Consider the following 56,646-nt stretch of genomic DNA (forward strand, 5'->3'; position numbering starts at 1 on the left):
GATCTACCGGCCGGCCGCAAGCCGGCCTTTTCCCACCTTTCGTGAGGACATCCCGTGGAAATCACTGCTTCCCTGGTCAAGGAACTGCGCGAGCGCACCGGCGCCGGCATGATGGAGTGCAAGAAGGCACTCACCGAGAACGCCGGCAACATCGACAACGCCGCCGAGTGGCTGCGCAAGTCGGGCCTGGCCAAGGCCGACAAGAAGGCCGACCGCGTCGCCGCCGAAGGCCGCATCGCGATGGCGCAGGACGGCGGCAAGGCGGTCCTGGTCGAAATCAACTCCGAGACCGACTTCGTCGCCAAGGACAACAACTTCCTGGCCTTCACCGACGCCGTCGTCCAGGCCGCCCTGGCCTCCGGCGCCGCCGACGTCGAAGCGCTGAAGAGCGCCAAGCTGCCCAGCGGCGAGACCGTCGAGGAAGCCCGTGCCGCGGTCATCGCCAAGGTCGGCGAGAACGTGCAGGTGCGCCGCCTGGTGCGCATCGACAGCGCCAACAACGTCGCCGCCTACGTGCACGGCGGCCGCATCGGCGTGCTGGTCGAGGTCAAGGGCGGCGACGCCGACCTGGCCCGCGGCATCGCCATGCACATCGCGGCGATGAACCCGCCGCACGTCAAGGCCTCCGACGTCCCGGCCGAGTTCGTGGCCAAGGAAAAGGAAATCGAGCTGGCCAAGATGTCGGAGAAGGACAAGGCCAAGCCGGCCGACATCCTGGAGAAGATCATCAGCGGCAAGATCGCCAAGATCGTCAACGAGGTCACCCTGTACGGCCAGCCCTACGTGCTGAACACCGACCAGACCGTGGAGCAGGCGGTGAAGGCCGCCGGCGCCGACGTGGTCGGCTTCCAGCGCCTGGCCGTGGGCGAAGGCATCGAGAAGGTGGTGGAAGACTACGCCGCCGAAGTGATGAAGCAGGCCGGCTTGGCCTGATCCCGCGCCCGGGAAGAAAAGAGCCGCGCATTGTCGCGGCTTTTTTTTTACGGGTGTACGCTGCGCAGGCCGGGACAGGCCGCTCCCCCACCTCTCATTCCATGCCGTATCGGAAGTGCATGCATCCTGAACTCGAAGCGATCCTGAGTCACTCCCGCGACCTGCCCTCGCCCCCCGGCGTTGCCTTGCGCATCATCGAACTGGCGCAGGACGCGGACGTGGACCTGGCCGCGACCGCCGATGCGATCGCCATGGACATGGCACTGAGCGCGCGCATGCTGCGCATCGCCAATTCCCCGCTGTACGCCAGCCGGCGTCGCGTCGACAACCTGGGTCAGGCGCTGACCATGCTCGGCCTCAACGCCGCGCTGAGCCTGGCATTGGGCTTCTCGATGGTGCAGAGCCTGCGCGGCGGCAGCGGCGAGCCACAGGAACGGCTGTGGCGGCGCAGCGTGCTGGCGGCACTGGCCAGCCGCCTGCTCGGCCAGGCCGCGGGGCTGCGCAAGCACGAGGAACTGATGCTGGCCGGGCTGCTGCAGGACATGGGCGCACTGGCCCTGCTGCACGTCTGCCACGACCAGTACGCCGCCCTGCTGCACGAGGCGGCTGGCGATCCGCAACGGCTGAGCGCGCTGGAGCGCGAGCACCTGGGCGCCGACCGCGCCGAGGTCGGCGCCTGGCTGGCGCAGAAATGGAAGCTGCCCGCGTACCTGCAGCGCAGTATCGGCGGCGGCGGCACTGCCGGCGCCGCGACCGAACCCTTCGACATCTGCGTGCGCCTGTCCGGCGCCGTCGCCGACATCTGGCTCAGCGACGATCCCGAAGCCGCGCGCACCCACGCCATGCAGTGCGCCTATCGCGACCTGCAACTGGACAGCCGCCGTTTCGACGAGGTGGTGGGCCACATCGCCGAGGCGCTGCCGGCGGTCAGCCCGATCTTCGATGTGCGCATCGCGCAGCCGGAGCGGGTCGACGCGATCATCAGCCATGCCCGCGAACTGATGGTGCTACGCAACCTGCGCGAAGTGCAGGAAGCCAACCGCGTGCGCCAGCGCGCCGACGAGTACGAGCAGCACGCACGGCGCCTGGCCGAACAGGCCAGCCGCGACGCCCTCACCGGCGTGTTCAACCGGCACCAGCTGGACACTTTGCTCAAGCAGCAGTTCGAACTGGCCAATCGCCACGACTGGCCGCTGTCGGTGGCCTTCATCGACCTGGACGATTTCAAGAAGATCAACGACGCGCACGGGCACCTGGTCGGCGACCAGGTCCTGCGCGCATTCGCGCAGACCCTGCAGCCGATGCTGCGCGCCAGCGACACCGTGGCGCGCTTCGGCGGCGAGGAATTCCTGGTGCTGTTGCCCAACACCGGCGAAGAGGCCGCGCTGGGCGTGATGCGGCGCATCCTCGCCGAGATCGCGCAGCGGCCGATGGCCGACACCAAGCAGGGGCCGCTGCACATCAGCTTCTCCGCGGGCGTGGCCACCCAGGGCGGCCGCGAGCGTTTCAACAGCGCGCAGGAACTGCTGCAGGCGGCCGACGACATGCTGTACAGCGCCAAGCACGGCGGTCGCAATCGCGTCACCGCGCGCTCGTGCGGCGAGGCGCAACGCTGAAGCATCGCCGGCGGCACAGACGCGCTGGCGCGCATCGGCTAAAATCGTGTGGTTTGCCCGTCATCCCCCAACGAGGTCGCCATGTCCCAGCTCGCCTATCGCCGTATCCTGTTGAAACTGTCCGGCGAAGCGCTGATGGGAGACGGGGACTACGGCATCGACCCGAAGATCATCAATCGCCTCGCCCATGAGGTGATCGAGGCGCAGCAGGCCGGCGCGGAAGTGGCGCTGGTGATCGGCGGCGGCAACATCTTCCGCGGCGCCGGTCTGGCCGCCAACGGCATGGACCGGGTCACCGGCGACCACATGGGCATGCTCGCCACCGTCATCAACGCGCTGGCCATGCAGGACGCGCTGGAAAAGCTCGGCGCCAAGGTGCGGGTGATGAGCGCGATCAAGATCAACGACGTGTGCGAGGACTTCATCCGCCGCCGTGCGATCCGCCACCTGGAAAAGGGCCGCATCGCGATCTTCGCCGCGGGCACCGGCAACCCCTTCTTCACCACCGACTCCGGCGCCGCGCTGCGCGCGATCGAGATCGGTGCCGACCTGCTGCTGAAGGCGACCAAGGTCGACGGCGTGTACGACAAGGATCCGAAGAAGCACGCCGACGCCGTGCGCTTCGACAGCCTGACCTACGACGAAGTCATCGCCCGCAACCTGGAAGTGATGGACACCGCCGCCTTCGCCCTGGCCCGCGACAGCGACCTGCCGCTGCGCATCTTCAACATGGGCCAGCCCGGCGAACTGCTGAAGATCCTGCGCGGCGCCGAGATCGGCACGTTGGTCAAAGGTCGGGGCTGAAAAGCCGGGAATCGGGAATCGGGAATCGGGAATCGCAACAGCGTTGCGCACTGCAACATTGGCGCCAGCCCCGATTCTCGCGCCACTGGCGTTCAGTCAGGCGCGCAGGGATCCGCCCTCGCCATTCCCCATTCCCGATTCCCCACTCCCAGCAGGCTATAATCGTCCGATTCAGATTCAGCACGGACACCGGCGATGCTCAACGAAATCAAGCAAGACGCACAGACCCGCATGGCCAAGAGCATCGACGCGCTGCGTCATGCGCTCATCAAGGTGCGCACCGGCCGCGCGTCGACCGCCTTGGTCGAGCACCTGAAGGTCAACTACTACGGCTCGGACATGCCGCTGAGCCAGGTCGCCAGCGTGGCCGTCGCCGACGCCCGCTCGCTGACCATCACTCCGTGGGAAAAGCAGATGGTCGGCGCGGTCGAGAAGGCGATCCTGGCCTCGGACCTGGGCCTGACCCCGAACACCGCCGGCACCACCATCCGCCTCAACCTGCCCGCGCTCACCGAGGAGCGCCGCCGCGAGCTGTCCAAGGTCGTGCACGGCGAAGGCGAGGACACCAAGGTCGCGATCCGCAACATCCGCCGCGACGCCAACCAGCAGGTCAAGGATCTGCTGAAGGACAAGAAGGTCACCGAGGACGAGGCCCGCGCCAGCGAGGACGACATCCAGAAGCTGACCGACAAGGCGATCAAGGACGTGGACGACGTGGTCAAGGGCAAGGAACAGGAACTGATGGCGGTCTGAGCCTGCGCCTGCCGGCCATGCCTTCCGACCCCGTCCCCATGTCCCTGCCCCGCCACCTGGCCATCATCATGGATGGCAACGGCCGCTGGGCGCAGCGCCGCCGCCGGCCGCGCGTGATCGGCCACCGTGCCGGCGCGCGCGCGGTCAACCGCACCATCGACTTCTGCCTGGAGCGCGGCATCGGCGCGCTGACCCTGTTCGCCTTTTCGAGCGAGAACTGGGGGCGTCCGCAGGAGGAAGTGGACGCGCTGATGAAGCTGTTCCTGCACGCGCTCGACCGCGAGGTCGAGGAGTTGCAGCGGCGCGGCGTGCGCGTGCGCTTCATCGGCGACCGCTCGCGCTTCGCGCCGTCGCTGTGCGAGCGCATGGCCCAGGCCGAGGCGCGCACCCGCGACAACCAGGCCCTGCACCTGTCGATCGCCGCCAGCTACGGCGGCCGCCAGGACATCGCCCTGGCCGCGCGCGCGCTGGCCGAGGACGTCGCCGCCGGACGCCTGCGCCCGGAGCAGATCGACGAGGACGCGCTGTCGGCGCGCATGGCGCTGGCCGACCTGCCGCCGCCGGACCTGTTCATCCGCACCGGCGGCGACCTGCGCATCAGCAACTTCCTGCTGTGGCAGCTGGCCTATACCGAACTGTGGTTCACCGAGACCCTCTGGCCCGAGTTCGGCCCCGAGGTGCTGCAACAAGCCCTGGACGACTACGCCCGCCGCGAGCGGCGTTTCGGCCTCACCAGCGCGCAGGTCGCCGAAGCGGCGACGGAGAACGTTTCCGCATGACCCGTACCCGCGTCATCGCCGCGCTGATCATGGCCCCGCTGGCCATCTGCGCCATCCTGCTGCTGCCGACCCAGTGGCTGGTCGCGCTGGCCGCCCTGATCTTCCTGATCGGCCTGTGGGAATGGCTGAAGCTGGCCGAGGTCGACGACACCCTGCCGCGCACCATCCTGCTGATGCTCAACCTGCTGCTGATGGTGCTGCTGGTGTGGGCCTCGGCCGGCTCCCTGGTGCTGTTCCAGCTGACCACCCTGATCGGCGCCGGCTGGTGGTGCGTGGCCTTGCTGTGGCTGGGCTTCTACCGCTTCGGCTCCGACCACGCCACCTACGCGCGGGTGTTCAAGCTCGCCGCCGGCACCCTGGCGATCGTGCCGGCCTGGGCCGCCCTGGGCCTGATCCACGCCAGCGAGCCGAACGGCCACCGCTGGCTGCTGACCGCGCTGGCGACGGTGTGGGCCGCCGATTCCGGCGCCTATTTCGCCGGCCGCCAGTTCGGCAAGCACAAGCTCGCGCCGCGGATCAGCCCCAACAAGACCGTGGAAGGCCTGGTCGGCGGCCTGCTGGCCGGCCTGATCGTGGCCGCCGGTTTCGGCTGGCTGGCCGGGGTGACCCTGCCGCACCTGCCCGGGCTGCTGATCGTGGCCGCGGTCAGCGTGCTGGCCTCGGTGGTCGGCGACCTGTTCGAGAGCCTGCTCAAGCGCCACGTCGGCGCCAAGGACTCGGGCAACGTGATTCCCGGTCACGGCGGCGTGCTGGACCGGATCGACGGCGTGCTGGCGGCGCTGCCGATCTTCGCGCTGGGCAAGGACATCTTCGGGTTCTGAGCCAGTGAACACGCAACGCAGCAAGACCCCAGCGGTCCGCACCATCGCCGTGCTCGGCGCCACCGGCTCGATCGGCGCCTCGGCGCTGGACGTGATCGCGCGCCATCCGCAGCGCCTGCGCGCCGGCGTACTGGCCGCCGGGCGCAACGTCGACGCGCTGCTGGCGCTGTGCGCCACGCACCGTCCCGCGCATGCGGTGATCGCCGATCCGGCGCTGTACCCGGCGCTGCGCGACGGCCTGCGCGCGGCCGGGCTGTCGACCCAGGCGCATGCCGGCGACGCCGCGCTGGACCAGCTGGTGGCCAGCGACGCCTGCGACAGCGTGGTCGCCGCCATCGTCGGCGCGGCCGGCCTGGCCTCGACCCTGGCCGCGGCCCGCGCCGGCAAGCGCCTGCTGCTGGCCAACAAGGAAGCGCTGGTGCTGGCTGGCGAACTGGTCACCGCCGCGGCGGCCGCGGCCGGCGCCGAGATCATCCCGATCGACAGCGAGCACAACGCCATCTTCCAGTGCCTGCGCTCGCGCCAGACCGGCGCCGAGGTGCGGCGGGTGCTGCTGACCGCCTCCGGCGGCCCGTTCCGCGGCTGGGACCGCGCGCGCCTGCAGGCGGTAACCCCGGCGCAGGCCGTGGCGCACCCGAAGTGGTCGATGGGGCCGAAGATCTCCGTCGATTCGGCGACGTTGATGAACAAGGGCCTGGAGGTGATCGAGGCCCACCACCTGTTCGCGCTGGCGCCCGAGCGCATCGAAGTGCTGGTGCACCCGCAGAGCCTGGTGCATTCGCTGGTCGAGTTCATCGACGGTTCGACCCTGGCGCAGATGGGCCTGCCGGACATGCGCACCACCCTGGCGGTGGGCCTGGGCTGGCCGGACCGCATCGCCTCTGGGGTCGCCGGGCTGGACCTGCTGACGCAGGGCCGGCTGGATTTCGAGGCGCCGGACCTGGACGCCTTCCCCTGCCTGGGCCTGGCCTGGCGCGCGATGCAGGCCGGCGGCAGCGCCCCGGCGATCCTGAACGCGGCCAACGAAGTGGCTGTTTCAGCCTTTCTTCAGGGCCGGATCGGTTTCCTATCGATTCCTGCGCTGGTCGAGAACGCCCTGACCGAGCTGCCTGCGGTCGCGGCCGATTCCCTGGACGCGTTGCTGGCGGCGGATGCGCACTCGCGCAAGATCACCGAACTCGCCATTGCCCGCCATTTCGCCCATGCTTGATCCCCACGCCGCCATGAGCCACGCGCATGGGTAATGTCGTCGGCTCCATCTGGTGGATGCTGGTCAGCCTGGGCATCCTGGTGACCTTCCACGAGTTCGGCCATTTCTGGGTCGCCCGCCGCTGCGGGGTCAAGGTGCTGCGCTTCTCGGTGGGCTTCGGCAAGCCGCTGTGGTCGCGCTACGACCGCCACGGCACCGAGTTCGCGATCGCCGCGATTCCGCTCGGCGGCTACGTGAAGATGCTCGACGAACGCGAGGGCGAGGTGGCCCCGGCCGAGCGTGCGCAGGCCTTCAACAACAAGAGCGTGTGGCAGCGCATCGCCATCGTCGCCGCCGGCCCGATCGCCAACCTGATCCTGTGCGTGGCGTTCCTCTGGGCGATGTTCGTGATCGGCAAGCAGGACTACGCGCCCATCGTCGGCCGCGCCGAGGGCCTGGCGCAGCAGGCCGGGTTCCAGCCCGGCGAGCGCATCGTCCGCGTCGGCGACCGCGACGTCGCCACCTGGAGCGAGGCCGCCATGCAGCTGACCGTCGCCGCCATGGACCGCGAGGACGTGCCGGTGCAGACCGAGGACGCGCAGGACGGCGCCAGCCATACCCGGACCCTGCGCCTGTCGCAGCTGCCGGTCGGCTTCGACGAGCAGCAGGTGCCGGCCCTGGCCGGCCTGACCTGGCGCTTCACCCTGCAGCCGGCGGTCATCGCCAACGTCACCGCCGGCTCGGCCGCCGACGGCGTGCTGCGCCCCGGCGACCGCGTGCTGGCGGTGGACGGCACCCCGATCACCAGCGCCGACCAGGTCGCGCCGCAGGTGCAGGCCCTGGGCCGCGGCGGCGGCAACGGCCTGATCGAGGTCGAGCGCAACGGCGAGCGCCTGGCCCTGGACGTCCATCTCAAGCAGGCCGCCGGCCCCGGCGCGCCGCGCTGGACGCTGGGCGTGGCCATCGGCGAGCAGCGCCGCCCGACCTACGACGCCACCCTGCGCTACGGCCCGCTGGCGGCGATCCCGGTCGCCTTCCGCGAGACCGGCCGGCTGGCCGGCGACACGCTCGGCATCCTGCGCCGCATGCTGACCGGCGAGGCCTCGCTGAAGAACGTGTCCGGCCCGATCACCATCGCCAAGGTCGCCAACGTCTCGGCCAAGCAGGGCCCGGACTGGTTCCTGAATTTCCTGGCGCTGCTGTCGCTGAGCCTGGCGATCATGAACCTGCTGCCGATCCCGATCTTGGACGGCGGGCACTTGCTGTATTACCTTATCGAGTTGGTCAAGGGCAGCCCGCTGAGCGAGCGCGCCATGGCGGCGGGGCAATTCGTGGGCCTGACGTTGCTGGCAGGACTGATGGGGTTGGCGTTCTACAACGACCTCTTCGGCCAGGCCCTGCGATGACCCGCGCCGATCCACTCGACCCGCTGTCGTCTTGCGCCGGCGCCCATGCAACAACGATATCGACCTCTACCGGACGTGACATGACGAGATTTCCCACTCGCCGCCTGCTTGCCCTCGCCCTCGCCGCCAGCCTCAGCCTGCCGGCCCTGGCCCAGGTAGCGGAGCCCTTCACCGCCAGCGACATCCGCGTCGACGGGCTGCAACGCATTTCGTCCGGCACCGTGTTCACCTACCTGCCGGTGGAACGCGGCGACACCGTGGACGAGGCCAAGGTCGCCGAGGCGATCCGTGCCCTGTACCGCACCGGCTTCTTCGAGGACGTGCGCGTCGACCGCCAGGGCAACATCCTGGTGGTCACGGTCAAGGAGCGTCCGGCGATCAACAAGCTGACCGTCACCGGCAACAAGGACATCAAGAGCGAGGAACTGCTCAAGGGCCTGTCCGACATCGGCCTCAGCGAAGGCGGCACCTTCGACCGGCTGAGCCTGGACCGGGTGACCCAGGAGCTGACCCGCCAGTACAACAACCGCGGCAAGTACAACGTCGAGATCACCCCGACGGTGAGCCCGCTGGACCGCAACCGCGTCGACGTGGCCATCGCGATCAAGGAAGGCAAGGCGGCCAAGATCCGCCACGTCAACCTGATTGGTACAGAGAAATTCCTCAACAAGGACATCCTGGAGAACTGGGAGTCGCGCGAGCACAACTGGCTGTCCTGGTACCGCCGCGACGACCAGTACTCCAAGGAAAAGCTGTCCGGCGACCTGGAGAAGCTCAACTCCTGGTACCTGGACCGCGGCTACGTCGACTTCAGCGTCGACTCCACCCAGGTGGCGATCAGCCCCGACAAGCGCGACATGTACCTGACCGCCGGCATCACCGAAGGCGAGCAGTACAAGATCTCCGACATCAAGGTCACCGGCGACACCATCCTGCCGCAGGAAGAGATCGAGAAGCTGGTGATCCCCAAGGCCGGCGACACCTTCTCGCGCGCGCTGCTGGAATACAGCTCCGACGCCATCACCAATACCCTGAGCAACATCGGCTACGCCTTCGCCAAGGTCACCCCGATCCCGACCACCGACCGCGAGAAGCGCACGGTGGCGGTGAACCTGCAGGTGACCCCGGGCCCGCGCGTGTCGGTGCGGCGCATCGTGTTCCGCGGCAACACCCGCACCTCCGACGAAGTGCTGCGCCGCGAAATGCGCCAGTTCGAGGACACCTGGTACTCGCAGGCGGCGATCGACCGCTCCAAGATCCGCCTGCAGCGCCTGGGCTACTTCGAGTCAGTGGACGTGGAAACCCCGCCGGTGCCGGGCAGCAACGACAAGGTCGACGTGGTCTACAACGTCAAGGAGACCACCTCGGGCAGCTTCACCTTCGGCCTGGGCTACTCGCAGACCTACGGCGTCACCACCTCGGTGCAGCTGTCGCAGAACAACTTCCTCGGCGGCGGCAACCGCGTCGCGGTGGACGCCTCGCGCAGCAGCTACCAGGAGCGCTACGCGTTCTCCTACACCAATCCGTTCTTCACCGACGACGGCGTCTCGCTGGGCTACAACCTGTCGTGGCGCAAGCTGGACTACTCCGACTTCGGCACCGCGCAGTACAACAGCACCAACGGCGCGGCGCAGGTGATCTTCGGCGTACCGATCACCGAGACCGACAGCGTTTCGCTGATGTTCGGCGTGGACAGCAACCAGATCACCACCTATCCGGGCTTCACCCCGCAGGCGATCATCAACTACATCGACGCGATCGGGACCAAGACCTTCCATGCCTGGCGCAGCGAGCTCGGCTGGGCGCGCGACACCCGCAACGACTACTTCATGCCCACCCGCGGCATGTACCAGCGTGTGGGCCTGGAAGCCACCCTGCCCGGTTCGACCGTGGAGTACTGGAAGCTCAACTACCAGATCTCCAAGTACTGGCCGATCTCGCCGGCGCTGGTGCTCAACACCCGCGCGGAGTTCGGCTACGGCGACAGCTACGGCAGCGACGTGTCGCGCGACATCTGCGGCACCTACACCAGCGATGCGCAAGGCACGACGACCTACAACCCGCAGGCCTGCAACGGCTCCAACCTGATCCGCAGCGTCACCGCCTCGGGCCTGCCGTTCTACGAGAACTTCTACGCCGGCGGCACCAACTCGGTCCGCGGCTTCGAGGACAACACCCTCGGCCCGCGCTCGGAGGCCACCGCCTCGTACCGCCGCGGCCAGCCGCTAGGCGGCTCGTTCAAGACCGTGGGCTCGGCGGAAATGTACTTCCCGAAGCTGTTCGACAGCCCGTCGGCGCGCATTTCGGCGTTCGTGGACGTCGGCAACGTGTTCAATGGCGTGGACAACTTCAAGTCCAACCAGTTGCGCGCCTCCACCGGTATCGCCCTGCTGTGGCGGGCCCCGGTCGGCCCGATCTCGATCAGCTATGCGATTCCGTTGAAGAAGGAAGACAACGACGAGATCGAGCGCCTGCAGTTCACCTTTGGTGGGCAGTTCTAAAAGAACTGCCCACCCGCTGCCAGGGCTGCGCCCTGGCAGCGAGGTTTTCGCTGCGCGAAAACCTGCTGGGGCTTGGCTTGCCTAATCCCCGCGCCTGTCGGCGCGCCCCGAGCGCGTCACCGCATTCGCGCTGACGCCCCACGATTCGCGTTGCGAATCGCGGGCCCCGGCTCATCACTCTCCGAATCCCCGCGCCTTCGGCGCGCCCCCTTTACCAAAGGGGGGGAGCGCGCCACCGCATTCGCGCTGACGCCCCACGATTCGCACTGCGAATCGCGGGCCCCGGCTCATCGCCTTCCGAATCCCCCCGCCTTCGGCGCGCCCCCTTTACCAAAGGGGGCTTTGCTCGAGTCGGTCGATCGTGGCTTGCAGGTGATCGAGCCTATTCGGCTTGGTGTACGCGAGCGGGTCCCACGCCCTACGCGGGCGTACGTATGACCGTGCTGGTGGCACACGGTAGAATCTCCCGGTGAATACTTCGACCTATACCGCTGACGAGATCGCCGAGCGTTTCGGCCTGCAGGTGCATGGCGACGGCAGCGTCGCGGTGCGCGGCGTGGCCACGCTGGCGCAGGCCGGCCCGGGACAGCTCAGCTTCCTGGCCAATCCCCGCTATCGTGCGCAACTGGCCGACAGCACCGCGGCGATCGTGGTGCTGCGTGCCGACGACGCCGAGGCCGCGCCCGGCACCGCACTGATCGCGCGCGATCCGTACGTCGCCTTCGCCAAGATCGCCGCGCTGTTCGACGTGGCCCCGCTGCGACCGCCCGGCATCCATCCCAGCGCCAGTATCGATCCCAGTGCGCAGGTCGCGGCCAGCGCGCACATCGGCGCGTTCGTCAGCATCGGCGCGCGCAGCGTGGTCGGCGAGGGCTGCGTGATCGGCCCCGGCTGCGTGATCGGCGAGGACTGCCAGATTGGCGCAGGCAGCGAACTGATCGCCCGCGTCACCCTGGTCACCCGGGTGCGTCTGGGCCAGCGCGTGCGCGTGCATCCCGGTGCGGTGCTCGGCGCCGACGGCTTCGGCCTGGCGATGGACGCCGGCCGCTGGATCAAGGTGCCGCAGCTCGGCGGCGTCCGCATCGGCGACGATTGCGAGATCGGCGCCAATACCTGCGTGGACCGCGGCGCGCTGGAAGACACCACCCTCGAAGAAGACGTGCGCCTGGACAACTTGGTGCAGGTCGCGCACAACGTGCACATCGGCGCGCACAGCGCCATCGCCGGCTGCACCGGCATCGCCGGCAGCGCCAAGATCGGCCGCTACGTGATGCTCGGCGGCGCGGTCGGCGTGGTCGGCCACCTGGAGATCTGCGACAAGGTCGTGGTCACCGGCAAGTCGGTCGTGCGCAACTCCATCCACGAGCCGGGCGAGTACTCGTCCGGCACCCCATTGACCGACAACCGCACGTGGCGCAAGAACGCCGCGCGCTTCAAACAGCTCGATGCCCTGGCCCGTCGCATCCTGTCTGTCAGCAAGGAGAAGGAATGAGCCACGATCAGCCCCTGCCGGACGCCACCCTGCCGGACATCAACCAGATCCGCGCACTGCTCCCGCACCGCTACCCGTTCCTGCTGGTGGACAAGGTGGTCTCGCTGGATTTCGAGAACCGCCGGATCGTCGCGCACAAGAACGTCAGCATCAACGAGCCGTATTTCCAGGGCCATTTCCCCGGCCAGCCGATCATGCCCGGCGTGCTGATCATCGAGGCGCTGGCGCAGGCCGGCGGCATCCTGACCCAGCTGGCGATGGGCCGCGACGCGCAGTCCAAGCTGTTCTACATGGTCAAGGTCGACAACGCCCGCTTCAACAGCCAGGTGGTGCCCGGCGACGTGCTGGAGCTGCACGTGGAAATCAAGCGGGTGATCCGCAACATGGCGGTGTACTACGGCGAGGCCAAGGTCAACGGCAAGGTCGTGGCCTGCGCCGAAGTGCTGTGCGCCGGCACCCGCGAATGACCCTGGCAGGAGACCTGCGATGAGCGCCAACGCTCCCCTGATTCACCCCTCCGCGATCATCGACCCGGGCGCGAAACTCGCCGCCGACGTGCGCGTCGGCGCCTTCACCGTGATCGGCGCCGAGGTGGAGATCGGCGAAGGCTGCGAGATCGGCTCGCATTGCAGCATCGTCGGCCCGACCCGGCTCGGCCGCGACAACCGTTTGGTCGGCCACGTCGCGCTCGGCGGCGACCCGCAGGACAAGAAGTTCGCCGGCGAACGCACCGAACTGGTGATCGGCGACCGCAACGTGATCCGCGAGTTCGTCACCGTCAGCCGCGGCACCGGCAGCGGCGGCGGCATCACCCGCGTGGGTAGCGACAACTGGTTCCTCGCCTACACCCACGTCGCCCACGACTGCATCGTCGGCAACCACTGCGTGTTCTCCAACAACACCACCCTGGCCGGGCACGTGGAAGTGGGCGACCACGTGATCATCAGCGGCTTCGCCGGCGCGCACCAGTTCTGCCGCATCGGCGATCACGCCTTCCTCGGCATGGGCGCGCTGATCAACGGCGACGTGCCGCCGTTCACCATGGTCGGCGGCAATTCCCTGGGCCGCCCGCGCGGCATCAACAGCGAAGGGCTGAAGCGCCGCGGCTTCGATCCCGAGCGCGTGGCCGCGATCAAGCGTGCGTACCGCGCGCTGTACGTGGCCGGCCTGCCGCTGGCCGAGGCCAAGCACCAGTTGGCGGTGCTGGCCGAAGGCAGCGAGGACGTGCGCGCGATGCTGGAGTTCATCGAATCCAGCGAGCGGCCGTTGTTGCGATGACGGCCGGGAATGGGGAATCGGGAATGGGAAATGGGAAGAGCGTTCGCCCGCCCGGCCCCGGCTCCGCTGTTGCTTTAACCATTCCCCATTCCCCATTCCCCACTCACCGCGCAGCGAAGCTGCGCATCGCCCTGGTCGCCGGCGAAGCCTCCGGCGACCTGCTGGGCGCGGGGCTGATCGAGGCGTTGCGCGCGCGCTATCCCGACGCGGAGTTCGCCGGGGTCGGGGGCGAGGCGATGCGCCAGGCCGGGTGCCAGACCTGGTTCGACGCCAGCGAGCTGGCGGTGATGGGTCTGCTGGAAGTACTGCGGCACCTGCCGCGCCTGCTGAAGCTGCGCCGCGCGCTGCGCGAGCGGCTGCTGGCCTGGCGCCCGGACGTGTTCGTCGGCATCGATGCCCCCGACTTCAACCTGGGCGTGGAGCGCTGGCTGAAGCAGCGCGGGCTGCGCACCGTGCATTACGTCAGTCCATCGGTATGGGCCTGGCGCGAGCAGCGCGCGGCCAAGATCGGCGCCAGCGCCGACCGGGTGCTGTGCCTGTTCCCGATGGAGCCGCCGATCTACGCCAAGCACGGCGTGGACGCGCGCTTTGTCGGCCACCCCATGGCCGATGCGATCGCGCTGCACGAAGACCGCGGCGCGGCGCGTGCGTCCCTGGGCGTGGCCGCCGACGTGCCGGTGCTGGCGGTGTTGCCGGGCAGCCGCCTGGGCGAGATCGGCAAGCTCGGCGACACCTTCTTCGCCGCCGCCGCGCAGGTGCTGCAGCAGCTTCCGGACGCGCGCGTGCTGGTGCCGGCCGCCAATGCCGCGTGCAAGGCGCTGATCGAAGAACAACTCGCGCGCTCGGCCTTGCCGGCGGCCGCCACCCGGGTGCTGGACGGCCACGCGCGCACCGCGCTGCTCGCCGCCGATGCGGTGCTGCTGGCCTCCGGCACCGCGACCCTGGAAGCCATGCTGGTGAAGCGGCCGATGGTGGTCGGCTACAAGGTCGCCCCGCTCACCTACCGCATCGTCAAGGCGCTGGGCCTGCTGAAGGTCGACCGCTACGCCCTGCCCAACATCCTCGCCGGCCACGACCTGGCGCCGGAACTGATGCAGGACGCCTGCACCCCCGACGCCCTGGCCGCCGCGCTGCTGCACTGGCTGCGCAACCCGCAGGCGGTGGCGGCGCTGCAGCCCGAGTACGAACGCCTGCACCTGCTGCTGCGCCAGGACGCCTCGGCGCGCGCGGCCGATGCGGTGCTCGAATTGCTGGAAGGCCGTGAATCGGAAGTCGGGAGTCGGGAATCGTCAGGAGCAACGGCATGAAGCGCTCCCTTTCCCCGCCGTCGCCGCAGCAGTCGCTTTTGTCCCATTCCCCATTCCCCACTCCCGATTCCCGGCTCTACGCCGGCGTCGACGAAGCCGGCCGCGGTCCCCTGGCCGGGCCGGTGGCGGTGGCGGCGGTGGTGTTCGATCCGGCGCGCACCCGCATCAACGGGCTGGACGATTCCAAGCAGCTGACCGCGGCGCGCCGCGAGACGCTGTATGCGCGCATCGTCGAGCGCGCGCTGGCCTGGCAGGTGGTGCTGATCGAGGCCGAGGAGATCGACCGGCTGAACATCTACCAGGCGACCATGCTGGGCATGCGCCGCGCGGTCGAGGGCGTGGCCCACGTGGCCGGCTTCGCCCGCATCGACGGCAACCGCGTGCCCAAGGGTCTGCCCTGCGCCGCCGAGGCGCTGGTCGGCGGCGATGCCCGCGACCGCGCGATCATGGCCGCCTCGATCATGGCCAAGGTCACCCGCGACCGGATCATGCAGCGCCTGCACGACGAACACCCGCACTACGGCTTCGACCTGCACAAGGGCTACGCCACCCCGGCGCACCTGGCCGCACTGGCCGCGCACGGCCCCTGCATCCACCACCGGCGCAGCTTCGCGCCCGTCAGGATGGCCCTAGCGGGCCGGGAGCCGGCCGTGGAGATTGGGGATTCGCTGGAGTCGCTGCAGCTCGCGTAGGACGTTCGACTGGGTCGGGCCGGCATCGCGCGCACTCAACGCGCAATGAGACCGCAAACGAATCCCCAATCCCCACTCCCGAATCCCCGCCCCTCGCTGTCAAGCCTTGCCCGGCTCGCCCCCCGCCGCTACCCTGCCCGGGCATCGCTCTGGTTCCGCATGTCCACTTCCCGCTTCGCCCATCTGCACATCCACACCGAGTTCTCGCTGGCGGATTCGACCATCCGTGTGCCCGAGAAACCGGATCAGGCTGACCCGAAGAAAGCCAAGCAGGCCAACCTGCTCAGCCGCGCGGTGGAGCTGGACCTGCCCGCGCTGGCGGTCACCGACCTCAACAACCTGTTCGCGCTGGTCAAGTTCTACAAGGCCGCCGAGGGCGTGGGCATCAAGCCGATCGCCGGCGCCGACCTGCTGATCGCCGACGGCACCCAGGCGCCGTGGCGGCTGACCGTGCTGTGCCGCAATCGCGACGGCTACCTGAGCCTGTCGCGACTGCTGACCCGCGCGTGGCTGGAAGGCCACCGCAACGAAGGCGGCGTGGCGCTGCGCCCGGAATGGCTGCAGACCGGCAGCGACAACCTGTTCGCGCTGGCCGGCCGCGAGAGCCTGGCCGGGCGCCTGGCCAGCGAAGGCCGCCACGATCTGGCCGAGCAGCAACTGGCCGACTGGCAGCGCATCTTCGGCGACGGCCTGCACCTGGAACTGACCCGCACCGGCCGCGATGGCGAGGAGGCGTTCAACCAGTTCGCCCTGCACGCCGCCGGCACCCGCGGCCTGCCGGTGATCGCCAGCAACGACGTGCGCTTCCTGTACGCCAGCGACTTCGCCGCGCACGAGGCGCGCGTGTGCATCTCCTCCGGCCGCGTGCTCGACGATCCCAAGCGACCGCGCGACTACAGCGACCAGCAGTACCTGAAGTCGGCCGAGGAAATGGCCGCGCTGTTCGCCGACATCCCCGACGCGATCGACAACACCCTGGCGCTGGCGCAACGCTGCAACATCGAGATGCAGCTGGGCACCTACTTCCTGCCCGCCTATCCGGTGCCCGACGACGAGACGCTGGACAGCTGGATCCGCAGCCAGTCGCGCGACGGCCTGGCCGCGCGCCTGGAAAAGAACCCGCTGGCGCCCGGCAAGACCCGCCAGGACTACGTGGACCGGCTCGAGTTCGAGCTGGACACGATCATCAAGATGGGCTTCCCCGGCTACTTCCTGATCGTGGCCGACTTCATCCAGTGGGGCAAGAACCAGGGCATCCCGATCGGCCCGGGCCGCGGCTCCGGCGCCGGTTCGCTGGTGGCGTGGGCGCTGCAGATCACCGACCTGGATCCGTTGCCGTACAACCTGCTGTTCGAACGCTTCCTCAACCCGGAACGCGTGTCGATGCCCGACTTCGACATCGACTTCTGCATGGATCGCCGCGACGAGGTGATCGACTACGTGGCGCGCAAGTACGGCCGCGACCGGGTCAGCCAGATCATCACCTACGGCACCATGGCGGCCAAGGCGGTGGTGCGCGACTGCGGCCGCGTGCTCGGCTTCCCGTACGGCCTGGTCGACGGCGTCGCCAAGCTGATCCCCAACATCCTCGGCATCACCCTGAAGGATGCGATGGGCGAAGGCAAGGACAGCGAGATGGCCTCGCCGGAGCTGATCCAGCGCTACCAGGCCGAGGACGACGTCCGCGACCTGATGGACCTGGCGCGGCAGCTCGAGGACCTCACCCGCAATGCCGGCAAGCACGCCGGCGGCGTGGTGATCGCGCCGACGCCGCTGTCCGACTTCTGCCCGCTGTTCGCCGAACACGACGTCGACACCTTCGGCAAGAACCCGGTCACCCAGTTCGACAAGGACGACGTCGAGCAGGTCGGCCTGGTCAAGTTCGACTTCCTCGGCCTGCGCACCCTGACCATCATCGACTGGGCGGTGAAGGCGATCAACGTGCGCCACGCGCGCGCCGGCATCCCGCCGGTGGAGATCGCCACGATCCCGCTCGACGACGCGCCGACCTACAAGGGCATCTTCGCCTCGGGCAACACCGGCGCGGTGTTCCAGTTCGAATCCTCGGGCATGCGCCGGCTGCTGAAGGACGCCCGCCCCGACCGTTTCGAGGATCTGATCGCGCTGGTCTCGCTGTACCGCCCCGGCCCGATGGACCTGATCCCCTCGTTCAACGCGCGCAAGCACGGGCAGGAGGAGATCGTCTATCCCGATCCGCGCACCGAAGCGATCCTGAAGGACACCTACGGCATCATGGTGTACCAGGAGCAGGTGATGCAGATGGCGCAGATCGTCGGCGGCTACTCGCTGGGCGGCGCCGACCTGCTGCGCCGCGCGATGGGCAAGAAGGTGCCGGCGGAAATGGCCAAGCACCGCGAGATCTTCCGCGAGGGTGCGGCCAAGGGCGGCGTCGGCGAGGCCAAGGCCGACGAAATCTTCGACCTGATGGAGAAGTTCGCCGGCTACGGCTTCAACAAGTCGCACGCCGCCGCCTACGCGCTGGTCAGCTACCAGACCGCGTGGCTGAAACGCCATTACCCGGCCGAGTTCATGGCGGCCACCCTGTCCTCGGACATGGACAACACCGACAAGGTGGTCGGCTTCCTCGACGAGGTGCGCAACCTCGGCCTGACCGTGCTGCCGCCGCGCATCAACGCCTCGGCCTACATGTTCGAGGCGGCCACGCCGGACACCATCCAGTACGGCCTGGGCGCGATCAAGGGCGTGGGCCGCGGCGCCTGCGAGGCGATCGTGGCCGAGCGCGAGCGTGGCGGCGAGTACGCCTCGCTGCTGGACTTCTGCACCCGCGTGGAATCGGCCAAGCTCAACAAGCGCACCCTCGAGGCGATGATCAACGCCGGCGCGATGGACGGGCTGGGCGCCAACCGCGCCACGCTGATGCTGCAGCTGCCGGAGGTGATGAAGGCCACCGAGCAGATGGCGCGCGAGCGCGCCTCCGGGCAGAACTCGCTGTTCGGCGGCGCCGACACCAGCACCCCGGCGCTGCGCCTGGACCTGCCGGAGAGCAAGGAATGGCCGCTGGGCCAGTTGCTGGCCGGCGAGCGCGAGACGCTGGGCTTCTACCTCAGCGGCCATCCGTTCGATCCGTACCGCGACGAAGTGCGCGAACTGGTCGGCTGCGACCTGAGCGCGCTGGAGAAGATCTGCGCGCAATCCGGCGGCGGCCGCGGCGGTGGCGACGGCGAGAAGCGCGCCTGGCGCCCGGAGGTCAGCGCGATCCTCGCCGGCCAGGTGGTCGGCGTGCGCCGCAAGGGCGACAGCCAGGTGTTCGTGCAACTGGAGGACGGCCGCGGCCGCATCGAGTGCAGCGCGTTCTCCGACGCCATCGCCGAGTTCGGCCACCTGCTGACCCGCGACCGCATCCTCATCGTCAAGGGCGGTGTGCGCGAGGACGAATTCAACGGCGGCTACGCGATGCGCATCCGCCAGTGCTGGGACTACGAACAGATCTGCACGCACCACGCGCAGCGCCTGTCGCTGCGTCTGGACCTGCGCCAGCGCAGCGCCTGGCCGCGCATCGACGGCCTGCTCGCCCGCCACCGCCCGGGCAAGACCCCCCTGCGCCTGGACCTGCTGCTGCAGTCGGCGCAGGGCGGCATCGCCGGCATGCTCGACCTCAACGGCAGCCATTCGGTGCGCGTGGACCCGCAACTGCTAGACGCCCTGCGTGGCGACCCAGCGGTGCGCGCGGTGAAGGTCAAATACAACCCGCCATGGGCGAACTGAGCCTGGCGCGCAGCGCGGCGCGCCCGTTGCGCATGACCGAAGGAAGGAGGCCGCGATGAAGACCGTGCTGTTCCCGTTCGCTGCCGCGCTCGCGCTGGCGGCGTGCTCCTCGTCCAAGGTCGACTTCCAGATCGACAACCCCACCGCCGCGCCGCTGTCGATCACGCTCGACGGCAAGACCCTGCAGGTGCCGGCGCAGCAGGCGCAGCCGGTGACGTTGGCGGCCGGCGAGCACCACCTGCGCAGCGAACGCCTGGGCGATGTGCGCTTCATCGTCTACGCCGATACCAGGGGCGGGCTGATCAATCCGACCCTGAGCGAGTACGTGACCGCGAACGCGATCTACCTCACCGGCCCGGACAAGGCGAAGAACTTCGGTTCGATCAACGCGCGGATCGAACTGAACGGCGTCACCTTCGAAGGCCCGTTCAAACAGACCCACAACCTGTTCATCGACAAGGACTGGACCTTCGGCGTGCGCGAGCCGTTCCCGGATGAGCAGGTCGTCGCGCATGTCGATCCCAGCGGCGGCAAGATCTCCAGCAAGATCTTCACTGCGCCGGACTTCATCGCCTACGTCGAGACCGGCATGGGCCAGCCCGGCGCGTTCGAGCGCGCGCGGCCGGGCCGTTACGTGACGCCGCGCTTCGCGCTGGAGAAGACCCCGGCGACGTTGCCGCCGCTGGACCCGGCCTACGAGGCCCATGCCGGCCCGCTGCGCGCGCTCTACGCGCGCCACCTGCGCGCGACCAGCGCCGACGCGCAGCGTGCCCTGCGCAAGGAAGCCTTCCAGGCGCAGATGGCGTTCACCACCGCCACCGCGACGCTGGGCGCCTCGCTGCCGCCCTCGGCCAACGAGGCCTGCAACACCTTCGTGCACGCCTTCGGCGAGCTGACCGGGCGCAGTGCGCTGGTCGTTCCCTGAGCCGCCGCCGCCCCCGGCCAGCCGCGCCCCGCCGGCCTTTCCACACCGGAGCGTACGGGCAGTTGCCGTACATTCGGCTAAGCTTCCCCACCTTTGATCCATCCGACGGCTTCCAATGAACCCGAACTACCTCGACTTCGAGCAACCCATCGCCGATCTGGAAGCCAAGATCCAGGAACTGCGCAACGCCAGCACCGGCCCGGCGGTCAACGTCGATGCCGAGGTCAGCGCGCTGGAAGACAAGCTGCGGGTGCGCACCGCGCAGATCTTCCGCGACCTGTCCTCGTGGCAGATCTCGCAGCTGGCGCGGCATCCGCAGCGCCCGTACACGCTGGACTACATCAACGTGTTCTGCGACGAGTTCCAGGAACTGGCCGGCGACCGCGCATTCGCCGACGACAAAGCCATCGTCGGCGGCCTCGGCCGCATCGACGGCCGCGCGGTGGTGATCATCGGCCACCAGAAGGGCCGCGACACCAAGAGCAAGATCGCGCGCAATTTCGGCATGCCGCGCCCGGAGGGCTACCGCAAGGCGCTGCGCCTGATGAAGCTGGCCGAGCGCTTCAAGCTGCCGCTGCTGACCTTCATCGACACCCCCGGCGCCTACCCCGGCATCGGCGCCGAGGAGCGCGGCCAGAGCGAAGCGATCGCGCGCAACCTGCTGGAGATGGCCGAGCTGAAGGTGCCGGTGATCTGCACCGTGATCGGCGAAGGCGGCTCCGGCGGCGCGCTGGCGATCGGCGTGGGCGACCGCACCCTGATGCTGGAATACGGCACCTATTCGGTGATCTCGCCGGAAGGCTGCGCCTCGATCCTGTGGAAGGACGCCTCCAAGGCCAAGGACGCCGCCGAACAACTCGGCCTGACCGCCAAGCGCCTGTCCGCGCTGGGCCTGGTCGACAAGGTGATCCGCGAACCGATCGGCGGCGCCCACCGCAATCCGACGCAGATGGCCAAGCGCCTGAAGGCGGTCCTGCTCAACGAACTGGACGCCCTGGAACAGCTGCCGATCGAGCAGTTGCTGGAGAAGCGCTACGCGCGTCTGCGCAGCTACGGGGCGTACGAAGCGGCCTGATCGCGACACAAGGAAGCGTTGTCCATGAATCCCATCGTCCTGCTGTCGCTGGCCTTGCAGTTGGCCTGCTGCGTGCACGTGGTGCGCAGCGGCCGCCCGCTGTATTGGATCTTCATTCTGCTGATCTTTTCGTATCTGGGGATCCTGATCTACGTGATCGCCGAACTGCTGCCGGAGTGGCGCAACGATCCGCGCGCGCGCCGCCATCTGCGCAAGGTCGGCGCCACGCTCGATCCGAACCGCGACAAGCGCACCGCCGGCAATCGCCTGGAACTGGCCGACACCGTGGACAACCGCCGGCAACTGGCCGAGGTGCACCTGGATAACGGCGAGTACGCGCAGGCGGCCGAGGTGTTCGAGAGCGGCTTGCGCGGCATCCACCGCGACGACCCCGGACTACTGCTCGGACTGGCCAAGGCGCAGTTCGGCCTGGACCAGCCGGCCGCGGTGAAAGCCACGCTGGACCGGCTGATCGCCGCCAACCCGCAGTTCCGCTCGCAAGACGGCCACCTGCTCTACGCGCGCGCCACCGAGGCGCTGGGCCAGACCGACGCGGCGCTGGAGGAATACGCCGCGCTCGCCGACGACTACCCCGGCGAAGAAGCGCGCGTGCGCTACGCGCAACTGCTGCAGCGCGCGGGCCAGCCGCAGCGCGCCGGCGAAGTGTTCAACGAAGTGCTGAAGCGCTCCAGCCTGGCCCCGCGCTACTACCAGCGCGACCAACGCCAGTGGATCGACCTGGCCCGCAGCGAACTGAAGCAACTCGACAGCCGCAACGCCTAGCTGCTGGCGCAAACCCGGAAAGGGTCGGAAACGGGGACTTTCGAATCCCCAATCCCAAATCCCCAATCCCCGCTCAAAACGGCTTGGCCAGCACCAGCCAGATCACCACCAGCAGCGCGAGCACCGGCAGCTCGTTGAACAGGCGCAGCGCGCGCGAGGACGGCAGCGCGCCGGCCTGGCCGACGCGCTTGAGCCAGCGACCGGTGAAGATGTAGTAGGCCAGCATCAGTGCCACCAGGCCGAGCTTGGCGTGCAGCCAGCCGCTGTGGCCGGGCGCGACCATGGTCGGGAAGTCCGGCAGCACCTTGTAGCCCAGCCACAGGGTCAGCCCCAGCAGCAGCGCCAGGCCGAACATGCTGTGGCCGAAGCGGTACAGGCGCCGCCCCATCAGCGCCAGGCGCTCCTGCACCTGCGGCTGGCCCGCGCTCTCGGCAATGTTGACCAGGATCCGCGGCAGGTAGAACACCGCCGCCATCCATGCGATCACGAACAGCAGATGCAGGGACTTGATCCACAGATAGAGTTGCATGCGCTGGCTCCGTGTCGCTGGCGTAGGATGTGCGGCCATTTTCGCCGATTCGTCCGGCGCCCGCACGGACCACACGCCCGCATGGACAAACAGTACGACGCCGACTACTTCCAGCGCTGGTATCGCCGCGACGGCATCGTCGATGCCGCGCGCCTGGCGCGCAAGGTCGCGCTCGCCGTGGCCCAGGCCGAGTACTACCTGGAACGGCCGATCCGCAGCGTGCTCGACATCGGCTGCGGGGAAGGCTCCTGGCGCGCGCCGCTGCTGAAGCTGCGGCCGAAACTGCACTACCTCGGCTTCGACAGCAGCGACTACGCGGTCGCCCGCTACGGCCGCCACCGCAACCTGCACCCGGCGCGCTTCGGCGATTTCGCCTGGCTGCGGCCGTGCGCACCGGTGGACCTGCTGGTGTGTTCGGACGTGCTGCACTACGTGCCCAGCCGCGAGTTGCGCCAGGGCCTGCCCGGCCTGGTGGAGCTGTGCGGCGGCGTGGCGTTCCTGGAGACCTTCGCCGCCGAGGACGATTTCGACGGCGACCACGCCGGCTTCCAGCCCCGCGCGGCGCGCTGGTACCGGCGCCAGTTCGGTGCGCTCGGGCTGCGCCCGGTGGGCAGTCATTGCTGGCTGGCGCCAGCGCTGACGGGGGATGCGGCGGCCCTGGAGACGATTGGTCTGGTGCCCCATTAAGGTGCAAACCGCGCGGATGCGTTATGCTGCACGGCAGCATACGCTCAGGATGGAAACACCGGCATGCTCTACCAGTGGCACGAACTGACCCGTAACCTGCTCGCCCCCTGGGTGCACCAGGCCGAAGCCAACGCCAAGATCTTCTCCGACCCCAACAGCCTGTGGTCGACGCTGCCGGGCGCCGAGCGCCTGGCCGCGAGCAACGAGTTGATGCACCGCCTCGGCAAGGACTACGAGAAGCCGGCCTGGGCGCTGGACCATGTCGAGGTCGACGGCCACGCCCTGCCGATCGTCGAGCAGGAAGTGCTGCGCAAGCCGTTCTGCCGCCTGCTGCGCTTCAAGCGCTTCAGCGACGACGCCAAGGTCGTGGACGGACTCAAGAAGCAGCCGGCCGTGCTGGTGGTGGCGCCGCTGTCCGGCCACCACGCCACGCTGCTGCGCGACACCGTGCGCACCCTGCTGCGCGACCACAAGGTCTACGTCACCGACTGGATCGACGCGCGCATGGTGCCGCAGTCCGAAGGCGACTTCGGCCTGGACGACTACGTGCGCTACGTGCAGGACTTCATCCGCCACATCGGCGCCGAATCGCTGCACGTGATGAGCGTGTGCCAGCCGACCGTGCCGGTGCTGGCCGCGGTGTCGCTGATGGCCGGGCGCGGCGAGACCACGCCGCGCTCGCTGGTGATGATGGGCGGGCCGATCGACGCGCGTCGCAGCCCCACCGAAGTCAACAACCTGGCCACGCGCAACCCGCTGTCCTGGTTCGAGCACAACGTCATCCATACCGTGCCGCCGGCCTACCCCGGCCACGGCCGCGCCGTCTACCCGGGCTTCCTGCAGCACATCGGCTTCCTGGCGATGAACCCGAGCCGGCACTTCATGTCGCACTGGGATTTCTACGCCAACCTGGTCAAGGGCGACCTGCAGGACGCCGAGGCGCACCGCCGCTTCTACGACGAGTACAACGCGGTGCTGGACATGCCGGCCACCTACTACCTGGACACCATCCGCGTGGTGTTCCAGGAATTCCTGCTGCCGCGCGGCGAATGGGTGATCGACGGCGAACGCGTCGACCCGGCCGCGATCCGCGACACCGCGCTGCTCAGCATCGAAGGCGAACTGGACGACATCTCCGGCCTGGGCCAGACCGCCGCCGCGCAGGACCTGTGCACCGGCATTCCCGCGGCGCGCCGCCAGCACCTGGAAGTGCAAGGCGCCGGCCATTACGGCATCTTCAGCGGCCGTCGCTGGCGCGACATCGTGTATCCGCAGGTGCGCAGCTTCATCGCCGCCAATGCCGGCGCCAGCCGCGCGCCGGCGGCCGGCAACGTCACCCCGCTCAAGCGCCGCGGCAGCCGCAAGGCCGGCTGAGCCGCGTCGCGCCCGCGGCCGGCGGTCGCCGGCCGCGACGCCTCGTCATTGCCCCGTGCTGTGCACCAGTAGTTGCTTGGCCAGCAGGCCGTGCAGCTTGCCGACGGCCCGCGCCAGGTGCAGCGTGACAAAGAGCAACACGACACCCAATGCGGTGGACAGCGGCAGCAGCCACAGACCTGCACCGGCGGCGCCGAGATCGCCGAACGCCACGCCAAGATAGAAGTGCTCGGGGAACAGCAGGCCCAGTGGTGCCGCGGCCAACCCCAGCGCGGTGCTGAGCAGGGTGACGAACACGGTGAAGTAGGCGATCCCCAGCGGCAGCATCAGCAGTAAGTACAGCATCGTGGTCCAGGTGCGCGCATCGGTGAACATCTGCCCGATGCGCTGCAGCCACGGCTGTTGCGGCGCGCTGTACAGCGGCCGGCGTGGCATGCGCTCGCCCAGCAGGACTTCCACCACGCGGCCCTCCACCAGCGACAGCAGCCGCACCGACCCGAAGAACAGCACCAGCAGCGGCACCCCGATGATCAGGATCAGCAAGCCCGCCGACACGCTGACGCCGGTCACCAACCAGGTGAAGTAGAAGATGCCGGTGACCAGCGACAGCAGCATGTAGAACAGGCTGCCGTAGGCGCGCGGGTCGGCGATCACGCCGAAGAAGCGGCCGGGCAACGATTTGCGCCTGGGCGGCGCCGGCGGCTTCAGCGCGCGGCTCACCGTGACCTCGGTATCGCGGTAGATCTCGGCCACCTCCTCCGGCGCGCCGTAGCTGCCGGCGACGCCGGCGATGACCTCGGCCTCGCTCTTGCCCGGCTGCTCGGCCAGCTCCGAACGCAGGTATTCCTCCGCGTCGTACAGCGCGTCCTGGACCAGCGCGGGGTCGGCGCCGGCCAGCGCCGCGCGCAGTTGCGCCAGGTAGTCGGGAATGGTGGTCGGCAAGGGCCGCGGTGCGGTGTGTGCGCTGCTCATTCTGAAATCCCCTTCAGCACGGAATCGACGGAATCGCGGGTGGCGCGCCACGCCGCGGCCCATTGCCGCAGCGTGGAAAGACCCGCAGCGGTGATGCGGTAGTAACGCCGTGGCGGCCCCGCCACCGACGGCTCGACATGGCTGGACAGCAACCCCGCCGCCTCCAGGTTGCGCAGCACCGGGTACAGCGCGCTCTGCTTGCCGCTGAGCACGCCCTCGCCCACCTGTTCCAGGCGCTTGGCGATCAGGTAGCCGTACAGCGGCGCCTCGGCCGCGGCCAGTACCGCCAGCAGGGCCAGCGACACGGTGCCGGCGCTCAGTTCCTTCTGGAATTTCTTCAGCTGTGCATCCGGCTCGACCATGGCGCCCTCGCTAGGTTGATCTAGATACTAGTACCGAGTTCGACATAGTGATCGTGCCATTGGTCATGCACGCCGCCCAGGCGCCGCGATTGCCGCGGCAAACGTTTCGACAACGTCGCGCGCCCTACACTCGTGACGGTTCCGTTCCACATGCATTCCAGGAGGTATCGCATGAGCCCGTCCCCCACCGAACAGCAACCCGGCCAGGCCACCGACCCGAGCTTCGCCAGTTCCGGCAACCAATACTCCGCTGGCCCGATCAAGCGGGATCCGAACGCTGGCGCAGGCTCCCTCGAGTACAGCCGTACGGTCACCGAAGCCAGGCGTGGCCCACTGGAGTACGCCTTGGTGCAGACCGGCAAGGTCGGCGCCGGCAGCAAACAGGAAGACGGCAAGACCGTGTTCAACGTGGAGATGGAGTTCACCCAGGGCCATCGCATCGAGGGCGCATTCAAGGCCGGGCGCCTGGCCGTCGACGGCAGCCTGACCCAGGCGGTCGGCGAGCGCGGCCGCTACGAGGTGCGCCTGCCCGGCGAGGCCAAGGCCGAAGCCGCTACCCAGGTGAATCCGTTCGACCCGCAGACCATCCCGGTGGACGGCAGCGTCAAGCTCGATGGCCAGGCCTTCGCCAAGACCTCGATGGAGGCGACGTTTCGCGGCCTGGCTACCTCCAGCGAGCGCACCGATGCGGCCGGCATGAGCTACGCCGTGCAGCGCGTGGACGAGCACAGCGTGCGCGTGGCGGTCGGCCCGACCCAGGCGCTGGAGCGGCTGGAGGCGGTCGGATTCAAGACCGACATCGCCCAGGCCATGCTCGGCCGCCAGGACGCGCTCGGCCAGGCGACCATGCGCACCGCCACCTTCGACCTGCGCGAGCCGCAGGCGCAAGCCGCCTATCGCGACTTCCTGGCCAGCGGCAAGCTCGCCGCCAACGTACCCGGCGTCAGCGACGTACAGAAGGTCGAAAGCCTCACGATGAGTTCGGAAACCCGCGCCCAACTCGGGGTAGGCCCGTTCAAGGCCGAGCTGGGCGGCCAGCGCAACACCGGGGAGAACGTGCGCACCACCTATGCCGACGGCAGCTACAGCCTGGTCGGCAAGGTGCAGTACGCCGGCAACGTGCCGATGACCATGACCCGCCAGTTCGACGCCGCGAACAACGAGCGCGTGGACGAACGCAGCTACCAGTTCAAGTTCGACAAGGTCGACGAGAACCAGGCGCAGCTGCTCAACTCGGTGCTCGCCGGCAAGGCCGGTGCCGCGGGTCCGGCGAAGGCCGGCCAGGACCTCACCCTGCACTTCTCCGAGCGGCAGATGGATGCGCTGCGTCAGCAGTACCAGCGCGCGGCGCAGGCCAGCCCGATGACCGCGCACGAGGCGGCGCAGTACGCCAAGCAAAGTCCGCAGGACTTCGCGATCGGCCTGGCGCGCAACCTGGGCAATTCCCAGTACGGTCTGAGCGAGCGCCTTTTCCGCGTGGCCGACAGCGCCGGCGGCACGCCGGGCGGCGATCTGCAACGCATCGACGCCAAGGCCGAAACGCCAGAGCAGAAGTCGCCGACGGCGCCGACACGCGCCACCGGCAGCGGGCCGGAGCCGCACGCCGCTGCCGCCGCCGACCCGCGGCAACAGGCGATGCAGCAGGCGATCGAGCGCAAGCTCACCCCGTACGATGCCAACGTCGCCAGCAACTTGCTGCTGGCAGCCAGGCGCGACGGCCTGACCCAGGTCGATCACGTGCTGCGCAACGACAACGGCCGCGTGTTCGCGGTGCAGGGCGACCCCAGCGCCGGCGACAAGCGGGTGGCCTACGTGGACGCCGCGCAGGCGGCCACCATCCCGGCGGCGGAAAGCGCCAGGCAACTGGCCGCGCTGCCGCCGCTGCCGAACCAGGCGCCGGTGCAGGACACACAGGAACCGCAGAAGCGCGCGCTGTCGTAGACAGCGCTGTCGGCGGCACGGCGGTCGCGCCATGCCGCCGGCACATTGGCAGCGGCCGCCGCTTCGGTGAGAATCGGGCGCTCACCGACCGGGCCGCCCTCATGCCGCTGCGCACTTCCCTGCTCGCCCTCGCGTTGTCGCTGTTCACCTTCGCCGCGTCGGCCGGGGCACCGCCGCCGGCCGTGCCCTACCGCAGCCCGCAACAGATCCTGGACGCATCCAAGCCCAGCGACTGGCGCACGCTGGATCCGGCCAACACGCTGTACCTGGAGCTGGACACCGGCCGGGTGATCATCGAACTGGCACCGGCGTTCGCGCCGCAGCACGTCGGCAACATCCGCACCCTGGCCCACGAGCACTTCTGGGACGGCCTGAGCATCTACCGCGCGCAGGACAATTTCGTGGTGCAGTTCGGCGATCCCGACGGCGAGGAAGCGGGCAAGGCCAAGTCGTTGGGCAGCGCCAAGACCCACCTGCCCGCCGAATTCCAGCGCCCGGCCGCGGGCCTGGCGTTCCAGCCCCTGCCCGACCGCGACGGCTGGGCGCCGCAGGTGGGCTTCGTCGACGGCTTTCCGGTGGCGCGCGATCCCAAGGCCGGCACCGCCTGGCTGGCGCACTGCTACGGCACGCTCGGCGCCGGCCGCAACAACGACGAAGACAGCAGCATCGGCGCAGAACTGTACGTGGTCACCGGGCAGTCGCCGCGGCAACTGGACCGCAACATCACCGTGGTCGGCCGCGTGGTCAAGGGCATGGAACTGCTCAGCGTGATCCCGCGCGGGCCGGACCCGATGGGCTTCTACGAAAAACCCGAACAACGCACCCCGATCCGCGCCATCCGCCTGGCCAGCGACGTGCCGGAGAACGAGCGCACCCCGCTGCAATTGCTGCGCACCGATACGCGCACCTTCCGCGAGGTGGTCGAGGCGCGACGCAACCGCCGCGACGATTTCTACAAGCGTCCGGCCGGGCACATCGACCTGTGCAATGTGCCGCTGCCGGTGCGTACGCCGCCGAAGTGACGCGTCATGCGCGCGCCGGACGGTGCGCGCTCAGGCGCCGCCGACGCTGCGCCGCTGCGGTTGCTGCGCGTGCAGGAAGCGGGTGAACAGTTCGCGCGGCTGCTCCACGCCGCACTCGGTCAACAGCATGGCGATGTTGCCGCGGTGGAAAGCGCCATGCGCGAGCACGTGGAACAGCATTTCCTCTCGGCGCATGCGGCCGGCATCGCCATCGGTGAAATGGAAGGCCAGTGTCTGCTGCAAGGCGGGCGCGTCGATCCGGGCGACATAGTCGGCATACCACCGGTCCGATTCGGCCACCGCCGCACCCAGCGCCTCCAGTTCCGGCGTCTGCGGCGTATTGCTCGCGGTGAACGCATGCGTGCCGCCCTCCAGGTGCGCAGCGAAGATCCGGTCCACCACGTAGGTATGGTTCAACAGCCGGATCGCGCGCTGCCGCTGCGCCGGAAACGCCGCACCATCGATCTGCGCCAGCGCCTGCAGCAGTTCGGCGTTGGCCCAGGCCTTGAAGGCGAACTGCGATGCGAGCAGGGAATCGGTCATTGCGTCGTTCTCAGGCAAAGTGTGGACACGGAATTTGCGGCGCGCCGACGTCCTCGCGCACGCCTGCCAGTTGCGCCGCTACCGCGCGCGCTGGCTGAAGGCGACGCTGCCCAGGATCAGCATGCCGGCCAGCAACATGGTCCAGGTCAGCGGCTCGCCGAGGATCGCCCAGGCCAGCAGCGCGCCGAACACCGGCACCAGATAGGTCACCGTCGACGCGCGCGCCGGGCCGATGCGCTGGATCAACCGGTAGTACAACAGGAACGCCAGGCCGGTGCAGAGCACGCCCAGGCCGCCGGCGCAGGCCCAGGCCACCGCCGGTACCGGTGCGGCCGGCCAGTGCGTCCAGGCCAGCGGCGCCAGCAGCAACGCGCTGCAGCCCAGGGTTGACGCCGCCGCCGCGGCCGGCGGCAGATCGCTCATGTGCCGCTTCACCAGGCTGTAGCCGATGCCGTACAGCAGGGAGGCAGTGGTGCCGGCCAGCGCGGCGGGGCCCACGCTGATGCCGGCCGACTTGCCGGTGGCGAGCACCACGATGCCGGCGAAGCCGATCAACAGCGCCAGCGCGCGGCGCGTGCCGATCTTCTCGCCGAAAAACAGGAAGGCGATCAAGGCGGTGAACAGCACGGTCATCGCGTTGCAGATCGCGCCGATCGCCGCCGGCGCATGTTGCGCGCCCCAGGCGAAGAGCAGGAACGGCAGCGCCGAGTTGAGCAAGCCGATCGCCGCCAGGGTCGGCCAGCGCCGCAACGGGAAGCGCGCCCGCGCCAGCCACAGGAACGGCAGCAGCACCGCCGCGCCCAGCGCCAGGCGCAGTTCCACCAGCGCGTAGGCGCCGAACTGCGGCGCGGCCACGCGCATGAACAGGAACGAGCAGCCCCAGACGACGCCGAGGAAACCCAGTTCCAGCGGCGTGCGCCAGTCGCGGGCTGGCGCGCCGTCGGATGCGGAGGCAGCAGCCGCGGAGGCGATGGCCGGCTGCAGGGAAGGATCGGAGGTGGGCATGGAAGAGGCTCGCGGTCGATCGGACACGCGCCGCAGCGGTCGTGCGACGCCACGCATCCGCTGCCGGCTGAGGACGCCGGGCGGCGCATCCGCACCGACTCCGCATCACCGCTGCCCGCCGCGCATGTCGTGTTCGGCTGCCAGCATCGCCCTGCACCACGGGGCCGACAAGCGCGTAGTATCGTCGCGAGCCACAAATCTGCCGCGTGTCTGCTCATGCAACTGCGCCCGTCCCTGCTGCCCGCACTCGGCGTGTTCGCCGCCGCGGCGCGCCACCAGAACTTCGCCCATGCCGCGGAGGAACTGCATCTCACCGCCAGCGCGGTCAGCCACCATGTGCGGCGCCTGGAAGCCCTGCTCGGCGCCACGCTGTTCCAGCGCCACGCGCGCGGGGTCAAGCTGACCGCCGAAGGCAGGCAACTGGCCGATGCCGCCAGCGCGGCGCTGGCCGACATCGCCGCGGTCGCCGGCAACCTGCATCCGCAGGCCGACACCGCGCCGCTGCGCCTCACCACGCTGCGCTCGCTCTCGTACTGCTGGCTGCTGCCGCGCCTGCCGCGCTTCTGCCAGGCGTATCCGCACGTGCGGCTGGACATCCAGACCGATGCGGCGTTCTCGCGCTTCGAGGAGGGCGGCCCGGATCTGGGCATCCGCTACGGCCAGGGCGCCTGGCCGGGCCTGACCTCGCACCACCTGATGGACGACGAACTGTTCCCGGTGGCCTCGCCCGCCCTGCCGCAACTGGCGACGCTGCGCCGACCCGAGCAGATCGCGCAGTTGCCGCTGCTCACCGACATGTCGCCACAGGGCTGGCGCGACTGGTTCCGCGCCGCCGGCGTGCGCGGCGTGGCGCTGCCGCCCATGCACACCTTCAACGACAGCACCGATGCGATGCGCGCAGCGGTGTACGGCGTGGGCGCGGTGCTGGCACGCAAGCACATCGCCCAGCCCTACCTGCAGCGTTACGAACTGGTGCGCCTGCCCGGCCCGGCGCTGACCGCGCGCTATTCCTACTACATCGTGCATCCGACCCACCGCCTGCTCAGCCCGGCCGCCAGCCACTTCGTCGACTGGCTCAAGCGCGAGGCGCTGGACGAGCGCACGCCGATGCCGGCGCTGCCGGCGGAACTGCTCGGGTTGCCACCGAAGGCGGGCTAGCGCCCCTCCCCGCACGCATTCGCAGGCGCGGCCTCCGCCGCGACGGAGAGCGCCTTGCGGACGCAGTCGCACGGCGACGAAGCCGAACGCAGCGCGCGTCAGGGCGACGTTCCTGCGGCTCCTGCGACCTGCAACGCACGCGCGCCCGGCTGCAGGCGCGGCAACGGCCGGATGCGCACGCGGTGGGCACAGACGTCCACATCCGGATACAGCATCGAACGTCCGTTGCGAAAGGTGAAGCGGAGGTCGTAGCGGCATGCGGCACCTGCGAGCGGGAAGGTCGCTGCGTCACCGCCACCCCGCAACGGCGCACCGAGCGCGACGTCACGGAAGGCATGGCTGCCTGGGGCAGCGACTGCCAGCGCCGTCAGCGCGTCGTAGGCGCGGTTGCTCAATTCCAGATAGCGAACCGGCTCGGCGGCGGCCGCAGCTGCGGTCGCGACGGACAGGGAAAGGGTCAAGGCAAGGACACGGATCGAGGGCATGACAGAGCTCCGATGGGAAGGATTCGCCAGCCGCGAGGGAACAGATTCCCTTGGTGCTGACGTGCCCATCAGGCCGTGTGACCGTGCGGCTGCAAATCGATTCGGGACGAATCGTCGTTCTCGCGCTCCCAATCGTAGTGCGCGCGCATCGGCGCTTTCCATGGCGTGTCGCTGCGCCTAGGATGCGCCCGTCACCCCTCGGCCATCCCTGGATGAACGTCCGACTCGGCAGTACCCAAATCAGCCTGTGGCGCTATGTCGCGCTGTGGACGCTGGTGGCTATGGTGTTCATGCTCCAGAACATCATCAACAACGGTGCGTCTGCCGGCAGGTGGCCTCTGGAGGTGCTCATCCGGTGGTCGCTGATCCAGTGGTACAGCTGGGCCCTCCTGGCGCCCACCGTCTTCCGGCTCGCCGAACGTTTCCCTGTCCGCGGCGCCCAGCGCTTCCACGGGCTTGGCGCGCAGGCAGCCGCAAGCCTGTGCGTGACGTTCGCCGCGATGGTCATCGGCGCGCTGGTCTCCACTCTGTTCGAGCCCAGCGGTTTCGCTGAACAACTGGGGTATTTCCTGGAGCAGCACTTCGCCATCGGGTTGCTGACCTACTGGACCTTGTTCGCGATCCAGCAAGCGCTGCACTTCCACGCCGAGAAGGCCCGGCGCGAGGTGGAAGCCAGCCGTCTGGCCGCCGAACTCGCGCAGTCGCGCCTGCAAGCGCTGAAGAGCCAGCTGCAACCGCATTTCCTGTTCAACACGCTGCATGCCATCGTCACCCTGCTGGATGAAGACACCGTCGCCGCCGAGGACATGCTGCTGCGGTTGAGCGAACTGCTGCGCGCCTTCCTGGAAGACTACGACGGCCAGGAAATCACCCTGGAACGCGAACTGGCCCTGCTCGACCTGTATCTCGGCATCCAGCGCAAGCGCTATGGCGAGCGCCTGAGCACGAAGCTCTATGTTGCGCCCGGCACGCTGCACTGCGCAGTGCCCAGCCTGCTGCTGCAACCGCTGGTGGAAAATGCGATCCGCCATGGCATCGGCCAACGTGTCGGCAGCGACCGCATCGAGATCGAGTGCCGACGCGAAGGCGAAACGCTGTCCATCGAAGTGCGCAACGGCAACAGCACGCTGCAGGACAACAGCAGTGTGGGCGGACACGGCATCGGTTTCTCCAATAGCCGCCTGCGGCTGAAGGAACTCTACGGCGACAACGCCGACATCCGGCTCGACATGCTCTATCCGCAGGGCGTGTCCTGCCGTATCCGGCTACCGTTCCGCGAACTGGACGCCGAGGACGCTCCGGAGCACGTCGCTGCATGAGCATCACGGCGCTGGTCATCGACGACGAGCCGATCGCGCGCCACGCCATCGTGCGACTGCTGCGCGCCGATCCGGATATCGCACTGCTGGGCGAATGCGGCGATGGCGCCTCTGCGGTGATCGCGATCCGCAGCCAGTCGCCCGACCTGGTGTTCCTGGACATCCAGATGCCGGCCATGACCGGCATGGACGTCGTCGCCACGATCGGCGCGGCCAACATGCCGGCGACGATTTTCGTTACCGCCTACGAGCAGTACGCGGTCCGTGCGTTCGAGGCCAATGCGGTGGACTATCTGGTCAAGCCCTTCAGCCGCGAACGCTTCGCCGAGACGTTGCAACGCGCCAAACGACGACTGTCCTTCAGCAGCGGCGCGGGTTCCTTTGTCGAGACGCGCATTCTGCAAACCCTGGATGCGCTGCGCCAACGCGACGACTATCTGCAAAGGATTCCGGTACGCGTCGACGAAGCGGTGGTGCTGGTCGCCGTCGAGGACATCGTCTGGATCAAGGCCAGTCGCAACACGGTGCTGATCCACCTGGCCGACCGCACCCATGAACTGCGCGAGACCATGGCCACGCTGGCCGCACGGCTGGACCCGCGCCACTTCGCCCGCGTGCATCGATCGGCGATCGTCAACCTGCGTCGGGTGAGGGCGATCCACCCCTGGTTCAACGGCCACCACGTGGTCACCATGGAGACGGGGCAGCAACTGCGGATGAGCCGCTACCAGCACGAAGCCTTCCTGCGCCTGGTGACGACGCACAAGGAAGGTTGACGAACGGGGGGCTGCGCCCGTCACCTCTTCAACACGGCGGCTCTTCTCATGGATGGCGAACCTCCTTGGGGGAAACCGCGTCACCGCGCCGATTCGGCACTTGACATAGACAAGGCAACACGTCATTAATTAACTAATTCGTTAATTAGCTAATCCCCGATGTCCATCGACCGCGTCTTCGAAGCCCTCGCCTCGCGCCCCCGCCGCGAGATCCTGGCCTACCTGTCGGCACAGGAACTCACGGCCGGCGAGATCGGGCAGCGCTTCGCGATGAGCGCGCCGGCGATCTCGCGGCATCTGTCCGTGCTGGAAGCGGCCGGGCTGGTGGCGAGCGAGCGCCGCGGCCAGTTCGTGGTCTACCGGCTCACCCCCGACAACCTGGTCAACACCCTCAGCGGTTTCGCCTTCGAGATCTGCCCCAGCGCCGGCCCGCTCAAGCGCGAGTCGCGCAGGCAGGCCAAGCGCACCGCCTGATCCTTCCGCCACGGCAACAGGAGTCCGCCGATGACCGCCGCACCGCTCAGCGAACACGCCGCCGCGCAAACCGGATTCCCCTCGGTGCGCCTGCCCTCCTACAGCGGTGGCTTACCGGTGGAGGTCATCCTGATCGCCCAGCTCGGCGTCGGCGCCGGCGATCCGCTGATCGCCCAGGCCTGCCTGCGCCAGCGCGCGCATCCGCAGTTCCGCGACGCGCTGGACGAACCCTCGACGCGCCTGGCCGGCACCGATTTCGGCAACGGCGAGTCCACCGCGCTGTACTCGTTCGCGGTCGGCAGCGGCGGCCATCCGTTCCATTGCCATGCCGGGCATCGCATGTTCACCGCGATCACCGGCAGCGGCGGCGCGCTGCTGCGTTTCAGCACCGCGTCGCCGGCACAGCTGGCGGAAGATCCACAGCATTTCCTCGCCGCGCTGCGGCATGTCGAATTGCCCGCCGACTGCCTGTTCAGCGTGCGCTTCGGCGGGGGCACCTGGCACCAGTTCGCGCCGCTGCGCGCGCAGTCGGGGCACCCGGCGTTCTTCGCCCTGTCCTGCCACAGCGACGAAGCCGGCGGCGCGCTGGCCGAGGATGTACGCGCGCAGGTGCTGGCCGGCACCGCCGATATCGCCACGCTCACCGAATTGCTGCCGGCGCCGGTCGCGACCCTGCTGGCGTCGCCGCAGGCGCAGGGGCTGGCCGTACCGACCGTGCGATTGTCGCTGGCGGCCTCGCCAGGCAGCCGACGCCTGGCCTGGTGCGCCGGCCTGCGCGCCCTCAGCGGGCGCCTGCGGCAGCGGCTGGGTGCCTGGCGGCATCCGGCCGGCTTCGCGGCACTGGCGCCGCGCCTGCCGCGGGCGCGGGTGACGCCGCAGTTGCTGCCCGGCTCGCTGCTCGAACCGCAGCTGCCTGCGCACCATCACTAGGACAGCGTGCGGCTGACGGTGCCGGCGCAGGCGCTGCGGCCGCTGGGTGCGCATGCGCTGATGACGGCGTTGCTGGACGGTTTCCTGCAGCACCCGCCGCGTGGCGTGACATGGCTGATGCGCCTGCGCAACCTGCTGGTGGCGCCGCTGCGGTTGCGCACCTCGCCGCTGGGCTGCCCGGTGTCCTCGCTGCTGTCGCCGCAGCGCGATCAGCTGTTCGCTGGGCGCTTCCCCGTGCTGGCGCAGGCATCATCAGCACAAGCGCGGCGCGTGCAGGTGCTGCTCGGTGCCGACGATCGCCACCTGGTGTTCCGCAGTTGCGTCGGGGTGACGCTGCGCGACGACGGCAGCGCCGAACTGAGCCTGGAAACGCGGGTGACCTGCCGCAACCGCTTCGGGCACCTGTACATGGCGCTGATCGCCGCCGCGCACCGCCGCTACATCGCCCCGACGCTGCTGCGCGCGGCCGCCGAGGCGCTGCTGCCCGTGGCCGAACATGCCGGGCCGGATGCGGTCGCGCCGATGCATTGAGCGCGTCATCACCCCGCCTTAGCCGATGCCTGCCTAGCCTGCGCCTTCCCCCCAAGAGGAAGGCCCATGCCCCAGCTCCGCATCCGCATCACCGGCAGCGAGGACGACGCCCGCGCCATCATCAACCTGCTGTCGAGCCTGGACGGCATCGAGCACGTCGAGGAAATCGACGACCTGATGCCGCACATGGACGACGACGATTCCAGTTCCGCCGGCCTGCCCGACGACCAGGGACCGGGCACCCACGAAGTGGAAGTGGAAGCCGGCAACGCCGCCACCGCCCAAAAGGTGCGCGAGGCCGTGGAAGCCCTGGCGTTCGAACTGGACGTGGTCGTGGAGTTCGAACAGGACGAAGGCTGAGGCCTGCATCCGGGACGTTGCGCCGCATGGCGCAGCGTCCTGGCGTGCCCATGGCAAGCATCCTGGATTTCCAGAGGGGCCAGCCGTGCCTCAGGCACCCGACTTCAAGGCGTCGGGACTGAAGTCCCTCCCACAGTGCTCCCAGCCAATGTATCGCGAGCCCCGGCAGAAGTCGTTTTGCTGTTGCTCAAGCTTGAGGGTCAGACGAGAAGAACGGTAGCAGCCGCTTCAGCCGCGACCCGCCCCCCTCATCGTTCACGGCCGCTGGATGACGTGCCACCGTTCCGTCGGCAACGCGTGGCAGCACCGCGCACACTCACCTCCATCCGCTCCCGCCCGATCCCATCGGACGGGAACAGCACCTGTCTCCTAGGCCGAACGACGCCGACGTCGGCGCCAGGCCATCAGCCGCCACAGCGCATAGCCGAGCAGCACAAACGGGGCCAACCCCACCACTACGCGGATCGCCCAGGCGATCGATCCGGCGAAGATTTCGCCGCTGTCGTGCAGCGCCTCGCCGATGTCGCTGCGACTCCGCTCGGCGGTCGGCGCGGCGAAGGTCAGCGTCACCCGCTGCGTATCCAGGCGCCGGCGCTGCTGTGCGGCTTCCTGGCTGGTGGCGAGCAACTGCGTCTCCACGGCGGCCAGTTTCTCCGACAGCGCGATCATGTCGGCCACGCTGAGATCGCGGCGCTGCTGGAACTCCTGCAGGCGCCGCTGCTCGGCCTGCAGGCGCTGGCGCTGCGCGTCGTTGTCCTGCACCGCCTGCGCCAGATCCTCGGCATGGGTGGTGCGGCTTTCGATCTGGCCATCCTGGCCCGCCTGCGCGATCAACGGCTCGACCCCGGCCGGCGCGATCCGCACGCTGAGCTCACCGCGCGGCTGCTCGCCGCCGCGCTGCTCGACCTGCAACACGGTGCATGCCCCGAAACTGGATTTCAGGCAGCTTTCCTGGAGTTGTTTGAGGCGTGCGGGAATCTGCGCCACCGGCAATGCCACATCGACCTCGTGCTCATAGGCCAGGGACGGCATGGCGAAAGCGCCGGGACTCGGCGGCGGCGCTGCGACGGCTGCCTCTGCCGCCTGCGCTGCGGCCTCGGCGGCACTGGCCGCGCTACTGGCGGCATCGGCGGAATAGAGATGAGCGGCCGGCAGCGCCGCGCTCTCGCCGCCGCGGCTGCAGGCAGCGATCGACACCGCCAGCGCCAGGGAAGCGCCCCAGCGACACCAGCGCCCACGCGCAGGCGCTTCGACATCGAGCGTGCCAGCCGCTGCTGCGACGCCATCCGGATCGAACGCGGTGTCGCGTACGACATGGCCACGATGGCAACGTCCCTTGTCCTGCATTGCAGTGCTCCTGAATGGCGAAAGCCTTCAGGGTAATCCAATGGCAGGGGCGCCGGCAGCCACAGCGGCGCTACCCTGGCAGATCGACCCACTCCAGGAACCCCGATGCGCAAGCACCTGCTCGCCGCCGCCCTGCTCGCCGCCCTCGCCGGCTGCCAGAAACCCGCCGACGCGCCCGCCGCCAGCAACGCAGCCCCCGGCCAGGCCGCGGCCGCGCCCGATGCAGCCGCTGACGCCAGCTTCGCCGCGCTCTCCAAGCGCGCCGTCGACACCTGGATGCAGCTGTCCCCGGTCGGCGCCACCCAGACCGGCGACCATCGCTACGACAGCGAACTGGACGACCTCAGCGCCGCCGGCCGGCAGAAGAGCCTGGACGCGAGCAAGCAGTTGCTGGCCGAACTGGACAAGCTCGACACCACCAAGCTCTCGCGCGAGAACCAGGTGGATGCGGCGATCCTGCGCAACCAGTTGCAGTCGGACATCTGGAATAGCGAGGTCGCGCAGGGCTGGGCGACAGATCCGCAGGTCTACAACGGCCTGGCCGGCGGCGCGATCTACGGGCTGATGGCGCGCGAGTTCGCGCCGCTGCCGGAGCGGCTGAAGTCGGCCACCGCGCGCATGGAGAAGATCCCGGCGCTGTTCGCGCAGGCGCGCGCCAACCTGGACCCGGCGCGCGTGTCGGAAATCAGCGCCAAGACCGTGGCCAAGCAGAACCGCGGCATCCTCAGCATCGTCGACAGCTTCATCGTCCCGCACATCCAGAAACTGCCGCAGGCCGACGCGCAGCGCCTGCAAGCGGCGATCGAGGGCCTGAAGAAAGCCGTGGCCGAACAGCAGACCTGGCTGGACCAGACCCTGGTGCCCAACGCCAAGGGCGACTTCCGCCTTGGCGCGGAGAAGTACGACCAGAAGCTGAAGTTCGCGCTCAACTCCTCGCTGTCGCGCGCCGACATCAAGCAGCGCGCCGAGGCCGAGCTCTCGCGCGTGCGCCAGGACATGTACGGCATCGCCCGCACCGTGCTCAAGGACAAACCCGGCGCGCCGGCCCTGGTCGATGCGCCCAGCGACGAACAGCAGCAGAAGGCGATCGAGGCGGCGCTGGAACTGGCCTATGCGCAGCATCCGGCGCGCGACAAGGTGGTCGAGGCCGCCAAGGCCTCGCTGGCCGATGCCACCGACTTCGTGCGCAAGAAGGATCTGGTGACCCTGCCCGATGCGCCGGTGGACATCATCCTGATGCCCGAATTCCAGCGCGGCGTGGCGGTGGCGTACTGCGATTCGCCCGGTCCGCTGGACAAGAACCTGAAGACCTTCTACGCGGTGTCGCCGATCCCCGACGACTGGAACGCGCAGCAGGCCGACTCGTTCCTGCGCGAATACAACAGCCGCATGATCCACCTGCTGAGCATCCACGAGGGCGTGCCCGGGCATTACGTGGAAGGCTGGCATTCGGCCAAGTTCCCGTCGACGCTGCGCGGCGTGCTGCGCTCGGGCGTGTTCGCCGAAGGCTGGGCGGTGTACACCGAGCGGATGATGCAGGAGCAGGGCTACCTGGACAACGATCCGCTGTTCCACCTGGTGCAGCTGAAGTTCTACCTGCGCAGCATCGCCAACGCACTGCTCGACCAGGGCGTGCACGTGGACGGCTGGAGCAAGGAACAGGCGCTGCACCTGATGGTCCACGACACCTTCCAGCAGCAGAGCGAGGCCGAGGGCAAGTGGGTGCGCGCACAGCTGACCTCGGCGCAGTTGCCGACCTACTTCGTCGGCGTGCAGGAGCATCTGGACCTGCGCAAGGCGATGCAGGACAAGCTCGGCGCCAAGTTCAACCTCAAGGCCTACCACGACCAGGTACTGTCCTACGGCGCCCCGCCGGTGCGGTTCGTGCGCGAACTGATGCTGGACGAGCCGATCAAGTAGTCGGGATTGGGGAGTCGGGATGACGGGCCTGCGGCCGTGGTGAAGCGCTTGAGGATTGGCAAGCACGTCTGGCCCCTGCTGCATGGTCGTTGATACGGGCGCGATACCGTGTCTGCGCGATGCGGGGTTGATGGGCTGTCGCTGCGCGCTGCCTCACCCTCACCCCAACCCCTCTCCCGGAGGGAGAGGGGCTTTGGCCTCTCCCTTCTCCCCTCGGGAGAAGGTGCCCCAAAGGGGCGGATGAGGGTACGGGCGCCGCCTCGTGCAATCACGCGGATACAGGCTGGTTTCGCGACGCTTCGCGGTGGCTTGCATTTTGTGCAGCGGCAGGCCAGAGGTGAGGCGCGAGGTCAGGCACCGCCAGCGCGGCGACGCCTGCTCATCGGTGCGCGGCGCACGCGTCGTCGATGCGTTCACCGGCTGGGCGTAACAACGCCACCATCTTCGCCAACGCGTTCGATCGACGGCCGCCACGACCGCACGACCTCACGCGGGTCAGCCCACGCGGTCTGCCGGCGTCTCGCTGCTCCACAACAGCATCGCGTCGCCGTAGCTGAAGAAACGGTAGCGCTCGGCGATGGCGTGGCGATAGGCGGCGAAGATGCGCTCGCGGCCGGCGAAGGCCGAGACCATCATCAGCAGCGTGCTTTCCGGCAGATGGAAGTTGGTCACCATCGCGTCGACGCTGCGGATACGGTAGCCCGGCAGGATGAAGATCTGCGTCTCGCCGGCGAACGGATGCAGTTCGCCGTCCTTGGAGGCGCTCTCCAGCGCGCGCACCACCGTGGTCCCCACCGCAATCACGCGGCCGCCGGCCGCACGCGTGCGCCGCACCTGCTCGACCAGGCTGGCGCCGACATTGAGCCACTCGCGGTGCATCTGGTGCTGCTCCAGCGCTTCCACCCGCACCGGCTGGAAGGTGCCGGCGCCCACATGCAGGGTCACGTGCCCGACCTCGACCCCGCGCTGCTGCAGCGCCTGCAGCAAGGGCGCGTCGAAATGCAGCCCGGCGGTCGGTGCGGCGACCGCGCCGGCCTCGCGCGCGAACACGGTCTGGTAGCGCTCGCGGTCGTCCAGGCCCGGCTCGCGGCGGATGTAAGGCGGCAACGGCAAGCGTCCTGCCTGCTGCAGCCAGTGCTCCAGCGCGCCGTCCACATGGAACTGCAACTGGTAGAACTCGCCATCGCGGCCCAGCACCTCGGCCTCGCCGCCGGCATCCAGGGCGATGCGTGCGCCGGCCTTGGGCGACTTGCTCACGCCCAGTTGCGCCCGCGCGCGCTGGCCGCCGAGCAGCCGCTCGATCAGGATCTCGACCCGCCCGCCGGTGCTCTTCTGCCCGAACAGCCGCGCCGGGATCACCCGCGTGTCGTTGAAGATCAGCAGATCGCCGGCACGCAGCAGTTCCGGCAGATCGCGCACGTGCCGATCGGCGAAGGCCGCCGGCGCCGGCGGTACCATCAGCAGCCGGCTGGCCGAGCGCTCGGCCAGCGGTTCCTGCGCGATCAGGTCTTCAGGCAGGTCGTAGTGGAAATCGGACTTTTTCAAGGCGCCGGGGACGATCGAGAGCAGGGCCGAATATTGTAGCGGCGCCGGGATTGGGCATTCGGGATTGGGGATTCGTTGAAGCAAAGCGGGATCGCGCTCTTGCGAGCCCCACTCCTTAGTCCCCAATCCCGACCTCTCACCGCTCGAACTTGGTGGACAGAATGATCGACGAAGTGGTGCGCTCCACCCCGTCCAGCGCGCCGATGCGGTCGGTCAGTTCGTCCATGTCGTTGACGCCCGGCACCACGCCGAGCGCGATCAGGTCGAAGGAGCCGCTGACCGAATGCAGCACGCGCACCGCATCGATCTCGCGCAGTGCCTTGACTACCGAGGTCATCTTCTTCGGCAGCACGGTGATCAGGATGTGCGCGCGGATATGGCCCTGTTCGTAGTCGTCGCGGGTGCGCACGGTATAGCCGCAGATCACGCCCTCGCGCTCCAGGCGCTCGATCCGGCTCTGTACCGTCGTGCGAGACAGACCGAGGCGGCGGGCGATCTGGGCGGTGGAGGCGCGCGCATCCTCGCGCAGCAGCGACAGCAGGGCGTCGTCGGAGGCGGTGATCTTCATGACCGGCGATTTTCGTCGAATCGACGAAAATGCGTCAATTCCTGCACGGATTCACGCTGCCATTCGACGATCCTGTCCCGATAATAGACAGGATCGTCGCCAGACAGCCCGCCTTCAGGAGATCGCCCATGACCGTACTCGGCCCCCTCGCCCCGCTCCGTGCCCATGCCGGCGACCGCCTGACCCATGGCCTGGACGACGCCAGCATCGAACGCCTGGCGGCCTCGCATCCGGCGCTGCGCGCGGCGATCGAGGCGGCGGGCGACGACTACGCGCGCATCGCTGCCGAATTCGGCGAATTGCTGGACCTGGACGAAGCCGAGCAGATCCGCCACCTGCAGGCCGGGTTCGTCAATTTCTACGCCGACGACGCGGTGACCCCCTACGTGGCGCTGAGCGCACGCGGCCCGTGGGTGGTCACGCTCAAGGGCGCCGTGCTGTATGACGCCGGCGGCTACGGCATGCTCGGCTTCGGCCACACCCCGGAGGCGGTGCTGGAGGCGATGGCGCGGCCGCAGGTGATGGCCAACGTGATGACCCCCAACCTGTCGCAGTTGCGCTTCGAGCGCGCGCTGCGCGCGGAGATCGGCCACCGCCGCGGCGGCTGTCCGTACGCCCGCTTCATGTGCCTCAATTCCGGTTCCGAATCGGTGGGCCTGGCCGCGCGCATCGTCGACATCAACGCCAAGCTGCAGACCGATCCGGGCGCACGCCACGCCGGCGCCAAGATCAAGCGCCTGGTGGTCAAGGGCAGCTTCCACGGCCGCACCGACCGGCCCGGCATGTACTCCGACTCCAGCCGCAAGACCTATCTGCAGCACCTGGCCAGCTACCGCGGCGACGATGGGCTGATCGCCATCGCGCCCTACGACGTGGACGCGCTGCGCCGCGCATTCGCCGAGGCCGAGCAGCACGGCTGGTTCATCGAGGCGGTGTTCCTGGAGCCGGTGATGGGCGAAGGCGACCCCGGCCGCGCGCTGCCGCCGGCGTTCTATGCCGCCGCGCGCGAACTGACCCGCACCCACGGCAGCCTGCTGCTGGTCGACTCGATCCAGGCCGGCCTGCGCGCGCACGGCGTGCTGTCGGTGGTGGACTATCCCGGCTTCGAGCAGCTCGACCCGCCGGACCTGGAAACCTATTCGAAGGCGCTCAACGCCGCGCAGTACCCGCTGTCGGTGCTGGCGGTGACCGAGCACGCGGCGCAGGTGTATCGCAAGGGCACCTACGGCAACACCATGACCAGCAACCCGCGCGCGCTCGACGTCGCCACCGCGACCCTGGCGCAGCTGACCCCGCAGGTGCGCGCCAACATCCGCGAGCGCGGCGCCGAGGCGGTGCAGAAGCTGGAGAAGCTCAAGGCCGAACTCGGCGGCGCCATCACCCAGGTCCAGGGCACCGGCCTGCTGTTCTCCTGCGCACTGGCCCCGCAGTACAAGTGCTACGGCGCCGGCTCCACCGAGGAGTGGCTGCGCCAGCACGGCGTCAACGTGATCCACGGCGGCGAGAATTCGCTGCGCTTCACCCCGCACTTCGCGATGGACAGCGAAGAGCTGGATCTGCTGGTCGGGCTGATCGGCCGCGCCCTGCGCGAAGGCCCGCGCGTGGCACAGGCCGCGGCGGCCTGAACCCCGCTGCTTGCGGTGCCGCGGGACGGCGCCGCAAGCGGCCAATCCCGACAGCATTGGCGCGTGCCGCCCTTGCACAGAGGGCGAGTATCGGCCTGGCTTCGTGGTCCGCCGACACTGGCGACGCTCATGGCGACACGCAATCTGGCACTGCACCACCCGCTCCTTCGGCATACGTTGAAACGCACCTGGTGCGACGATCCGGCAGCGACAGTGCGCCGTCGGTACCACGCCATCTCCGGGCAGCATCGGCTGCCTGACACCGGCGCGCCTCTCTACCGCCCCTAGTTCGGACTTCCACCTACCCGCAGCGCCCGTCTGGTCGGCGCTGGCGTCGCGCGCCCGCACGGACGGGCCCCAAACCACTCAGTGCCGGGTCCTTTGGCCGATTGCGCGCCTCGGTCGATGGTCCGCATTTTCTGGCGAGTCCGGCTATCCGAACCGCGGCGGACCGGCACCGATGACAAAGAGATTGCAAACAATTCGTATTTGCATGGAAAATGAATGCGCTGCCTGCATCGCATGCGCGGCAGACACCGTTTCGCCCAGCCGCCCGATCTCGCCGCCGCGGCCGCTCCCACTGGGGGACGGCCGCTGCCCGCGATCGGGGTGCCGCCCCTCCTGCAAACCGAACCGCCCATGACCTCTCCGATCAAGCGCCGCAAACATGCCGTGACCCGCCAGGCCGCCGCACCGACCCTCACCACCGTCGTGCTGCTCGGCGGGCTGAGCCTGCTCTCCCCCGCGCATGCGGACACCGGCGACCAGCCCACCACCCTGGACAAGGTCGACGTGCAGGCCCAGCGCGCCAAGCGCTACCTGGTGGAAGTGCCGGACTCGCCGAAGTTCACCCAGCCGCTGATCGATACCCCGCAGACCCTCAACATCATCGGCAAGGACCTGTTCAACGAACAGGGCGCCACCACCCTCACCGAAGCGCTGCACAACAGCCCGGGCGTGGGCACGTTCTATGTCGGCGAGAACGGCAACACCAGCACCGGCGATGCGATCTACATGCGCGGCTTCGACAGCTCCAGCAGCATCTTCGTCGACGGGTTGCGCGACCTCGGCTCGATCTCGCGCGACGTGTTCAACATCGAGCAGATCGAGGTCGAGAAAGGCCCGGCCGGCACCGACAACGGCCGCAGCGCGCCGACCGGCGCGATCAACCTGGTCAGCAAGCAGGCGCACCTGGACAACGCCAGCAGCGCCACGCTGTCCGGCGGCGACCATGGCCAGCGCCGCGCCACCGCAGACTGGAACCAGGCGCTCGGCGCCAGCAGCGCGCTGCGGTTGAACGTGATGGGCCAGGACAGCGACGCCATCGGCCGCGACCATGTCGCCAACAAGCGCTGGGGCCTGGCCTCGTCGCTGGCGTTCGGCCTGGGCACCGACACGCGCTACCTGCTCGACCTGCTGTACGTGAAGCAGGACAACGTGCCCGACGGCGGCGTGCCCACCCTCGGCCTGCCCGGCTACAGCTCGCCCGACCCCGCACGGCCGTGGCTCGGCGGCGCGGCGCGCGTGGACAGCAGCAACTTCTACGGCACCCGCGACGACCACGACGACGTGACCGCGAAGATGGCGACCTTCCGCATCGAGCACGACGTGTCCGACACGGTCAAGCTGACCAATACCGCGCGCTGGGGCCGCAACGAGCAGGACTACCTGCTGTTCGCGTTCATGCCCAACGCCGCCAACCTGCGCACGCCGAATCCGGCGGATCCTGCGACCTGGACGGTGCTGCGCAGCCTGCCGACCTTCAAGGATCAGCAGTACACCACCCTCGCCGACCAGTTGAACCTGCGCGTGGACTTCGCCACCGGCGCAGTGCAGCACAACCTCAGCACCGGCGTGGAAGCCTCGCGCGAGGAACTGCGCAGCTGGGGCCACAACATCGTCGACCGCGCCGCCTGGCTGGCGGCCAATCCGGCCAACCTCTATGCGCCGGACTGGAACACCACGCCGCTGCGCACCGCGCGCAACGGCGCGCGCAGCCATGGCACCACCACCACCTACTCGGCCTATGCCTTCGACACGCTGAAGTTCGGCGACAGCTTCCTGGTCACCGCCGGAGTGCGCGCGGATCGCTACAAGACCGACTTCGACAGCCTGGTGTGCAGTTCAGCCACCTCCACCGCCGCGCCCTGCACCACCGTGGTCGGCCTGGACACCGACATCGCCGACACGCTGTTCAGCTGGAAACTCGGCGCGGTCTACAAGGCCAACGAGGACGTGAGCGTGTACGCCAACTTCGCCACCTCGCAGCAGCCGCCCGGCGGCAGCACGCTGGAACTGAGCGCCTCGGCCAACAACGCCAACAATCCGCGCTTCGATCCGCAGAAGGCCAAGACCGCCGAAGTCGGCACGAAGTGGAATTTCCTCGACGATGCGCTGTTCGCGACGCTGGCGCTGTTCCGCACCGACGTGAACAACGAGATCGTGCAGGGCAGCGACGGGCTGTACTACCAGAGCGGCGCGAAGCGCGTGCAAGGCATCGAACTGTCGGCGGTGGGCAAGCTGACCGAGCGCTGGTCGCTGTCCAGCGGCTACACCAAGCTAGATGCGCGGGTGCGCCAGGGCACGACCGTCTCGCAGGACGGCAGCCAGGATCTGGCCTACACCCCGGACAGCGCGTTCACTGCCTGGACCACCTACACCCTGCCATTCGGGCTGACCGTCGGCGGCGGCGTGCGCTACTCGGGCGAGATGAAGCGCGGCCGCGACGGTGCGGTCGGCACGCCGGCGTTCGTGAAGTCGTACACGGTGTGGGATGCGGTGCTGAGCTATCCGGTCAACGACCACGTGGCGCTGCGCCTGAACGCCTACAACCTGTTCGACAAGGACTACGTCGCCGCGATCAACAAGAGCGGCTTCCGCTACACGCCCGGCGCGCCGCGCTCGGTGCTGCTGACTGCCGAGGTCCGCTTCTGAGCGACCGCGCCTGCCAACGCGCGGTGGACGCCCTATCCTGGGCGTCCATCGCCGGAGCGCCCCATGCTGCTGCACATTCCCGACATCCTCAGCGCCGATGAGGTCGCGCGGTTCCGCCAGGCACTGGAGAGCGCCGACTGGGTGGACGGCCGCGAGACCGTCGGCGCGCAGGGCGCGCAGGTCAAGCGCAACCTGCAACTGGCCGACGCCTCGCCGCTGAAGCAGGACCTCGGCCAGGCGGTGCTGAGCGCGCTGGCGCGCAGCCCGCTGTACTTCGCCGCGGCGCTGCCGCTGCGCACCATCCCGCCGCGCTTCAACCGCTACAGCGGCGGCGGCAGCTACGGCCTGCACGTCGACGGTGCGGTGATGACCCAGGCCGCCACCGCTACGCAGCCGGCGCTGACCGTGCGCAGCGACCTGTCCTGCACCCTGTTCCTGAGTGCGCCGGAGGAGTACGACGGCGGCGAACTGCTGATCCACGACACCTACGGCGAGCATGAGGTCAAGCTGCCCGCCGGCGACCTGATCCTGTATCCGTCCAGCAGCCTGCACCGGGTCGCGCCGGTGACCCGCGGCGCACGCATGGCATCGTTCTTCTGGGTGCAGAGCCTGGTGCGCGACGCCGGCTGGCGGCAGACCCTGTTCGACCTGGACACCGCGATCCAGGCGCTGACCGCCAGCGGCGCGGACGCGGCGGCGCTGCTGCGCCTGACCAACGTCTACCACAACCTGCTGCGCGACTGGTCGGAGACATGAGCGGGCGTGGCGACCGGAACGCCGAACATGCCGCCGGCACACGGTCGCGCAGCGTAGGGCACCTGCGCGCTGCCGTTGTACGGTCGCGCTGCGTCGACGCGTGAGTCGCCCCGCTTCACCGACCGCAGTCCGCGCCAGCGCCGGCATCGCCACGCTGCACGGCAGCAGCATGGGCACGCGCTGGAGCGCCAGGCTGCTGCCGCCCCAACGCAGCGACCTGCACGCATTGCGCGATGCGATCCAGGCGCAGCTCGATCTGGTCGTCGCGCAGATGAGCACGTGGGACGCGCAATCGGATCTCAGCCGCTACAACCGCGCCGACGCCGATACCTGGCATGCCTTGCCCGTCGCGTTCGACACGGTGCTGCGCTGCGCGCTGGAGGTGGCGCAACGCAGCGACGGCGCCTTCGATCCCACGATCGGCGCCGTGGTCGGCGCATGGGGTTTCGGCGCCACCGCCGGAGATCGGCGGGTGCCGGAACCCGCCGCACTGCAACAGGCCCGCGCCGCGGGCGACTGGCGCCGGCTCACCGTCGACGACGCGGGCCGCTGGCACCAGCCGGGCGGGCTGCATCTGGACCTGTCGGCGATCGCCAAGGGCTACGGCGTCGACCTGGCAGCGACGGCGCTGCGTGCGCATGGCGTGGAAAGCGCACTGGTCGAGGTCGGCGGCGATCTCTATGGCTACGGTCGCAAGCCGGACGCGCAACCGTGGCGGGTGTTGATCGAGGCCGCTGCGGACGAGCAGGTGCATGGCGACGCATCGCCGCGCGCGCTCGCGGTCGACGGCCTGGCGGTGGCCACCTCCGGCGACCGCTGGCACCACTTCGAACAGGACGGACGACGCTATGGACACCTGCTGGATCCGCGTCGCGGCCGACCGATCGCCGCGACGCTGGCCGCGGTGACGGTGGTGGCCGCCGATGCAATGCGTGCCGATGCCTGGGCCACTGCCCTGAGCGTGCTCGGTGTGGAGGCGGGACTGGCCTGCGCCGAGCGCGAAGGACTGGCGGTGCGCTTCCTGGTGCGCCACGACGGCGCAGTGCAGGAACGGCTCAGCAGCGGCTTCGCGGCGTTAGCACGGGGCTGAGCTGAGCGCGGCACGCTGCTCGATGAGCCGCGGCCGGGAGAACACCAGTGCACCGCGCGAGACCTCGCGCCGGCGTGTTCCGGACAACGCGCCGCGACCCGACCGCCACTGCTACGGTGGCGGCTTCGGCCGCGGCGACGCCAGCAACGCCACGCCGTCGCGCCATCAGCGCGACGCCGGCAACCCCATGCGCTGCAGCTCGAACACATAGCCCTTGCCGCGTACCGTGCGGATCCATTGCGGCACCAGCGGGTCGTCGCCGAGCTTCTGGCGCAGCCGCGAGACCTGCAGATCGATGCCGCGACTGCCCGCAGGCATGCTGGCCTCGCCGTCGCCCAGCGCGGTGCGCAGCGTCTCGCGCGTGAGCACCTCGCCCGGCTGCTCCAGGAACACCGCCATCAGCCGCAGTTCGCCGGGCGACAGCGGGATCGTCCGCCCGTCCGGCGCCACCGCCTGGTGCCGCGCGGCATCGACTTGCCAGCCGCCATGCGCCGCTGCCGGCGGCTGGGTCGCGCGCACCCGACGCAGCACCGCGTTGAGCCGCGCCACCAGTTCGCGCAGGTCGGGCGGCCGCACCAGGAAGTCGTCCGCGCCCAGATCCAGCCCGATCACCCGGTCCACGGGCTCGGCGCGGTCGGCCATCATCACGATGGCGATGTCGCCGCGGTCGCGCAGTTGCCGGCACAGGCGCAGGCCCTCGGCACCGTCGAGGCCGGCATCGAGCACCACCGCGTCGTAATGCCCGGCCGCCAGTTGCGCCTGCAGGTGCGGCGCACTGTCGGCGTCGTGGGCCTGCAGGTTGAAACACGCCAGGTAATCGCGAATCCGGTCGCGCAAGACCGCGTCCGCGTCCGCCACCAGAATTTTCGCCAACCACCTTTTGTCCGAGAGCACCTGTCGGCTTCCGCTGTACGGCCCGGATGGCCGCGTTCGCGCATTGGACGCGGTCGGCGTCGACGCTGCAAGAGCCGCGCGCGTGGTGCAGCGGGCTCAGTCCGCGGGCGTCTGCAGGGCCTCGATGCGCATCGCCAACACCTCCCCGCCCCCGCTCAAAGCAAAGCGGCGCCTGGCATCGGCGGCCAACCAGGCACTGTCGCCGGCCGCCAATGGCGGCAGTCCGCTGGCCGCATCGAACTGCGCTTGCCCTGCCAGAAGATGAACGGCCCAGGCGACACCAGGTTCGGCGAAGAACAGCATCGGCCCGACCAGTGGCCGGTGCAGCAGTTGCGTGCGCAGCCGGTCGCGTCGCCACATGAGGTTGAAATCGTGGGTCGGCCCGTCCAGCAACTCGCCACGCAGCGGCCGCTCGCCGGCGAAGCGCAGGCGCGCGCAAGGATCCTGCAGCACCTGTTCCTCGCCGTCGTCGAAACGCAGGCGCACGCCGTTGCCGCGCAGCAGGACCAGTTCGCGGTCGATCCCGGGGAAAGGCGAAAAGGCGGCATCCTGCTCGATCTCGGCGATGGACAGGCGCAGCAGCCAGTCGTCGCCGACCGCCGGCAGACGCAGGATCTCCCGGGTCCAGCCCAGGCCGTTGCGCCAGCGTTCGCGGCGATACTCATTGGCGGGGATCACCCGCGCGGGCAGCGTGCACCAGTCCATGCGCGCATTCTGCACGATCAGGGCAAGCGGCCTGTCCCTGGCCAGCCCGAATAGGCGACGCAAGAGGCGCCATGGCGCCCAAAAAAACATCGCCCGGCTGCACGTCACTGTGCAACGCCGGGCGACGATGTACCTCCCTGTCGGCTTCCTGCCTTCCCCCTTCGCATCCTGCTCAGTGAGGCTGCGGCCGCGCGTCCAGCGCCGGCCCTATCCTTTCGTTGCAAATCCCTTTAACGCCTTTCCACCGGCTTGGCAGCTGCCTGCTTGGCGGCTGTCGGTGCGGGTGCCTTCGTGGCGCCCACATCGATCCGGTCGCGGTTCCGCTCGACCGTCTTGAGTCCGATGCCTTTCACCAGTGCCAGTTCCTCGGCGCTCTTGAAAGGTCCGTGCGCCTGCCGGTAGTCGACGATCGCCTGGGCCTTGGAGGCCCCCACGTTCACCAACACCTGGTCGATTTCCTCCGCTCCAGCGGAGTTGATGTTGACCTTGTCCGCGGCGAGCGCGGAACCGGACAGCATCAGGGCAACGACCAGCGACTTCAGGACCACGATAAAAGACTGCATGGCAACGCTCCTTGTGACTTGGATGGGGACTTCGCCGGCCTTTCCTGCCGGCGTTGTCAGCATCGCTCGCCACATGGGTACAGCCTATCGTCGGAACGCGTCACAAACAGCAGGTAAACGGCGCGTCGCCGTGTAGGAAAAACCCTACACGGGCACCGGGGCGTAGAATGGCTGCACACGTGTGCAATCACTTCGGAGCTTTTCATGGACAGTGCCAAGATCGACCGTTTCCTGAGCGAAAAGTGGGATGACGACATCGTCCCGCAACTGGTCGATTACATCCGCATCCCCAACAAATCGCCGATGTTCGACGCCGATTGGGTCGCGCATGGCTACATGGCCGATGCGGTGGCGCTGATGGAGCGCTGGGCGCGCGCGCAGGCGATCCCCGGCCTGCAGGTGGAGGTGGTGCAACTGGAAGGCCGCACCCCGTTGATCTACCTGGAGGTGCCGGCCAGCAGCGACGCGACCGGCGAGGACACCGTGCTGCTGTACGGGCACCTGGACAAGCAGCCGGAAATGACCGGCTGGGACGCCGACCTGGGCCCGTGGACGCCGGTGCTCAAGGGCGACCGCCTGTACGGCCGCGGCGGCGCCGACGACGGCTACGCCCTGTTCGGTTCGCTGGCGGCGATCCAGGCGCTGCAGGACCAGGGCATCCCGCACGCGCGCTGCGTGGTGCTGATCGAGGCCTGCGAGGAATCGGGCAGCTACGACCTGCCCGCCTACGTCGACCATCTGGCGGCGCGGATCGGCAAGCCGTCGCTGGTGGTGTGCCTGGATTCGGGCTGCGGCAACTACGAGCAGCTGTGGTGCACGACCTCGCTGCGCGGCCTGGCCGGCGGCAACTTCAGCGTCAAGGTGCTCAGCGAAGGCGTGCATTCGGGCGACGCCTCCGGCGTGGTGCCGTCGAGCTTCCGCGTGCTGCGCGACCTGCTGTCGCGGCTGGAGGACGAAGCCACCGGCAAGATCAAGGTCGACGGCCTGTACGCCGACATCCCCGAGGAGCGGCTGGCGCAGGCGCGCAAGGTCGCCGAGGTGCTGGGCGACGAGGTCTACAGCAAGTTCCCGTTCCTGCCCGGCATGCGGCCGATGCACGAGGACCTGTCCGAGCTGGTGCTCAACCGCACCTGGCGCCCGGCGCTGTCGGTGACCGGTGCCGACGGCCTGCCGCCGCTGGCCTCGGCCGGCAATGTGCTGCGCCCCGAGACCGCGGTGAAGCTGTCGCTGCGCCTGCCGCCGACACTGGACGGCAAGCACGCCGGCGAACTGCTCAAGGACGTGCTGCTGCGCGATCCGCCGTACGGCGCCGAGGTGTCGCTGGCGCTGGAGAAGTCCTCCTCCGGCTGGAATGCCCCGGCGCAGTCGCCGTGGCTGACCGATGCGATCGAAGCGGCCTCGCAGGCGGCGTTCGGCAAGCCGGCGATGTACATGGGCGAAGGCGGCTCGATCCCGTTCATGGGCATGCTCGGCGAGAAGTTCCCCGGCGCGCAGTTCATGATCACCGGCGTGCTCGGCCCGCATTCCAACGCGCACGGCCCCAACGAGTTCCTGCACATCCCGATGGGCAAGCGGGTGACTGCCTGCGTGTCGCGGGTGATCGCCGCCCACCATGCCGCCAGCCTGCGCGGCGAGACCACCGGCAGCGCGGCGGTGGCCGGCGGCGAGCAGCATGGCGGGCATGGGTGCTGCTGAGGGGGGGGGACTGGGGAGTCGGGATTCGGGATTGGCGACGCCGGTTTCCTGAGTGACTGATCCGTCCCCTATTTGCGGTGGGAGAGGCGTCGGCTCCGACGCGGCGCCTTTCCGATGGTGTCATCCGCGCAGCGCGGGCGGCCGCCTTCCATGGGCGTGCCGACTGCGCGGCGTACGCAAGCATCGACGCCATCACAGTCGATCTGGCACGATCCGACGCTGATCCCCCTCCGCGCTCGGAACGCTCTCCATGCACACTCTGTTCGGCAGCGACAGCTGGCTCTACATCATCCTGGTGGGCTTCGTGGTCGGCCTGCTGGCGCGTTTCCTTGGCCCCAGCAGCGGACGCTCCGGCTGCCTGTTCACCGTGTTGCTGGGTATCGCCGGCGCGCTGCTGGCCGGCTGGTTCGGCCACTACATGGGCTGGTACAGCCGTGGCGAGCCGGCGGGCTTCCTCGGTGCGCTGCTCGGCGCCATCGCCCTGCTCGCGCTGTTGCGGCTGTTCTCCAGCAAGCGCTGAGGCACGGCGCGCCGCTCGCCACGGCGGCGGCACCCGTTTACGCTGTGCGGCTCATTTCCGCCGCAGCCTGCCGATGAGCGCCAGCCCGATGGTTCCCGATGTCCTTGCGGCACGCGCCGCGCAACGCCTGGCCTGGGCGCGCACGGCCCTGGACGACGCACAGGCGACGCTGCAGCGCGCCTCGGTGGACGCCGGCCAGCGCAGCTACTGGCGCAGCCATGGCCAAAGCGTCAGTCGCATCGTGATGGATTCGCCGCCGGACCTGGAAGACGTGCGGCCGTGGCTGCGCATGCACGCGCTGCTGCACGGCGGCGGCGTGCGGGTGCCGACGATCCTGGCGCAGGACGCGGAGGCCGGCTTCCTGCTGCTGGAAGACCTGGGCCAACCGACCCTGGCGCAATGCCTGGACACGAGCACGGCGGACGCGCACTTCGACGCCGCGCTCGGCCAGTTGCTGCGGCTGCAGGCGATCGCGCCGCCACCGGGCATGGGCGTGTTCGGCGAGGCGCTGCTGCAACGCGACGCGGGCCTGTTCGAGGACTGGTTCCTGCAGCGCCACCTGGGCATCACCCTGGATGCCGACGAACGCGCGGCCCTGCACGGCGTGCAGCGTCAGCTCATGGACAACGCGCTGGCGCAGCCGCAGGTGCTGGTGCACCGCGACTTCATGCCGCGCAACCTGATGCCGGCGGCCGACGGCCCGGCGGTGCTGGATTTCCAGGATTGCGTGATCGGCCCCGTCGCCTACGACCCGGTCAGCCTGTTCAAGGACACCACGGTCAGCTGGCCTTTGGCGCAGGTCGACGCCTGGCTCGCCAGCTATCACGCGCGTGCGCTGCAGGCCGGGATTCCGGTGCCGCCGCTGGCGCAGTTCCTGCGCGACGCCGAGTGGATGGGCGTGCAGCGCCACCTGAAGAACATGGGCATCTTCGCGCGGCTGAACTACCGCGACGGCAAGGCCTGGTACCTGGACAACGTGCCGCGCTTCATCGCCTACCTCGACGAGGCGCTGCCGCGGCACCCCAGCCTGCAGCCGCTGGCGCAACTGCTGCAGACGCGGATCAAGCCGGCCCTGGCGCAGCGCGCGGCGGCCGGCGCATGAAGGCGCTGATCTTCGCCGCCGGCCTCGGCGAGCGCATGCGTCCGTTGACCGCACACACGCCCAAGCCGCTGCTGGCGGTGGGCGGCACGCCGCTGATCGTCTGGCACCTGCGCAAGCTCGCCGCGCTGGGCGTGCGCGAGGTGGTGATCAACACGTCCTGGCTAGCCGAACAGTTCCCGCAGACGCTCGGCGACGGCAGCGCGTTCGGGCTGCGCATCGCCTATTCCTACGAAGGCGCCACACCGCTGGAAACCGGCGGCGGCATGCTGCACGCGCTGCCGCTGCTCGGCGAGGCGCCGTTCCTGCTGGTCAACGGCGACATCTGGACCGACTTCGATTTCGCCCGGCTGGCGCCCGAGCCGCCCGGCCTGGCGCAGCTGGTGCTGGTGGATCCGCCGGCCTATGCGGCGCACGGCGATTTCGCCCTGCAGGAAGACGGGCGTGTGCACAACGCCGGCGACCGGTTGCTGACCTACGCCGGCATCGGCATGTACCGCCCCGCCCTGCTGCGCGACTGGCAGACCATCGCCGCCCCGGCGCCGACCGCGCCGGGCGTGCCGCCCCGCTTCTCGGTGGTGCCGCTGCTGCGTGCGCAGGCCGAACGAGGCCAGCTGCACGGCCTGCACCACCCTGGCCGCTGGACCGACGTGGGGACGCCGCAGCGGCTGGCGGAGTTGGATGAGGTGCTGGGAATGGGGAAACGGGAATCGGGAAAAGCTGAGGTCCCATAGCTTGCCTGCCCCACGGCGGCACGCGGGCATCTCCAGAACCCTTCGATTCAGAGCACGACACGCGGAACATCAGCGGCGCCGTGCCGGTTACGCGGCGCGAAGCGCTGTTTTTCTCGAATGCCGCAGTCCGGCCTCGGTCGCGGGGATCTCAGTTTTTCCCCATTCCCGATTCCCCATTCCCGATTCCCACCCTCCGCAAAAACGGCACCGTCACCCGCCGCTGCGCCGCCAGCGATTCGCGGTCCAGGCGCTCCAGCAGGCCGATCAGGCCGGCCAGGTCGCGCCCGGCGTGGGTCAGCAGCCAGTCGATCGCCGCGTCTTCCAGCACCAGGCCGCGGCGCTGGGCGCGCTCGCGCAGCACCGCGGCGCGGCCGGCGTCGTCCAGCGGCGCCAGGGCGATGCGGGTGCACTGCGACAGCCGCGAGCGCAGGTCCGGCAGACTGAGCGCCAGGCCGTCGGGCATCGCCTGCGCGGTGTACAGCAGGGTCACCCCGGCGCTGCGCGCACGGTTGTGGAAATCGAACAGCGCCACCTCGTCCTCGCGCTGCCCGGCGATCGCTTCCAGGCCGTCGAGGGCGACCAGATCGCGTCCTTCCAGTGCTTCCAACGCATCGCGCAGACGGCCGGCGGCGGCCTGCAGCGGCAGGTAGGCGGCGCTGCGCCCGGCCTGTTCGGTGGCCGCGCACAGCGCCAGGGCCAGATGGGTCTTGCCGGTGCCGGCGGGGCCGGACAGGTACACCCAGTCGTCGGCGGCGCCGTCGGCGACCGCCTGCAACTGCGCCAGCAGTCCGTCCGGCGCGCCCAGATAGCGGTCCAGGCGTTGCTCCGGCGGATAGCGCAGGGCCAACGGCAGTTGCGGCACGCTCACGGCTGATCGGGGCTGCGCGGCGGCAGTTCGATGATGGTGGTGCGCTCGGTGACCGTATCCAACAGGATCGCCGACTTTTCGCCCGCGTACAGGTCGCTCTGCCGGTACTGCTCGTGCAGGTAGTGCAGCAGCACGTTGGCCACCGCCGCCACCGGCAGCGCCAGCAGCATGCCGAGGAAACCGAACAGCTGGCCGCCGGCCATCACCGCGAAGATCACCGCCACCGGATGCAGGCCGATCTTGTCGCCGACGATGCGCGGGGTCAGCACGTAGCTTTCCAACAACTGGCCGACGGTGAACACCACGCCGACCAGGATCAGCAACTGCAGGTCGAAGCCCTTGGCCTGCACCAGTGCGGCCAGCACCGCCAGCAGGATGCCGGTGGTCGCGCCCAGGTACGGGATGAAGCTGATCAGGCCGGCGACGATGCCGATCAACAGGCCGAGCTTGAGACCAACCAGGGTCAGGCCGCCGGCGTAGATCACGCCCAGCGCCAGCATCACCAGGAACTGGCCGCGGATGAACGCGCCCAGCACCTCGTTGGACTGCTGCGCCAGGCGGGTGATGGTGCCGACGTGGTTGCGCGGGATGGTGGCGGCCACGCGCGCGACCAGCAGGTCCCAGTCGCGCAGGAAGTAGAAGGTCAGGATCGGCAGCAGCACCAGGTTGACCACCCAGGTCACCATCGCGAAGCCCGAACGCGACAGGTAGCCGAAGAAGGTCGCGGCGACGCCGCCGGCCTGCTGCCAGTGCCCGCGGATCCAGTCGATCAGCCGCTCCGGGTCCAGCCAGCCCATCAGCTCCAGCCCGGTCTTGTGTTCGGCCCAGGGGATCGCGGTGCCGATGAACCAGTCGCGCGCCTGCGGCAGCACGTCGATGAAGGTGACGATCTGCCGCTCCAGCATCGGCACCAGGATCACCAGCGCCAGCACCAGCAGCAACACCATCAGCACGAACACCAGGGTCACCGCCATGTTGCGCGAGCGCCCGGCGCGCTCCAGGCGGTCCACCAGCGGGTCGCCGAGCCAGCCGAGCAGCAGCGCCAGCACGAACGGGGTCAGGATCGGCGCCAGCAGCCACACCACCCACAGCACGCCGACGATCACCGCCGTCCATTTCAGGCGGCGCAGGAACAGCGCGATCTCGGCTTCGGGCGACAACGTCATTTCAGGCGGTACTCCGTCGGCTCGCTGTTGAGGATCACCGGACCCTCG

51 protein-coding genes and 1 pseudogene (1 of these 52 cut by a window edge) are annotated in these 56,646 nt (G+C 69.2%); 37 read left to right on the top strand and 15 right to left on the bottom strand.

The features are described from left to right. The first annotated feature begins 54 nt into the window (after positions 1-54). From tsf to SLW56_RS06125, 18 genes are all read left to right on the top strand, one after another. The gene (tsf, locus tag SLW56_RS06040; protein WP_017908840.1) at positions 55-933 is read left to right on the top strand and encodes a translation elongation factor Ts; all 879 of its coding nucleotides are present in this window, start codon (positions 55-57) and stop codon (positions 931-933) included. 119 nt (positions 934-1,052) lie between these two features. Beyond that, complete coding sequence (locus SLW56_RS06045) at positions 1,053-2,549, top strand: GGDEF domain-containing protein (protein WP_320694502.1); 1,497 nt, start codon at positions 1,053-1,055, stop codon at positions 2,547-2,549. A gap of 81 nt (positions 2,550-2,630) precedes the next feature. Continuing rightward, the gene (pyrH, locus tag SLW56_RS06050; RefSeq protein WP_010344040.1) at positions 2,631-3,353 is read left to right on the top strand and encodes a UMP kinase; all 723 of its coding nucleotides are present in this window, start codon (positions 2,631-2,633) and stop codon (positions 3,351-3,353) included. Between the two features lie 195 nt (positions 3,354-3,548). Further along, on the top strand, positions 3,549-4,106 hold the full coding sequence (frr, locus tag SLW56_RS06055) for a ribosome recycling factor (RefSeq protein ID WP_010344041.1): 558 nt from the start codon (positions 3,549-3,551) through the stop codon (positions 4,104-4,106). 38 nt (positions 4,107-4,144) lie between these two features. After that, entirely contained in the window at positions 4,145-4,885 is a 741-nt protein-coding gene (uppS, locus tag SLW56_RS06060) for a polyprenyl diphosphate synthase (protein ID WP_160970844.1), read from the top strand. Further along, positions 4,882-5,706 carry a phosphatidate cytidylyltransferase gene (locus SLW56_RS06065; RefSeq protein ID WP_017908843.1) on the top strand — a complete coding sequence of 275 codons (825 nt, stop codon included), beginning with the start codon at positions 4,882-4,884 and terminating at the stop codon, positions 5,704-5,706. The genes uppS and SLW56_RS06065 overlap by 4 nt, the downstream gene beginning before the upstream one ends. 4 nt (positions 5,707-5,710) lie before the next feature. Next, a complete protein-coding gene (gene dxr, locus SLW56_RS06070; RefSeq protein WP_150408999.1) occupies positions 5,711-6,916 on the top strand; it encodes a 1-deoxy-D-xylulose-5-phosphate reductoisomerase in 1,206 nt (401 codons plus the stop codon). 26 nt (positions 6,917-6,942) lie between these two features. Beyond that, positions 6,943-8,301: an RIP metalloprotease RseP gene (gene rseP / locus SLW56_RS06075; RefSeq protein WP_320694503.1), complete on the top strand. Its 1,359-nt coding sequence runs from the start codon at positions 6,943-6,945 to the stop codon at positions 8,299-8,301. Between the two features lie 80 nt (positions 8,302-8,381). Continuing rightward, positions 8,382-10,802 carry an outer membrane protein assembly factor BamA gene (bamA, locus tag SLW56_RS06080; protein ID WP_017908791.1) on the top strand — a complete coding sequence of 807 codons (2,421 nt, stop codon included), beginning with the start codon at positions 8,382-8,384 and terminating at the stop codon, positions 10,800-10,802. A 469-nt stretch (positions 10,803-11,271) separates the two neighbouring features. Further along, positions 11,272-12,294 (top strand): UDP-3-O-(3-hydroxymyristoyl)glucosamine N-acyltransferase, encoded by a 1,023-nt coding sequence (gene lpxD, locus SLW56_RS06085; protein WP_152182683.1) that lies wholly within the window; start codon positions 11,272-11,274, stop codon positions 12,292-12,294. Next, positions 12,291-12,761, top strand: coding sequence for a 3-hydroxyacyl-ACP dehydratase FabZ (gene fabZ, locus SLW56_RS06090; RefSeq protein WP_010344048.1), 471 nt, complete (start codon positions 12,291-12,293; stop codon positions 12,759-12,761). The genes lpxD and fabZ overlap by 4 nt, the downstream gene beginning before the upstream one ends. A 19-nt stretch (positions 12,762-12,780) precedes the next feature. Next, positions 12,781-13,572 (top strand): acyl-ACP--UDP-N-acetylglucosamine O-acyltransferase, encoded by a 792-nt coding sequence (lpxA, locus tag SLW56_RS06095; RefSeq protein WP_017908793.1) that lies wholly within the window; start codon positions 12,781-12,783, stop codon positions 13,570-13,572. 23 nt (positions 13,573-13,595) lie between these two features. Next, positions 13,596-14,879: a lipid-A-disaccharide synthase gene (gene lpxB / locus SLW56_RS06100; protein ID WP_320694504.1), complete on the top strand. Its 1,284-nt coding sequence runs from the start codon at positions 13,596-13,598 to the stop codon at positions 14,877-14,879. After that, the gene (locus SLW56_RS06105; protein WP_320694505.1) at positions 14,876-15,571 is read left to right on the top strand and encodes a ribonuclease HII; all 696 of its coding nucleotides are present in this window, start codon (positions 14,876-14,878) and stop codon (positions 15,569-15,571) included. The genes lpxB and SLW56_RS06105 overlap by 4 nt, the downstream gene beginning before the upstream one ends. 159 nt (positions 15,572-15,730) lie before the next feature. Beyond that, positions 15,731-19,318 (top strand): DNA polymerase III subunit alpha, encoded by a 3,588-nt coding sequence (gene dnaE, locus SLW56_RS06110; RefSeq protein ID WP_320694506.1) that lies wholly within the window; start codon positions 15,731-15,733, stop codon positions 19,316-19,318. A 55-nt stretch (positions 19,319-19,373) separates the two neighbouring features. After that, positions 19,374-20,243, top strand: a complete 870-nt coding sequence (locus SLW56_RS06115) for a hypothetical protein (RefSeq protein WP_295910467.1) — start codon at positions 19,374-19,376, stop codon at positions 20,241-20,243. A 115-nt stretch (positions 20,244-20,358) separates the two neighbouring features. Beyond that, positions 20,359-21,318, top strand: a complete 960-nt coding sequence (locus tag SLW56_RS06120) for an acetyl-CoA carboxylase carboxyltransferase subunit alpha (protein WP_017912020.1) — start codon at positions 20,359-20,361, stop codon at positions 21,316-21,318. A 24-nt stretch (positions 21,319-21,342) separates the two neighbouring features. Beyond that, complete coding sequence (locus tag SLW56_RS06125) at positions 21,343-22,101, top strand: tetratricopeptide repeat protein (RefSeq protein WP_017908799.1); 759 nt, start codon at positions 21,343-21,345, stop codon at positions 22,099-22,101. Positions 22,102-22,174: 73 nt separating this feature from the next. Here the strand turns inward: SLW56_RS06125 and SLW56_RS06130 are convergent, their stop codons facing one another. Continuing rightward, complete coding sequence (locus SLW56_RS06130) at positions 22,175-22,630, bottom strand: CopD family protein (RefSeq protein ID WP_209244268.1); 456 nt, start codon at positions 22,628-22,630, stop codon at positions 22,175-22,177. An 81-nt stretch (positions 22,631-22,711) separates the two neighbouring features. Here SLW56_RS06130 and SLW56_RS06135 point away from each other — a divergent pair, with 81 nt between their 5' ends. Together SLW56_RS06135 and phaZ are read left to right on the top strand one after the other, a co-directional pair. Further along, positions 22,712-23,317, top strand: coding sequence for a class I SAM-dependent methyltransferase (locus tag SLW56_RS06135; RefSeq protein ID WP_320694507.1), 606 nt, complete (start codon positions 22,712-22,714; stop codon positions 23,315-23,317). Positions 23,318-23,380: 63 nt separating this feature from the next. Continuing rightward, complete coding sequence (phaZ, locus tag SLW56_RS06140; RefSeq protein ID WP_043092494.1) at positions 23,381-24,691, top strand: polyhydroxyalkanoate depolymerase; 1,311 nt, start codon at positions 23,381-23,383, stop codon at positions 24,689-24,691. Positions 24,692-24,736: 45 nt separating this feature from the next. Here phaZ and SLW56_RS06145 read toward each other — a convergent pair whose 3' ends face one another. Both SLW56_RS06145 and SLW56_RS06150 read right to left on the bottom strand, forming a co-directional pair. Beyond that, on the bottom strand, positions 24,737-25,663 hold the full coding sequence (locus tag SLW56_RS06145) for a sensor domain-containing protein (protein ID WP_320694508.1): 927 nt from the start codon (positions 25,661-25,663) through the stop codon (positions 24,737-24,739). Next, on the bottom strand, positions 25,660-26,025 hold the full coding sequence (locus SLW56_RS06150) for a PadR family transcriptional regulator (RefSeq protein ID WP_017908804.1): 366 nt from the start codon (positions 26,023-26,025) through the stop codon (positions 25,660-25,662). The genes SLW56_RS06145 and SLW56_RS06150 overlap by 4 nt, the downstream gene beginning before the upstream one ends. Before the next feature lie 171 nt (positions 26,026-26,196). Between SLW56_RS06150 and SLW56_RS06155 the strand changes: the two genes are divergently transcribed. Together SLW56_RS06155 and SLW56_RS06160 are read left to right on the top strand one after the other, a co-directional pair. Then, positions 26,197-27,966, top strand: coding sequence for an XVIPCD domain-containing protein (locus SLW56_RS06155; protein ID WP_320694509.1), 1,770 nt, complete (start codon positions 26,197-26,199; stop codon positions 27,964-27,966). A 101-nt stretch (positions 27,967-28,067) separates the two neighbouring features. Further along, a complete protein-coding gene (locus SLW56_RS06160) occupies positions 28,068-28,988 on the top strand; it encodes a peptidylprolyl isomerase (RefSeq protein WP_320694510.1) in 921 nt (306 codons plus the stop codon). 30 nt (positions 28,989-29,018) lie between these two features. On the opposite strand, the gene SLW56_RS06165 is transcribed toward SLW56_RS06160, so the two are convergent. Together SLW56_RS06165 and SLW56_RS06170 are read right to left on the bottom strand one after the other, a co-directional pair. Continuing rightward, positions 29,019-29,531, bottom strand: a complete 513-nt coding sequence (locus SLW56_RS06165; RefSeq protein WP_267084418.1) for a DinB family protein — start codon at positions 29,529-29,531, stop codon at positions 29,019-29,021. Positions 29,532-29,609: 78 nt separating this feature from the next. After that, entirely contained in the window at positions 29,610-30,536 is a 927-nt protein-coding gene (locus tag SLW56_RS06170) for a DMT family transporter (RefSeq protein ID WP_017915767.1), read from the bottom strand. A 216-nt stretch (positions 30,537-30,752) separates the two neighbouring features. Here SLW56_RS06170 and SLW56_RS06175 point away from each other — a divergent pair, with 216 nt between their 5' ends. Then, on the top strand, positions 30,753-31,694 hold the full coding sequence (locus tag SLW56_RS06175; RefSeq protein WP_017908809.1) for a LysR substrate-binding domain-containing protein: 942 nt from the start codon (positions 30,753-30,755) through the stop codon (positions 31,692-31,694). Between the two features lie 98 nt (positions 31,695-31,792). Here the strand turns inward: SLW56_RS06175 and SLW56_RS06180 are convergent, their stop codons facing one another. Then, positions 31,793-32,179 carry a hypothetical protein gene (locus SLW56_RS06180; RefSeq protein ID WP_152237365.1) on the bottom strand — a complete coding sequence of 129 codons (387 nt, stop codon included), beginning with the start codon at positions 32,177-32,179 and terminating at the stop codon, positions 31,793-31,795. A gap of 212 nt (positions 32,180-32,391) precedes the next feature. Here SLW56_RS06180 and SLW56_RS06185 point away from each other — a divergent pair, with 212 nt between their 5' ends. The 5 genes and pseudogenes from SLW56_RS06185 (at position 32,392) to SLW56_RS06205 (ending at position 36,569) form a co-directional block, all read left to right on the top strand. Then, positions 32,392-33,498 carry a histidine kinase gene (locus tag SLW56_RS06185; protein ID WP_320694511.1) on the top strand — a complete coding sequence of 369 codons (1,107 nt, stop codon included), beginning with the start codon at positions 32,392-32,394 and terminating at the stop codon, positions 33,496-33,498. Then, complete coding sequence (locus SLW56_RS06190) at positions 33,495-34,274, top strand: LytTR family DNA-binding domain-containing protein (RefSeq protein ID WP_150409006.1); 780 nt, start codon at positions 33,495-33,497, stop codon at positions 34,272-34,274. Before SLW56_RS06185 ends, SLW56_RS06190 begins: the two co-directional genes overlap by 4 nt. Positions 34,275-34,433: 159 nt before the next feature. Further along, on the top strand, positions 34,434-34,748 hold the full coding sequence (locus SLW56_RS06195) for a metalloregulator ArsR/SmtB family transcription factor (protein ID WP_017909067.1): 315 nt from the start codon (positions 34,434-34,436) through the stop codon (positions 34,746-34,748). A 30-nt stretch (positions 34,749-34,778) separates the two neighbouring features. Then, positions 34,779-36,209 (top strand): annotated as a pseudogene (locus tag SLW56_RS06200) (DUF2867 domain-containing protein). Positions 36,210-36,275: 66 nt separating this feature from the next. Next, the gene (locus SLW56_RS06205) at positions 36,276-36,569 is read left to right on the top strand and encodes a hypothetical protein (protein ID WP_017909065.1); all 294 of its coding nucleotides are present in this window, start codon (positions 36,276-36,278) and stop codon (positions 36,567-36,569) included. Positions 36,570-36,938: 369 nt separating this feature from the next. On the opposite strand, the gene SLW56_RS06210 is transcribed toward SLW56_RS06205, so the two are convergent. Further along, on the bottom strand, positions 36,939-37,766 hold the full coding sequence (locus tag SLW56_RS06210) for a DUF4349 domain-containing protein (RefSeq protein ID WP_320694586.1): 828 nt from the start codon (positions 37,764-37,766) through the stop codon (positions 36,939-36,941). Between the two features lie 255 nt (positions 37,767-38,021). Here SLW56_RS06210 and SLW56_RS06215 point away from each other — a divergent pair, with 255 nt between their 5' ends. Further along, positions 38,022-39,836 (top strand): DUF885 domain-containing protein, encoded by a 1,815-nt coding sequence (locus tag SLW56_RS06215; RefSeq protein WP_295910460.1) that lies wholly within the window; start codon positions 38,022-38,024, stop codon positions 39,834-39,836. 495 nt (positions 39,837-40,331) lie between these two features. On the opposite strand, the gene queA is transcribed toward SLW56_RS06215, so the two are convergent. Both queA and SLW56_RS06225 read right to left on the bottom strand, forming a co-directional pair. Continuing rightward, complete coding sequence (queA, locus tag SLW56_RS06220; protein ID WP_267111602.1) at positions 40,332-41,381, bottom strand: tRNA preQ1(34) S-adenosylmethionine ribosyltransferase-isomerase QueA; 1,050 nt, start codon at positions 41,379-41,381, stop codon at positions 40,332-40,334. A 136-nt stretch (positions 41,382-41,517) separates the two neighbouring features. Continuing rightward, complete coding sequence (locus tag SLW56_RS06225) at positions 41,518-41,949, bottom strand: Lrp/AsnC family transcriptional regulator (protein WP_010344072.1); 432 nt, start codon at positions 41,947-41,949, stop codon at positions 41,518-41,520. A 128-nt stretch (positions 41,950-42,077) separates the two neighbouring features. On the opposite strand from SLW56_RS06225, the gene SLW56_RS06230 reads away from it, so the two are divergent. From SLW56_RS06230 to SLW56_RS06245, 4 genes are all read left to right on the top strand, one after another. Then, complete coding sequence (locus SLW56_RS06230; RefSeq protein WP_295910458.1) at positions 42,078-43,574, top strand: aminotransferase class III-fold pyridoxal phosphate-dependent enzyme; 1,497 nt, start codon at positions 42,078-42,080, stop codon at positions 43,572-43,574. Between the two features lie 639 nt (positions 43,575-44,213). After that, entirely contained in the window at positions 44,214-46,508 is a 2,295-nt protein-coding gene (locus tag SLW56_RS06235; protein WP_295910456.1) for a catecholate siderophore receptor Fiu, read from the top strand. 63 nt (positions 46,509-46,571) lie between these two features. Beyond that, the gene (locus SLW56_RS06240; RefSeq protein ID WP_267099345.1) at positions 46,572-47,264 is read left to right on the top strand and encodes a Fe2+-dependent dioxygenase; all 693 of its coding nucleotides are present in this window, start codon (positions 46,572-46,574) and stop codon (positions 47,262-47,264) included. A 169-nt stretch (positions 47,265-47,433) separates the two neighbouring features. Next, positions 47,434-48,354, top strand: coding sequence for an FAD:protein FMN transferase (locus SLW56_RS06245; protein ID WP_295910556.1), 921 nt, complete (start codon positions 47,434-47,436; stop codon positions 48,352-48,354). A 165-nt stretch (positions 48,355-48,519) separates the two neighbouring features. Here the strand turns inward: SLW56_RS06245 and SLW56_RS06250 are convergent, their stop codons facing one another. The 3 genes from SLW56_RS06250 to SLW56_RS06260 all read right to left on the bottom strand — a co-directional run bounded on the left by SLW56_RS06250 (position 48,520) and on the right by SLW56_RS06260 (position 50,516). Next, positions 48,520-49,212 (bottom strand): response regulator transcription factor, encoded by a 693-nt coding sequence (locus SLW56_RS06250; protein ID WP_017913796.1) that lies wholly within the window; start codon positions 49,210-49,212, stop codon positions 48,520-48,522. A gap of 132 nt (positions 49,213-49,344) precedes the next feature. Next, positions 49,345-49,953, bottom strand: a complete 609-nt coding sequence (locus tag SLW56_RS06255) for a HutD family protein (RefSeq protein WP_295915530.1) — start codon at positions 49,951-49,953, stop codon at positions 49,345-49,347. A 230-nt stretch (positions 49,954-50,183) separates the two neighbouring features. Then, on the bottom strand, positions 50,184-50,516 hold the full coding sequence (locus SLW56_RS06260) for a ComEA family DNA-binding protein (RefSeq protein WP_017909203.1): 333 nt from the start codon (positions 50,514-50,516) through the stop codon (positions 50,184-50,186). A gap of 204 nt (positions 50,517-50,720) precedes the next feature. Between SLW56_RS06260 and SLW56_RS06265 the strand changes: the two genes are divergently transcribed. The 4 genes from SLW56_RS06265 to murU all read left to right on the top strand — a co-directional run bounded on the left by SLW56_RS06265 (position 50,721) and on the right by murU (position 54,564). Continuing rightward, entirely contained in the window at positions 50,721-52,211 is a 1,491-nt protein-coding gene (locus SLW56_RS06265; RefSeq protein WP_017909202.1) for a M20 family metallopeptidase, read from the top strand. A 250-nt stretch (positions 52,212-52,461) separates the two neighbouring features. Beyond that, on the top strand, positions 52,462-52,731 hold the full coding sequence (locus SLW56_RS06270; RefSeq protein WP_010344083.1) for a GlsB/YeaQ/YmgE family stress response membrane protein: 270 nt from the start codon (positions 52,462-52,464) through the stop codon (positions 52,729-52,731). Between the two features lie 73 nt (positions 52,732-52,804). Then, on the top strand, positions 52,805-53,833 hold the full coding sequence (locus SLW56_RS06275) for a phosphotransferase (RefSeq protein WP_320694512.1): 1,029 nt from the start codon (positions 52,805-52,807) through the stop codon (positions 53,831-53,833). After that, the gene (gene murU, locus SLW56_RS06280) at positions 53,830-54,564 is read left to right on the top strand and encodes an N-acetylmuramate alpha-1-phosphate uridylyltransferase MurU (protein WP_320694513.1); all 735 of its coding nucleotides are present in this window, start codon (positions 53,830-53,832) and stop codon (positions 54,562-54,564) included. The genes SLW56_RS06275 and murU overlap by 4 nt, the downstream gene beginning before the upstream one ends. A gap of 148 nt (positions 54,565-54,712) precedes the next feature. Here murU and hda read toward each other — a convergent pair whose 3' ends face one another. The 3 genes in view from hda to SLW56_RS06295 are tightly spaced (each overlapping or abutting the next) and all read right to left on the bottom strand, a layout consistent with a single transcriptional unit that may run on beyond the window. Next, positions 54,713-55,432: a DnaA regulatory inactivator Hda gene (gene hda, locus SLW56_RS06285; protein WP_267084407.1), complete on the bottom strand. Its 720-nt coding sequence runs from the start codon at positions 55,430-55,432 to the stop codon at positions 54,713-54,715. After that, entirely contained in the window at positions 55,429-56,598 is a 1,170-nt protein-coding gene (locus SLW56_RS06290; RefSeq protein WP_267109367.1) for an AI-2E family transporter, read from the bottom strand. The genes hda and SLW56_RS06290 overlap by 4 nt, the downstream gene beginning before the upstream one ends. Next, positions 56,595-56,646, bottom strand: the final stretch of a protein-coding gene (locus SLW56_RS06295) for a DUF2066 domain-containing protein (protein ID WP_267103788.1). Its footprint extends 1,064 nt past the window's final position; 52 of the gene's 1,116 nt are visible here — the last part of the coding sequence; its start codon lies beyond the right edge, outside the window — the gene reads right to left on this strand; its stop codon occupies positions 56,595-56,597. Before SLW56_RS06295 ends, SLW56_RS06290 begins: the two co-directional genes overlap by 4 nt.

This window comes from Xanthomonas sp. LF07-6 (genome assembly GCF_034105445.1).
Classification (GTDB): domain Bacteria; phylum Pseudomonadota; class Gammaproteobacteria; order Xanthomonadales; family Xanthomonadaceae; genus Xanthomonas_A; species Xanthomonas_A sontii.

Bases quoted from the DNA above. Each gene is read 5' to 3' on its own strand.
- SLW56_RS06045 (WP_320694502.1), top strand. From the start codon at position 1,053: ATGCATCCTGAACTCGAAGCGATCCTGAGTCACTCCCGCGACCTGCCC.
- pyrH (WP_010344040.1), top strand. From the start codon at position 2,631: ATGTCCCAGCTCGCCTATCGCCGTATCCTGTTGAAACTGTCCGGCGAA.
- frr (WP_010344041.1), top strand. From the start codon at position 3,549: ATGCTCAACGAAATCAAGCAAGACGCACAGACCCGCATGGCCAAGAGC.
- uppS (WP_160970844.1), top strand. From the start codon at position 4,145: ATGTCCCTGCCCCGCCACCTGGCCATCATCATGGATGGCAACGGCCGC.
- SLW56_RS06065 (WP_017908843.1), top strand. From the start codon at position 4,882: ATGACCCGTACCCGCGTCATCGCCGCGCTGATCATGGCCCCGCTGGCC.
- rseP (WP_320694503.1), top strand. From the start codon at position 6,943: ATGGGTAATGTCGTCGGCTCCATCTGGTGGATGCTGGTCAGCCTGGGC.
- bamA (WP_017908791.1), top strand. From the start codon at position 8,382: ATGACGAGATTTCCCACTCGCCGCCTGCTTGCCCTCGCCCTCGCCGCC.
- fabZ (WP_010344048.1), top strand. From the start codon at position 12,291: ATGAGCCACGATCAGCCCCTGCCGGACGCCACCCTGCCGGACATCAAC.
- lpxA (WP_017908793.1), top strand. From the start codon at position 12,781: ATGAGCGCCAACGCTCCCCTGATTCACCCCTCCGCGATCATCGACCCG.
- lpxB (WP_320694504.1), top strand. From the start codon at position 13,596: ATGGGAAATGGGAAGAGCGTTCGCCCGCCCGGCCCCGGCTCCGCTGTT.
- SLW56_RS06105 (WP_320694505.1), top strand. From the start codon at position 14,876: ATGAAGCGCTCCCTTTCCCCGCCGTCGCCGCAGCAGTCGCTTTTGTCC.
- dnaE (WP_320694506.1), top strand. From the start codon at position 15,731: ATGTCCACTTCCCGCTTCGCCCATCTGCACATCCACACCGAGTTCTCG.
- SLW56_RS06115 (WP_295910467.1), top strand. From the start codon at position 19,374: ATGAAGACCGTGCTGTTCCCGTTCGCTGCCGCGCTCGCGCTGGCGGCG.
- SLW56_RS06120 (WP_017912020.1), top strand. From the start codon at position 20,359: ATGAACCCGAACTACCTCGACTTCGAGCAACCCATCGCCGATCTGGAA.
- SLW56_RS06125 (WP_017908799.1), top strand. From the start codon at position 21,343: ATGAATCCCATCGTCCTGCTGTCGCTGGCCTTGCAGTTGGCCTGCTGC.
- SLW56_RS06130 (WP_209244268.1), bottom strand. From the start codon at position 22,630: ATGCAACTCTATCTGTGGATCAAGTCCCTGCATCTGCTGTTCGTGATC.
- SLW56_RS06135 (WP_320694507.1), top strand. From the start codon at position 22,712: ATGGACAAACAGTACGACGCCGACTACTTCCAGCGCTGGTATCGCCGC.
- phaZ (WP_043092494.1), top strand. From the start codon at position 23,381: ATGCTCTACCAGTGGCACGAACTGACCCGTAACCTGCTCGCCCCCTGG.
- SLW56_RS06145 (WP_320694508.1), bottom strand. From the start codon at position 25,663: ATGAGCAGCGCACACACCGCACCGCGGCCCTTGCCGACCACCATTCCC.
- SLW56_RS06150 (WP_017908804.1), bottom strand. From the start codon at position 26,025: ATGGTCGAGCCGGATGCACAGCTGAAGAAATTCCAGAAGGAACTGAGC.
- SLW56_RS06155 (WP_320694509.1), top strand. From the start codon at position 26,197: ATGAGCCCGTCCCCCACCGAACAGCAACCCGGCCAGGCCACCGACCCG.
- SLW56_RS06160 (WP_320694510.1), top strand. From the start codon at position 28,068: ATGCCGCTGCGCACTTCCCTGCTCGCCCTCGCGTTGTCGCTGTTCACC.
- SLW56_RS06165 (WP_267084418.1), bottom strand. From the start codon at position 29,531: ATGACCGATTCCCTGCTCGCATCGCAGTTCGCCTTCAAGGCCTGGGCC.
- SLW56_RS06170 (WP_017915767.1), bottom strand. From the start codon at position 30,536: ATGCCCACCTCCGATCCTTCCCTGCAGCCGGCCATCGCCTCCGCGGCT.
- SLW56_RS06175 (WP_017908809.1), top strand. From the start codon at position 30,753: ATGCAACTGCGCCCGTCCCTGCTGCCCGCACTCGGCGTGTTCGCCGCC.
- SLW56_RS06180 (WP_152237365.1), bottom strand. From the start codon at position 32,179: ATGCCCTCGATCCGTGTCCTTGCCTTGACCCTTTCCCTGTCCGTCGCG.
- SLW56_RS06185 (WP_320694511.1), top strand. From the start codon at position 32,392: ATGAACGTCCGACTCGGCAGTACCCAAATCAGCCTGTGGCGCTATGTC.
- SLW56_RS06190 (WP_150409006.1), top strand. From the start codon at position 33,495: ATGAGCATCACGGCGCTGGTCATCGACGACGAGCCGATCGCGCGCCAC.
- SLW56_RS06195 (WP_017909067.1), top strand. From the start codon at position 34,434: ATGTCCATCGACCGCGTCTTCGAAGCCCTCGCCTCGCGCCCCCGCCGC.
- SLW56_RS06205 (WP_017909065.1), top strand. From the start codon at position 36,276: ATGCCCCAGCTCCGCATCCGCATCACCGGCAGCGAGGACGACGCCCGC.
- SLW56_RS06215 (WP_295910460.1), top strand. From the start codon at position 38,022: ATGCGCAAGCACCTGCTCGCCGCCGCCCTGCTCGCCGCCCTCGCCGGC.
- SLW56_RS06225 (WP_010344072.1), bottom strand. From the start codon at position 41,949: ATGAAGATCACCGCCTCCGACGACGCCCTGCTGTCGCTGCTGCGCGAG.
- SLW56_RS06230 (WP_295910458.1), top strand. From the start codon at position 42,078: ATGACCGTACTCGGCCCCCTCGCCCCGCTCCGTGCCCATGCCGGCGAC.
- SLW56_RS06235 (WP_295910456.1), top strand. From the start codon at position 44,214: ATGACCTCTCCGATCAAGCGCCGCAAACATGCCGTGACCCGCCAGGCC.
- SLW56_RS06240 (WP_267099345.1), top strand. From the start codon at position 46,572: ATGCTGCTGCACATTCCCGACATCCTCAGCGCCGATGAGGTCGCGCGG.
- SLW56_RS06245 (WP_295910556.1), top strand. From the start codon at position 47,434: ATGGGCACGCGCTGGAGCGCCAGGCTGCTGCCGCCCCAACGCAGCGAC.
- SLW56_RS06255 (WP_295915530.1), bottom strand. From the start codon at position 49,953: ATGGACTGGTGCACGCTGCCCGCGCGGGTGATCCCCGCCAATGAGTAT.
- SLW56_RS06260 (WP_017909203.1), bottom strand. From the start codon at position 50,516: ATGCAGTCTTTTATCGTGGTCCTGAAGTCGCTGGTCGTTGCCCTGATG.
- SLW56_RS06265 (WP_017909202.1), top strand. From the start codon at position 50,721: ATGGACAGTGCCAAGATCGACCGTTTCCTGAGCGAAAAGTGGGATGAC.
- SLW56_RS06270 (WP_010344083.1), top strand. From the start codon at position 52,462: ATGCACACTCTGTTCGGCAGCGACAGCTGGCTCTACATCATCCTGGTG.
- SLW56_RS06275 (WP_320694512.1), top strand. From the start codon at position 52,805: ATGAGCGCCAGCCCGATGGTTCCCGATGTCCTTGCGGCACGCGCCGCG.
- murU (WP_320694513.1), top strand. From the start codon at position 53,830: ATGAAGGCGCTGATCTTCGCCGCCGGCCTCGGCGAGCGCATGCGTCCG.
- SLW56_RS06290 (WP_267109367.1), bottom strand. From the start codon at position 56,598: ATGACGTTGTCGCCCGAAGCCGAGATCGCGCTGTTCCTGCGCCGCCTG.